Below are 48718 nucleotides of genomic sequence, written 5' to 3'. Positions count from 1 at the left end.
TCACGCATCCATCTTCAGCGCCGCGAGGAACGCCGACTGCGGGATCTCGACCTTGCCGAATTGCCGCATCCGCTTCTTGCCTTCCTTCTGCTTCTCCAGCAGCTTCCGCTTGCGCGTGATGTCGCCGCCGTAGCACTTCGCGGTCACGTCCTTCGACAGCGCGCTGATCGTCTCGCGCGCCACCACCCGGCTGCCGATGGCGGCCTGGATGGCGATCTTGAACAGCTGCTTCGGGATCAAATCCTTCAGCCGTCCGCAGATCTGCCGCCCGCGAGTCTCTGCCGCCGCACGATGCGCGATGAACGACAAGGCATCCACCAGGTCGCCGTTCACCAGGATGGAAATCCGCACCAGGTCGCTCTCGGCATAACCGTCCAGCGTGTAGTCGAAACTGGCATAGCCGCGGGAGACGGATTTCAGCCGATCAAGAGTAACGATCTTGCTCACGTTCAGAGGTCAGCCTCTCCCCATTCCGGCGTAGCTCATCCCCACAACCCACTCATACCCGCGGTAAACTTTGCACCGCCGCGAAACGGCGCTCCGGCAGGCATGCCGTCAGACCCGTGGGCAATCACAGAGTAACCCTGATTGTCCTGACCTCAAATGGCTTCTTGTCCTAAACTGCATACAATCGCATTGCCTATCACAGGATGTGCCGCTATAGCGTCAGAACCAAACAGGAGATCCACGGTTGGCGCTGCACGACAGAGTAGCTAAAATTCGGCAGGAATTGATACAGAGTGGTAGGCCAGTTGTCCCCCTCGCGTATCAGGGCGTTACGAAGGATAAAATCCGCCAGGTTCTTGGAGCGCTTAACCTCGGTGAGCTTCCAGACCTTGTTGACACCGTTTTTGCTCTCCTCGACGACCAAAGCGACAGCTGGTTCGCAAGGCCTCCCGTCGGAGCCCGCTTCTGCGACGGCGCGACGACGGCGCACCTCGGCTGTCACGTTGGGATTCTGCAACGTGCCGTTGGCAAGCTGGATCGAGAGGGACGTGACTACTGGATTAAGCCGTTGCGGGAACTTGGCGGCATCCAGGCTGTAACTTTGGTCAATAAGGAATTCGTTGCTGGCCACGTCCGTGCCAAATCAGGGAATTCCTGCTACAAGCTTGACGAGGGTCTTAAGGAAATACTTAAAGCGCCGCAGGACCGCTGGCGCTCTATGCTGGCCGAGTGGGCAAGTCAGGATGCCGCTCGGGTTCGTCGGGAGTTTCAGGCTCAGGTTGTAGAAGCTGCTCGTAAGCTTGTGGATAACGGACATAGTAATTTGATTCGGGCTTCTATCGATGTATATGCTGCGCGATTCCTCCCTGGCTATCAAGTGGTCTACATTGATGATGGTGACGGCGACCGAATTAGCGCCGCGGACCGCGACAGATTTAGGCATGCAGGCATTGAACTTCGTTTGGAGGATGCCATGCCGGATGTGCTGTTATGGAACCCTGAGACAGACAAGCTGTGGGTGATCGAAGCGGTGACAAGCGATGGCGAAGTTGACCTACACAAAGTCACGCAACTTCAGAGACTCGCTCAAAGATCGGGTAAACCAGGCATTGATTTCACGACAACTTATAGGACGTGGAGACAAGCGGCCGTACGTCAGGCCGCCCATCAGAACATCGCAATAGGAACCTACCTATGGATTCATGCTGATCCATCAAAACATTTCCTAATCAAAGGATTTAATTAAGCAAAGTCTCCACCGCCTCGTCAATTTCATCTTGTGGCGGAAAAATATTTTGAAAGACATCGCCTAACTTTATAAGCTGCTTCCTGGTTGGATAGCGTAGATTGCAAAGGTCTGTTGCGTTGACCTGGGTATGCCCGCTGAATTGCCTGAAGTATTGATCAACAGCGGTCGAATTCAGGAACAATGCAAGGCCTCGGGCCAGTGTGGCTGGCAAGCCCTGCCCATTTTCATGGAAATAGTTCAGGTGGTTCTCAAATCCCACGTAATCCGCTTCCACTCGAATTGGATCGTAGATGACGGAGACGAGACGGCGTTTTTCTTCCTTTGAGCTGAATCTTTTCGTTAGCACATAGGTTCCGCGTGGAACTAGAAGTCCAAACGTGGCCGCATTGAAAGCCAAAGCACAGTACTTTCGTCCGTTTAGACGCGGCCAAACGATAAATCCTTGATCAAAATGTTCAGCATAGATCAGAGGTACAGCGTCACGTTGCGGCTTCATATAAAGATGTTCGCGTGCACGAAAGTCGACGACACGCCCAGTCGAGACCGATACCTGAAGATCGCGCAAGGAACAAGGCATCGCTCGAACACGCTCCGCCAGTGCCCCATCCGCATCAGATAGCGCAAGATGTATGTAGGAGTGTATATCGGTTGGCTGGACAACTTCCGGAAAAGGCACCTCGCGCAGCCTGATGTCCGCATCCTGAGGACCAGAGTTCGACGTTACGGTGACGGTTGTGGACTGCGGTTCACCAACTACAAGTCTATAGATGATGTTTTCTTGCAGCACGTCGTCATCGGCAAAAGCTCTCTTGCGCGACTCGTAAACGTGGATTTGACGTATGGCCGACTGCGTTATAATAGACTTACGAAATGAACTGAAGTAGCGCCCGTTACAGAAACTGCGCGGCGTGATAGCAACAAGCTGTCCAGTCTGGATCAGTTGGCCAATTGCCAATGCTATGAAGGCCGTATAAAGATTGCTGGTTTCGATACCCAGCCGCCGTAACGCGGTCCGCGCTTTTGAATTACTGTTTATCTTGCCATATGGCGGGTTGATGATTGCGCAATTATACTGCGGCGCCGCCGACAGAAGAGGTTCGCTAGAATGCAGGATATAGTCATCATTCATAATTCGATAGTAAAATTCGATGCCGCACGCCGCACATTCATCGGCACACGCAAGAAGTGTGGTTTCTAGGTGTACCGCAAGCAGCGGATCAACTTCAAATGCAGTCACATCAATCGTGCTAGGACGCTTCACGCGACTGCAAGCTTCATGGACGAAGCTAGCTGTCAGTGCACCGACGCCGGCACCAGCATCGAGCAGTCGAATGTGATCCGGAAATTGCCCAAACATGCCAGCCATGAAGGCCGCTACACCGCTCGGTGTCAGGAACTGACCCAGTTCCCTGCGCTTAGTCGGATCAAGGTTTGGAGAAATCTCCCGGCGAATCTGGTCTGCTCGACCAACAGCGCATTCAAATGTCAGATCATCCTCGACAAGAGATACCATCTTGAACTCGATCTATTTGCAGCGATATTATCGGGTTTGCCCTCTCCTTGCAAACAGAAACGCACGCAAATCCAAGTGTCCGGAACTAAACGGCCATCGACCGTAGATGAATACCTTTGTAATCTGCGTGTCTCTTGCAGGAGTCATGTTGCTTCTACTATCCAGACCATGCAACTTCAGGTAGTGGATGAGATTCTACCACATTATGAGGGTCCTTCATGATAGCTTCCACTCACGCATCCATCTTCAGCGCCGCGAGGAACGCCGACTGCGGGATCTCGACCTTGCCGAATTGCCGCATCCGCTTCTTGCCTTCCTTCTGCTTCTCCAGCAGCTTCCGCTTGCGCGTGATGTCGCCGCCGTAGCACTTCGCGGTCACGTCCTTCGACAGCGCGCTGATCGTCTCGCGCGCCACCACCCGGCTGCCGATGGCGGCCTGGATGGCGATCTTGAACAGCTGCTTCGGGATCAAATCCTTCAGCCGTCCGCAGATCTGCCGCCCGCGAGTCTCTGCCGCCGCACGATGCGCGATGAACGACAGCGCGTCCACCAGGTCGCCGTTCACCAGGATGGAGATCCGCACCAGGTCGCTCTCGGCATAACCGTCCAGCGTGTAGTCGAAACTGGCATAGCCGCGGGAGACGGATTTCAGCCGATCGTAGAAGTCGAACACGATCTCGTTCAGCGGAATGCGGTACACCACCATGGCGCGGTTGCCGACATAGGTCAGGTCCACCTGCTGGCCGCGCCGCTCGGTGCACAGGCTGAGCACGCTGCCCAGGTAGTCGTCCGGGACCATGATCGTCGCCTTGATCCACGGCTCCTCGATATGGTCGATGACCGAGCCGTCCGGCATGTCCACCGGGTTGTGCAGCTCCTGCATCTCGCCGTTGGTCTTGAACACGTGGTACACCACCGACGGCGCCGTCGCGATCAGATCCAGGTCGAACTCGCGGGACAGGCGCTCCTGGATGATCTCCAGGTGCAGCAGGCCCAGGAAGCCGCAGCGGAAGCCGAAGCCCAGCGCCGCCGAAGTCTCCGGCTCGTAGTGGAAGCTGGCGTCGTTCAGCCGCAGCTTGGCCAGGCTGTCGCGCAGTTTCTCGAAGTCGTCGGCGTCGATCGGGTACAGCCCGCACCACACCACCGGGATCGACGGCTTGAACCCGGGCAGGGCCTCGGCTGCGGGCGTGCGGTCGTCGGTGATCGTATCGCCGACGTTGCAGTCCGCTACGGTCTTGATCGCGGCGGTGATAAAGCCGATTTCCCCCGGGCCGAGGTCGTCCATCGGCAGCATCTTCGGCGTGAAGACTCCAACCTGCTCCACCGCGTGCACCGCGCCGGTCGACATCATGCGGATCTTCTGGCCGCGCTTCAGGCGCCCGTCCTTGATCCGCACCAGGATCACCACGCCCAGGTACTGGTCGTACCAGCTATCCACCAGCAACGCCTTCAGCGGCGCGTTAGCATTGCCCTTCGGCGCCGGCAGGCGGGTCACCAGCGCCTCCAGCACGCCTTCGATGTTCAGCCCCGTCTTGGCGCTGATCTCTACCGCGTCGGAGGTGTCCAGGCCGATGACGTCCTCGATCTGCTGCTTCACCCGCTCCGGCTCCGCCGCCGGCAGGTCGATCTTGTTCAGGATCGGCACGATCTCGTGGTTGGCGTCGATCGCCTGGTAGACGTTGGCCAGGGTCTGCGCCTCCACCCCCTGGCTGGCGTCCACCACCAGCAGGCTACCCTCGCACGCCGCGAGGCTGCGGCTGACTTCATAGGCGAAGTCAACGTGGCCGGGCGTGTCCATCAGGTTCAGCTCATAGGTCAGACCGTCCTTGGCCGTGTAGCTCAGCCGGACGGTCTGCGCCTTGATGGTGATGCCGCGTTCCTTCTCCAGTTCCATGCTGTCCAGGACCTGCGAGGTCATCTCCCGTGCGCTCAGCGCGCCGGTGACCTGGATCAGCCGATCGGCCAGGGTGGATTTGCCGTGGTCGATGTGGGCGATGATGGAGAAATTGCGGATGCGTTCGATCGGGGTGTCGGTCATGGGCCTGCGCTATGGTCATCGGCCACCGGCCGGAATTGCCGCACAGATAGAGTGTCCGTCACGCCGTGTCACCAACGTCGCGCGACGGCCGGAACAGCCGCGCGCCGGGGATCCGGTCCAGGACCTCCTCGGCGCGGCGGCGGATCCGCCCGATGCGGCGGAGGCCGGACAGGCGGCGGTCCACGAAGGCCAGCGTCGCGGAGTCGTCCTCGGACGTGTCGCGCAGCCAGTACAGGATGGTCGCGCTGTAGATCCCGGCCAGGATCGCCCGCTTGGTGTACCAGGAGAAGTCGGCCGAATGATCGCCCGCCGCATGCAGGATGGCATCCACGGTCCGTGCCGTACAGGCCGCCGCGGCGCGCGCATTCCGCGGCAGCGACAGGATCGCCAGGGCGCGGCGGATCGCCTCCTTGTTCGGCCGGTTCTGCTCCAGCCGCAGCGCGATCACGCCTTTCACCCGCTCCGGCAAGCTGCCGCCCAGCAAATCCTTCGCCGCCTCCTCCATCCGCCGATCGGCCAGATCGGCGAAGGTCTCGATCATGTCGACGATGCCGAGGGGGAACAGCAGGTCGGCCTCGTCTGCCGGCATGCCGGCGTCGCGGATGCCGGCTTTCAGGGCGCGTTTGGTCCAGCCGTCATACGGCACGTGCGGCAGCATCGCCTCGATCGCCGCGTCGCGTTCCGGCATCCGTTCGGGGGGTGCGATCATGCGTCAGCTTCCTTGCGCCATGGCGGCGCGGTTGAGTTCCTCGGAGAATCCGAAATAGCGGAAATCCTTCATCCGCATCGTATATAGGATGCCATCGAGATGATCGTATTCATGTTGTACGATTCGCGCATGAAAACCGCTTGCCTCGCGTTCGATCACGTTTCCGTCGCAATCGACGCCGCGGTAGCGCACCCGCTGGGCGCGCGGGATGGCGCCGCGCAGGTCGGGGATCGACAGGCAGCCTTCCCAGCCCATCGCCTGCTCCTTGCCAATCAGCTCCAGAGTTGGGTTGATCAGCACGGTGTTGCCGAGTTCGGTATCGTCCGGGTCCTCGGTCGCGCGCCCGCCCGGGACGCGGAAAACGAACAGCCGCAGCGGCTGGTACACCTGCGGCGCGGCCAGGCCGACGCCGGGCGCGTCCTCCATGGTTTCGATCATGTCGGCGACCAGCCGGCGGATCTCCGGCGCGCCCGGGTCGGGCACCGGATCGCATTTGCGCACCAGCACCGGGTTGCCCATACGGGCGATTTTCAGGATGGCCATGCAGTCTCCGTGGTTCAGCCGCCATAAAATAGGCTTGTAAGTCCCGAAGGCCATGTTATAGCGCCAACCCCCGAGCCGGAATTCCCCGGCGCCGGTCTTTCCGCGCATTCGATCCCCGGATGCGCCCCTGCAAAGGAGTTGGCGGCCAAGTGCAAGTCCTCGTGCGTGACAACAACGTCGACCAGGCGCTCAAGGCGCTCAAGAAGAAGATGCAGCGGGAGGGGATTTTCCGCGAAATGAAGCTTCGGCGGCATTATGAGAAGCCGTCCGAGCGCCGCGCCCGCGAAGCCGCGGAAGCCGTGCGCCGGGCCCGTAAGCTGGAGCGCAAGCGGCTGGAGCGTGAGGGCTTCTAACAGCCCCGCTTCCCCTTGAAGAATCGATAGCGCGGCTTGGGGCAGCTTGGCCACCCAAAGCCGCGCTCGTGGCATGTACGCCTGGGCATGTACGCTTGCCGCCGGGATACCGCCCGGTATAGGGTCCGAATTGGACCAATTGGCGGTACGGCATCGTTATGCTTTCACCAGACCAAACCCGGCAAAGCGCCGTCTTCGACCATCTGCGCCACAGCATCCTGACCGGCACGTTGAAGGCCGGCGGCCGCCTGCCGCCGTCGCGCGCGCTGGCGCGGGAGCTCGGGGTCGCCCGCCAGACCGTGGTGCTGGCCTACGAGCGCCTGGCCGCCGAGGGCTATGTCCGCGGCCGCACCGGCAGCGGCACCTACGTCGCCACAGACCTGCCCGACCAGGCGCCTCTGCCTGTCCAACCGCCGCGCAGCGCCGCCATCGCCCTCTCGATGCGTGGCGCCCGCCTCGCTGAGGTTCCCGCAGCCGCCACGGTGCGCCCGCCGTCGCTCGGGCTGCTGCTCGCCGGCGGTTTGCCCGACCCGGACCTGTTCCCGGCCCAGGCCTGGGCCCGCTGCGCCGCGCGGGTGCTGAAGCTGCTGACCGGCGAACTGGCCGGCTATCCGCCGCCGCAGGGGCTACATGTCCTGCGCGAGCAGATCGCCGCGCGCCTGGCGGCGACGCGCGGGCTGGTGGCCGATCCCGGCTGCATCGTCATCACCGCCGGCACCCAGCAGGCGCTGCGCACCGCCGCGGACCTGCTGGTCGATCCGGGCGATCCGGTCTGGGTCGAGGACCCCGGCTACATCGCCGGCCGCGGCGCCCTGCTCGCCGCCGGCGCCCAGCCCGTGCCGGTGCCCAGCGACGCCGAGGGCATGGACGTCGCCGCCGGGGCCGAGGCCGCGCCTCATGCCCGTCTTGCCTTGGTCGCCCCCTCCCACGCCACGCCGCTGGGCGGCGCCCTGCCGATTGGCCGGCGCCTGGCGCTGCTGGACTGGGCGCGGCGGGCCGGCGCCTGCGTGCTGGAGGACGACTGCGACTCGGAATTCCGCTGGGAGGGCCGGCCGCTGCCGCCGCTGGCCACTTTGGACACGGCCGGGCAGGTGATCTACTGCGGCACCTTCAGCAAGACGCTGGCGCCGGCCCTGCGCATCGGCTTCGCCATCGTCCCGCCGCCGCTGGTCGCCGCCTTCGTGCGGGCGCGCACCCTGACCGACCGCGGCACCGACGCCTTCACCCAGGCGACGCTGGCCGAGTTCATGCGGCAGGGCCTGCTGGCCTCGCACGTCCGGCGCATGCGCACCGAATACGCCCGCCGCCGGGAGGCGCTGCTGGCAGCGATGCGGCGCCATGTCACCCGCGCCGAACCGCTGGCCGCGCCCGGCGGCCTGCACATGGTGCTCCGCCTGCCCGATGGCGCCGATGAGGCCGCGGTGGTGCGGGCGGGCGCGGCCCGTGACCTGGCACTGGCGCCGCTGCGTGCCTATTACGTCGGGGCGCCGCGCATGGCCGGCCTGGTCGTCGGCTTCGCCGCCACGCCGACAGCGATGGCCGGTGACGTCGCGAAACGGCTGGAGACCGTGCTGGCGCATACCGTGGACCGCGCCGTCGCCTGATCGCGGCTTCGCAGGCGGCGAAAAGGCGGGCTGACGACCTGTGGCGAAACGCCGCCGCCTGCTTCGAAAATACGGATCCGCAGGGTCATCGTCCCATCGTCATGGCCGGGCGTGTCCCTACCGCATGCACAGATCCTGGAAACAATCGCCGGGCCAGGCGCTCGCCCGATGCCCCGGAAGGGTCCCGCCTTGTCGCCGCGCCGATGCGCGTTGGGCGGACCGGCGACTGGCCGAGGATGCGCAGGGCCGCGTCACGGTGGCGTGCCCCCGCGCACGCATCTGGCGTGGGGCGTCGTGCCGACCGGGATGGGGCGGGGGCGGGTCTGCCACCGCAATCAAGCGAACACGGAGTTGCACGGTGTTCGCACGGAGTTGCGCAGAGTCGTCCGGGGCGACCGTATCATGATCGCCTCCTTGGCGGCGTCCGATTATTTTACCCGCTTCGCGCGACGCGCATGATCAACGTTCTCTGCGGAACTCCGTGCCAACACCGTGCAACTCCGTGTTCGCTTGATTGCCGTCGGTGAAACCGGCACCAGCCATGACAGTATTGAGCCACGGCGGCAGCGGATCGTTTCCGGAATCTGTGCATCCGGTAGGGCGTATCCCGGCCATCCACCCCCCGCCGTCGCAGCGCAGATGGCTGGGACACGCCCGGCCATGACGGTGGGGCAACGGCGCCTGCCATTTTCATCCAACTGCCATTTTCATCCATCGTGGTGGCCGCGCGCGGCCGGGGGACTATTTCGCCATCGCGGGTTTCCGGGCCTCGGGCCGCGATTCCCTGAACGCCGGCATCACGTCCCTGGCGAAATGTTCAAGCTGCTCCAGGATCACCGCCTGCGGCACGCCCAGCGACGGGCTGATCGAGATCCGGTCGAGGCCGGGATAGGCTTTTTCCAGCTTCTTCAGGTGCTCGACGATCTCGTCCGCCGAACCGGTCAGGAAGCCGCCGGAGGCTACCGCGTCCTCGATCCGCGGCAGCTTCGCCGCCGGGGCGCGCAGCGGGTCGCGCATGATGTCGATCTGCTCGTCGGTCAGCGCCCGGTTCAGCCGCAGTTCGCCGAACATCTTCATGTTCTCTTCATAGTATTTGGCAGCGTCGCGGATACACTGTTCCTTGTTCTCGCCGATGTAGAAATGGAAGCCGAAGCACAGGCGCTCGCCCAGTTCCAGGTGCTTGCCGATCTTCGCATGTTCCGCCTGCCATTTCAGGACGACGTTGTGCATTGCGCCGCCCTCGGCCGAGCCGCCGCCGACCATGCCCTGGATGCCGTGCTTCGCCATGAACGCCAGCGCCCGTTCCGAGCCACCCTGGATCGGCTGCCAGCACTCCACCGGCAGGCGGGCGGGACGTGGCACCAGCGTCAGATCTTTCAGCGTGTAGCCGCGATACGGCACCTCGGGCGGCAGCGTGTAGTGCTTGCCCTTGTGGCTGAAGGATTCGCTGTTGAACGCCTTGAAGATGATGTCGACCTGTTCCTCGAACAGTTCGCGGTTGGCGGCCTGGTCGATCAGCGGCGCGCCGAACGTTTCGACCTCGCGCGTGTGATAGCCGCGGCCGACGCCGAACACCACCCGGCCGTTCGACAGGATGTCGGCCATGGCGTAGTCCTCGGCCAGGCGCAGCGGGTGCCACATCGGCGCGATGTTGAAGCCGCAGCCCAGCTTCAGGCTTTTCGTCACGTGCGCCAGGTGCAGCGCCATCATCAGCACGTTGGGGATGCATTCCGTGCCCTCGCGCTGGAAATGGTGCTCGGCCATCCAGAACGTGGTGTAGCCGAGATCGTCCATGCATTGCGCGATCGCCTGCGCCTTCGACAAGGCGGTGGACAGGTGCGCGTTGTCATACCGCCGTTCATTGATCGGTGTGCCGCCATAGCCGATATTCTCGATATCCGTATGGCCGGCGAACAGGCTGTCGAATTTCGTTATCATCCCGGGCGTCCTCCGTTCATCGCGGCGATAGTATGCCCGGGCGCGCGGGTGGCAAGCGCGACCACGTCAGCACCGAAACGGTCGTGGCGCACAGCGCGAGAAACACCAGCGCCGCGGCGGCGGCGTGCGAATACTCCCACTGCACGCGCAGCGTCGTCCAGTCTGTTGTCGTGATGGTCCAGTTGCCGGTGGCCTGGTTGGCGGGATAGGTCCAGGTGAAGAACACCGCGAGCGCGACCGCGATCAGCACCGTCGCCAGCGCCGCGCTGGCCGACGGCGTCGCCTGGCGCCGCGTCCGCACCGCCAGCAGCCCGTTGGCCATCAGGGCGCCGACGAACACCGTGCCGAGCCAGGCCCAGCCGCGATAGATCGACTGGACCATCATGTACTGGTCGCGGTCGAGCGCCATCTTGTGCGCCAGTTCCAGCGCATGCGCGCCGCCCGGGACCAGCGCCAGCGCGGTCAGGATGATGGCGAGGAACTGGATGATCCGGATCTCCATGCCCACCTCCGTCATGCTCCCGGACGGTGTGGCCAACGTCCGGAATAGCAGCGCCTATCTGGCGATTCTGCCCCGGCGTGCCAGGGCGCCGAGGCCCCAGCGGCAGAAAATTGTCACCGCGATCATGGCCAGCGCCGCCGTCATGAAGCCGAAACGATATCCGTGCGCCGCCAGCAGGCCGCCGAACGCCAGTGCGCCCACCGCCTGGCCCAGGAACAGCGCCAGGGCGAAGGCCGACACCGCCGCGCCGCGGGCCTTGGGCAGGACCTCGGTCGCCCGCGCCTGCAATACGCCGTGGAACATGTAGAACGTCAGCCCCATCAGCGCCTGGAGCGCCGCCGCGACGGCCCAGCCCGGCGTCAGCGCCAGGCCAATCAGCCCGGCGCTGACGCCCAGGCCGCCCAGCAGCAGCAGGTTGCCCTCGCCGAAGCGCCGCACCAGGGGACGGGCGAAGCGCGTATAGACGAACGATCCGACGCCGAAGCCCGCGACAATCAGGCCCGCCGCCGTGGCGCTCAGGTGGAATTCATCGATCATGAAGGCGCCGACATAGGGAAACGCGCCACCGAACAGGCACAACCCGTCCAGGAACGCCGACAGCAGCAGCCACTGGCCCACCGGCCGCCGCAGCAGCCGCAGATAGGCAATCGGGCCGGGCACCGCGCCACGGCCCAGGTCCGCCGTTGCCCGCCACAGCGCCCGGCCGAGCCGCGCCGTCAGCGTGGCGCCGACGCCGACGGCGAACACGCCCAGCACCACGAACGCCATCCGCCATCCGCCATGGCTGCCGACGATGCCGGCGATCGGCCCTGTCAGCATTTGCGCCATCACCATCCCGGTCATGAACCGCCCGAGCGTCGCCTGCCGATCGGCGTAGGGCACGGCGTCGCCGAGATGCGCCATGATCAGCGGAATGATGGCCCCGGCGAACAGGCCGGAGGTGGCCCGCAGCGCCACCAGCGCCATCATCCCCGAGGCGCCGCCGCAGGCCGCTACGAACAGGCCATACAGCGTCACCGCCACGGCCACCACGCGCAGCTTGCCCAGCCGATCGCCGAGCGGCCCCAGCACCACCTGACCGAGGCCATAGGACAGCATGAAGCCGGCGACCAGCGCCGAGGTGCCGGCCACCGTCACGTGCAGGCTGTCGGCAACCATGGGCAGCAACGGGTCGAGCAGCCGCATCCCCGCCCCCGACGCGAACCCCGCCAGCGCCAGCACGCCGATCGGCACTGTGGGTGCGCGGGGGAGGAAGACGGGCGGCCGGGTTTGCCTGGGAGACACAGTTATGGTCATGGAACCAACGTCACGGGCACCGGGACGCCCGCATTGATCCAGGTCAAGTCACGGGGCTTTGGTGGGGTTGGTCCGTTGCCTCATCGTCATGGCTGGTGCCTGGTCCGTTGCCTCACCGTCATGGCCGTCACGCCATGCCAGCGCGATGTGCCCCCCGCCGGGTCAGCCCGCAACAGCCGCCGCAATCGCCGCGTTCATCGCCTTCACCCCGGCCGCCGGGCCATCGGGATGGTTCCACACGGAACCAACCACCGCCAGGAAGTCGGTGCCGGCCCGCACCAGGGGCGCGCAGTTGTCCGCGGTGATGCCGCCGATGGCGCAGCAGGGCAGCTCCATCATCTCCGACCACCAGGACAGGATGTCCGGCGTGGCACGCGCCTTGGCGTCCTTGGTGCCGGTGGGAAAGAACGCGCCGAAGGCGACGTAGTCGGCGCCGTCCTCGCCGGCCTGCATCGCCAGGTCGCGGCTGTCGTGGCAGGTGACGCCCAGCGTCAGGTCGGGGCCGAGCAGCTTGCGCGCCTGCTTCGCCGGCATGTCGTCCTGGCCGACATGGGCGCCGTCGCAGCCGGCCGCGCGGGCCATGTCGGCGCGGTCGTTCAGCAGGAACGCCACGGCGCGCGACTGGGCCACCGGCCGCAGCGCGTCGATCGCGCGCCGCCAGGCGTCGTCGTCCACGCCCTTCAGGCGAAGCTGCAGCGCCGCCACGTCGCCGGCGTCCAGAGCGGCGGCGAGCAGGTCAGCGAAGGGTTGGGGATCGAAGGCAGGCGGCGTGATCAGGTAGAGCCGGCATCTGCCGGTGGCAGGCGTATCCATGGGGTCAGGCCTTGCCGAGATAATGATCGGGGTTTGCGCTCAACATTTTCAAAGCCTTTCTTCGGGTTCATGCAGCGTGACGCCGCAATCATCGCGGTTTGTCCCAGGCAAGCAATCCGGATTGGTTACCTCGCCGAAGCCCGCGACGATGACAGCCAGCGAATGACGTCTGCATAACCTGTTCGCCGCATGTTGCCATAGCCGGGGCGCCGGAACCAGCCGGTTGGGGTTCCGTATCGGCCTGGTTCGCGATCCAGGTGACAGCCGCCCGCCTCGACCCCCATGCCCCACCGGTGTAGCCTCCCCGGCAAAGGAACGGAGGAAACCAATGCTGACCCAAGCGCAGATCGCGGAGTACAACGACATCGGCGCCATCGTCGTGCCTGACGTGCTGTCGCCCGAGGAAGTCCGCACCCTGAGCGGCGTCACCGACGGCTTCGTGCAACGCGCCCGCGGCCTGTCCGGCCATACCGAGATCTACGACCTGGAAGACAGCCACACCCCCGAAGCCCCGCGCGTCCGCCGCATCAAGGCGCCGCACCTGCACGATCCCGCCTATGCCGCGCTGGTGCGGCATCCGAAGATCATTGCCGTGCTGCAAGCGCTGTGGGGGCCGGACATCCGCTTCGACACCGCCAAGCTGAACATGAAGTGCGCCGGCTTCGGCGCGCCGGTCGAGTGGCACCAGGACTGGGCGTTCTATCCCCACACCAACGACAACCTCGCCGCCGTCGGCGTGATGTTCGACGACATGGCGATGGAGAACGGCCCGCTGATGATCATCCCCGGCAGCCACAGGGGGCCGATCTTCGACCACCACGCCGATGGCACGTTCTGCGGCGCGATGGACCCGTCACGCAACGACGTTGATTATGCCAAGGCGATTCCGCTGCTGGGCAAAGCGGGCTCGATCACCGTGCACCACGTGCGCGCGGTGCACGGCTCGGCGCCCAACGTGTCAGACCGCGACCGCCGCCTGCTGCTGTTCCAGTTCCGCGCCGCCGACGCCTGGCCGCTGCTCGGCTTTCCCGCCGGGATCGCGGCGTATGATGCGCTGATGGTAGCGGGCGAGCCGAAGCAGCCGCGCCTCGCCCCCGCGCCGGTGCGCCTGCCGCTGCCGCCGGCCACGCTGCAAGGCTCCTTGTACGAAAACCAGAAGGGCATGAAGACCCGCTTCTTCGCCCGCCCCGAACCGGCGCTGGCACAGTAAAGGAGGCCGCCGCATGACCCCCGTCCGCAACGTCGCCCGCGAGAAGCTGGAACAGGGCCACCTGTCGCTCGGCGTCGGCATCCGCACCACGCGCAGCGTCGAGATCGCGAAAATGATGGCCGTCGCCGGCTTCGACTGGCTGTTCCTCGACATGGAGCACGGCACCATGTCGCTGGACGCCTGCGCGCAGATCTCGGCCGCGGCGCTGGATGCCGGCATCACGCCGATCGCCCGCGTGCCGAACGGGCAGTATGCGATTGCCACCCGGGCGCTGGACAACGGCGCGCTGGGCATCGTCATGCCGCACGTCGACACCGCCGCCGAGGCGCGGGAAGTCGTTGAAAAACTGAAATACCCGCCCGTCGGCCACCGCTCGGTCGGCGGCTGGGGGCCGCACTACCAGTTGGGCAAGCTCGCCACCGGCGACGCGGTGACGGCGCTGAACGCCGCCAACCTGACGGTGGTGATGCTGGAAACGCCGGCGGCGATCGCCAACGCCGACGAGATCGCCGCCGTCCCCGGCATCGACGTGCTGCTGATCGGCTCCAACGATTTGTGCGCCGAGATGGGCATCCCCGGCGATTTCGGCCATGACCGCCTGGCCGAGGCGTATCGGACGATGATCGCCGCCTGCCGCAGGCATGGAAAATTCCCCGGCATGGCGGGCATCTACAACGAGGCGATCATGCCGCGCTACATTGAGATGGGCGCCCGCTTCGTGCTCTCGGGCCAGGATGCCGCCTTCCTGATGGCGGGCGCGCAGGCCCGCACCGCCTTCATGCGCCGGACCCTGAGCGTGTAGGCAGGCGATTGGCGGCCAGGCAGCCGGGGGAAACCGCCCCTGCGCCGGGCCGCTGTCCGGAATACGTCATGATGTGAGCGGCGGTGTCGGCGGGTTGCTGCATCTTTCGTTACAAATTGCATTGAAACGGCGGATGAAATTCGTTCCAGAGTGACATAGAGCTTGTTCCTGGCAGCGATTTCCAGGTTTCCGTTCAGGCAGGTTCATGTCATGACATCACAACCGGCGTTTGCAGATCCCGGGCTGATCGCGTGGCTGGAAACCGCGTCGGACCAGGATCTCGACACGCTTCCGTTCGGCGTCGTCGCGATGGCGCCTGACGGGATCGTCGTTGCCTACAACAAGGCGGAGTCCACCATTGCGGGTCTGCGTCCCGAACGGGTCATCGGGCGCCATTTCTTTTCCTCTGTCGCGCCCTGCACCAACAACTACATGGTCGCCGAGCGCTTCGTTCAGGAGGCCGAGCTCGACGCCACCATCGGCTACGTGTTCACGCTGCGCATGGCGCCGACGCCGGTGCGGCTGCGCCTGCTCAAGCGGCCTGACGCGCGGCGCATGTACCTGATCGTCGAGAGGCGGATGCCTGGTGAATGCTGATCAAACCCGCGAGTCTCTCGAGGTACTGACTCAGTTTCTCTACGTCGCGCCGGTCGGGCTGTTGCAGTTCCAGTCGAACGGGGCGATCGAGCTGGTCAGCCCGCTGGCCGCGCAGTTGCTGGTGCCGCTGAACCCTGCGGGCGATTTGTCCAACGCCTATGCCGCGCTGGCGCCGCTCGTGCCGGACCTGGCCCGGCAGGTGCGTGAATTCCCCGAGTCCGAAGGGCCGATTGTGGACCACAGCCGTTGCGCCGTCACCGCCGGCGGGCGCCGGTTCGTGCTGGCGCTGACCGTGCGCCGCATCCACGGCGACCTGCATATGGCCGTGCTGGAGGACGTGACCGCGCTGGACGAGCGGGAGCAGCAACTGCAGCGGGACCAGGAGCGCTTCCGGGCAATTTTCGCCAATGTGCGGGAATACGCGATCTACACCGTCAGCCTCGACGGCATCATCGACGAGTGGAACCAGTCGCTCGCGCAATTCGGCGGGTGGCGTCCCGAGGACGTGCTGGGCCGCTCGCTGGACATGTTTTTCGTTGCGGAAGACCGGCAGGATCGGCTGCCTGCCGTGCTGCTGTCCAGGGCCCGGCAGAACGGTTCGGTTGAAACCGAGGGCTGGTGCCTCCGCCGCGATGGCTCGCGGTTCTGGGCGAACTCGGTGATCACTATCCTGCCTGACGGCGAAAAGGCGTTGCGTGGGTTCGTTGTCGTGTCACGCGACATGACCGAGCGCAAGCGCGTCGAGGACGAGCTGCGTCGTTTCGCCACCACCGATCCGTTGACCGGCGCCTTCAACCGGCGCTACGGCGAAAGCTGCATCGTCAAGGCGCTGGACGAGTCCGTGACCGGCGGTCAGCGCCCGGGAATTCTGCTGCTGGATATCGATCATTTCAAATCGATCAATGACCGCTACTCGCATGAGGCCGGCGACCGGGCGCTGTGCGCGCTTGTCAATGCCTGCAAGGCGACGCTGGCGGAGACGCAACCCGTCGTCCGCTGGGGCGGCGAGGAGTTCCTGGTTCTGCTGCCCAGCACCGACCTCGATCAGGCGACCGCCACAGCCGAGCGCCTGCGCGAAGCGATCCGCCATGCCAGCGTCCCGACCCGGAACGGCGTGATCAGGATGACTGTCAGCATCGGCGGCGCCATCGGCCAGGGCGAGAGCATCGAAAACCTGGTTCATCGGGCCGACACGGCGCTTTATACCGCGAAGCGGAACGGCCGGGACTGCGTCGTCATGGCGGCGTAGCGGGTCCGTTTCCTCGCCGTCGTGGCCGCGCGTGTCAGGATAAGACGACGGCTGGAGAAGGATTGGGCGCCCGGTCCATTGCCTCACCGTCATGGCCGGGCGTGTCCCGGCCATGACGGTGAGGGCGAAGCTCTTGCTCTGCCAGTTCGCTTATCCTGATACGCACGAGGACACGCCCGGCCATGACGGACAAGCAACGGACCCGGCCGCCGATCGGCGTCACTCCGCCTTGAAGTTCATCGCCACGCCGTTGATGCAGTAGCGCAGGCCCGTGGGCGGCGGCCCGTCGTTGAAGACGTGGCCGAGATGGCTGCCGCAGGTGGCGCAATGCACCTCGGTGCGGATCATGCCGTGGCTGCGGTCCACCGAGGTCTCCACCGCGCCCTCGACCGGATCGTTGAAGCTTGGCCAGCCGGTGCCGCTCTCGAATTTCAGTTTCGATTCGAACAATGGCTGGCCGCAGCCGGCGCAGGTGAAGCGGCCGGGGCGCTTCTCATGCAGCAGGGCGCAGCTTCCGGGCATCTCGGTGCCGTGGCCGCGCATCACGTAGTACTGCTCGGGAGTCAGGAGGCGGCGCCACTCGGCGTCGCTATGCGTCACGGGATAGGCCTTGTCCAACATCGGCGGGTTTCCTTCTGTCATAGGGTGCGTCGGGGTCTAGGTATCCGCCAGCGCCTTCAGGATCGCATCCCGCGCCGCGGTGTCGCCAACCGGATGCACCGGCTGGATCGCCACATGCGTCGCGCCGGCATCGAAATGCGCCTTCAGCTTCGCCTTCACCTGATCGGCCGAGCCCCACAGCACCATCTGGTCGATGAAGGCATCCGAGCCGCCGTTCGCCAGGTCCGCCTCGGTGAAGCCCATGCCCAGCCAGGCGTTGCGGTAGTTGTCCAGCACCATGTAGCGGGACAGTTCCTCGCGCCCCAGCGCCCGCGCCCGCAGCGGATCGGTTTCGATCGTCACTTTCTGCTCGACCGCCAGCCACTTGCCGGGGCCGAGGATCTTCGCCGCCTCGGCGGTGTGCCGGGGGATGGTGTTGTACGGCAGCGCCCCGTGGGCCATCTGCGCCGCCAACTTCAGCATCAGCGGCCGCAGGGCGGCGATGCAGACCGGAAATTCCGCCGCCTTGGCGTCACCCTTGACGATGCCCTCCAGGTAGCGCCGCATCGCCGGCACCGGCTTTTCGTAGGTGTGGCCGCGCAGGCCTTCGACCATCGGCACGTGGCTGACGCCCAGGCCCAGGATGAAGCGGCCGCCATACAGGTCGTTCAGGCTGATCATGCCCCGCCGCGCGGTGAACGCATCGCGCGCGTAGATCGAGGCGATGGAACTGCCGAGCTTCAGCTTCGACGTCTGCGACAGCATGAATCCGGCGACGGAGAATGACTCATAGCCGCGCGCTTCAGGATACCACAGCGTATCGTATCCCAGCGACTCCACAGTCTTGACGAGGGCGGCGATCTGCGCCGGGCCGTTGAGCTTGTCGGGCGCGTACCACGCCCCCAGGCGTCCGAGTTGCATTGTTCCCATCCTGTTCAAATAATTCGTTTCACGCGGAATTTCGTGATCTGCTCCGCACTGTAGCCCAGTTCCCCCAGCACCTCATCCGTATGTTCCCCCACCCTTGCCGGCGGCCGATCGGCATGGGGCCCGCCATGGGCGAAGGTGAAGGCAGCGACGGGGACGGAGAACGGCCCGTCCACGCCCGGCGCGCTGTCGAAACGATGCAGCACGCCGCGCGAGGCAAGCTGCGGGTCGTCCAGCGCCTCCCGCATCGTCCGCACGCGTGAGGCGGGAACGTGGCGGTCCTGCAGCCAGGATTCCCAGTCGGCGGCCGTGCGGGTCAGCATGATCGCCGCCAGCACCTGCTCCTCCCGGTCGTGATCCGCATGGCGTTCGTCGTTGCTGCGCTTGATCATGTCGGGCCGCTCCAGCACCGTCCACAACCGCTTCTGCTGCCGCAGGTTGGAGGCGCCGAGCATGACGATGCCGTCAGCGGTTTGATAGGCCATCGACGTCGCATGGCCGGTGCGGTTGCCCGACGGCTTCGGATGGGTGCCGTTGCGCAGGTAGCCGGTGACGTGGCTCGCCATCAGGATCATCGCCACGTCCAGCATCGCCATGTCGATGCGCTGGCCCTGGCCGGTGCGCTCGCGCTGGAACAGCGCCGCCGACAAGGCATACGCGCCCATCGTGCCGGTAGCGTAATCGATCGCCGGGGCGCCGATTTTGATCGGGTTGGCATCCGGCGTACCCGTCATCGCCATGATGCCGGAGGTGGACTGGATGACGTGGTCGTAGGCGGTGCGCTCCCGCTTCGGCCCGCCCTGGCCGAAGGCGGAAAACGAGGCATAGATCAGCGTCGGATTGATCGCGCGCAGGTGTTCGTAGCCCAGGCCGAGCGCCTCGAACGCGCCGGGCCGGTAATTCTCCACCAGCACGTCGGCGGTGGCGACCAGCTTCTTCAGGATGGCGCGGCCCTGTTCCGTCTTGAGGTTCAGCGTGATGGCGCGCTTGTTCGAACCCTGGGTCAGGAACCCGGTGCCCATGCCGGCATGGTTCAGGTCGTTGTCGGTGCCGGAATCGCGGCTCTGGTCGGGGTCGTTCGGATCCTCGACCTTGATGACGTCGGCACCCATCAGCGCAAGCTGGTAGGCGGCGAACGGGCCCGCGAGCACGTGGGTGATGTCGATGATGCGGATGCCTTCGAACGGGCGGGCCATCGCGATCCTCCGGTTGTTGTCCGGCACGGTGCAGTGCGGCCAGGGAGGCGTCAATCGTCGGCGGATTACCAAGTCTCCCGGATACGTTTCCCCAGCCTGGAAATGCGACCCAGGCGCATCGGTCAGCTCCGCCGCAGGACAGGGGACGGGATGCTTTCAATCATGACGTTCACCACCGCCGGCGTGGCGCTCGCCAGTGACCGTTCGATCGCGCCGGACAGTTCGTCCGCACGTGTCACGAACTCGCCGTGGCCGCCAAGGGCAGTGGCGACGAGGTCATACCGCGCCGCGCTCAGTTCGCAGCCATGCGCGCGGTTGGGGCCGTAGTCGCGGACTTGCAGGTTGTGCTCGGCATTCCAGCGGCAATCGCTGCCAACGATAGCGACATAGGGCAGGCCCAGCCGCGCAGCCGTTTCGATTTCCGCCATATGGAAGCCGAAGGTGCCGTCGCCCAGCACGGCGAAAATCGGCGCCACCCGTTCCACCACCCGCGCGCCTGCGGCCATCGGCAGCGAGGAGCCGATGGACCCAGCGACGCCGTTGATTATGCGGCGGTCGTTGCGCAGGATACTTTGCCCCCACTGCGCGAACTCGCCGCCGTCGGCGACCAGGATGCTGTCCGGATGGCGGTCGAGCATCGGCTGCAGCGCGCGGAAAACCTGTGCCGGATGCAACTTCCCCGGCGATGCCAGGTCCGCCCATTCCGCCGGGCGATCGTCGAGGCACGACCGGGCCTCGGCCAGCCAGGCCGCATCGCCAAGGCCGCGCCCGGCGCCGCGCGCCAGCAACATTTCGGCGGCGGGCCAAGTATCGGCGACACAGCCGAATGCCAGGCCGCGCGACCATGCCGCGCGATCCAGGATCGCGCCGTCCGGATCGACGGCGACGAAACGGCATTCGGCCGGGAACGGCGCGCCGCCGAACTTCAGGGTAAAGTCCAGCGCCTTGCCCAGTAGCAGCACCATGTCGGCGCGCTTCGCCACGTCCGCATAGGCGCCCAGGCTGGCGTCGTTGAAGGCGCGCGGGCTCTCGCTGATGACAGCCGGGATCGACAAGGTGGTTTCAATCCGCCGCAGCAACGCCCGGCCGGGCCGCGTCGCCAGCCCCGGCGTGCCGATGACCAGCGGCCGCTGCGCCGTCGCCAGCAGCGCCAGCACGGCATCGGCGGCGGCCTCGGCCAGCGGTGCCGGCGCCGCGGCGAAATCCGTTTCTTCAGGCCAGATCACGGCGTCCGCGGCAACCGTTGCGTCCAGCACGTCCGAGGGCAGGCTGAGATGCACCGGCCCCGGCCGTCCCGTTGTCGCCAGCCGGATCGCCTTCGCCACGTCCAGGCCGACGCGGGTGGTATCGGTGGCCATCCACGCCGCCTTCGTCACCGGCGCGGCCATGTCAACCTGGCGCAGTTCCTGGAAGCCGCCGCGGCCAAGCTGGTCGGTCTCGGTATGGCCGGAGATCAGCACCATCGGGCTTTCCTGCCCCAACGCGGTGAACAGCGCGCCGACGGCATTGGCATGGCCGGGGCCGCCGGTGACCCAGGCGATGCCCGGGCGTCCGGTCAGCCGTCCATACGCATCCGCCATGTGCACGGCAGCGGCCTCGTGCCGGACGTGCATCAGCCGCAGTTTCGTCTCCAGCGCCGCGTCGAACAGCGACATGATGTGGTTGCCCGACAGGGTGAAGATGTCGGTGTGGCCGGCGCGTTCCAGGGTTCGCGTCACGATGTCGGCGCCGCGGAGTCGGGATGTCATGCGGGTATCATCCTTGCTTGTGTCTGGACCGGAACGGCGGCGATCGCGGGAAGATGTCCGGCGGCCGTTACTTCCTCGTCATGGCCGGGCGATAGTCCCGGCCATCCACCCCCCGCCGTTGCAGCGCAGATGGCCGGGACACGCCCGGCCATGACGAGGGGTCAGGGACCGCTGCACGACAACCGGCGCTGTGTCAGACCGGATCCCACGGATACACGTCGCGGGTCCGTTCCAGTGGCGTCAGGCTGTTCTTCACCGCCGGCAGCCAGTGCTCGGCCAGCTTCTCCGGCGTCCAGCCGTCGCTCCGCGCCATGATCCGTATCGGCCGCGGCTGGTTGTACAGATAGACTTCATTGCCGCGCACACCGAAAATCTGCCCCGACACGCCCGCCGCCGCATCGGTGCCGAGGAACGCGATCAGCTGCGCGATATGGTCCGGCCGCGTCTTCTCGGCCCGCGCCTTCAGTTGCTCCTCGGTCTGGCCCGGCACCGTCTCGATCATGCGGCTGAACGCGTGCGGCCCGATGCAGTTCGACCGCACCTTGTACCGTTGCATATCCATTGCAATATTCCGTGACAGCCCGGCGATGCCCATCTTCGCCGCGCCATAGTTCACCTGCCCGACGCTGCCGATCAGGCCCGAGGTCGAGGTGATGTGGACAAAAGACCCACTCTCCTGCTTGCGGAAATGCGGGATCGCGGCGCGCGAGACGTAGAACGCGCCGTACAGGTGCACCTTGATGACGGCGTCCCATTCCTCGATCGACATGTAATGGAACATGCGGTCGCGCAGGATGCCGGCATTGTTCACCACCATGTCGATGCGGCCGAAATTATCGATCGCGTCCTGCACCATGCGCTGGGCGTCCTCCCAGCTGGCGACGCTGCCGCTGTTGGCCACCGCGCGGCCGGCGCCGTGGGCCTGGGTGATCTCCTGCACCACCCGCTGTGCCGGGCCGGCATCCTGGCCCTCGCCGGTCACCGTCGCGCCGACATCGTTCACGACCACCTTGGCGCCGTTCGCCGCCAGCACGATCGCGCTCGCCCGGCCGATCCCGCCGCCGGCCCCGGTGACCACCGCGACCTTGCCATCCAGCATGCCCATTCTGTTTCCTCCTTTTGGTCAGGACCCGGCCACTCTGCGACAGGGCGCGAGCCATGTCATCATGCGCGCCCGGGACGGATGCAGCGTGGGCCGGAGACAGCCGACCTTGCGGCCTCGATAAAAATCCTGGAAAAGCGGGTGGAAATCGCGGTACGAACCCGGGCAGACGGTGCGACATCATACTGACACGCGCTTCCGGCATCGCCTCGGTCGCGCCGTGGCCGGGAAGATGATACGTTATCGGATCGATATGAGTCGTGACCGAGGATATGATCCCGATGCCGCTGCCCCGATTGCTTGCCCTTGTCCTGCTGATGGCGCTCGCGCGCTGCGCCGCACCGGCCACCGATTGCAGCCTGGCCATGGTCGCGCGGATGCCGCTGGAGGTGCAGGATCACCTGCTGGTGGTTCCTGCCGGGATCAACGGCCAATGGGTCAGGCTGGTGGTGGACAGCGGCGCGGAGCGCACGACGATCAGCAATACCGTGGCCGAGCGGCTGGGGCTGCCGCATGACCTGCTGCACCAGACCCGCGCCGTGGGCATCGGCGGCCCGACCGTCACCAACGACGTGATCGTGAAACGCCTCGTCATCGGCGGCGTGCATTTCCCGGTCGACCGCATCGCCGTCGGCAACTTCAACCTGCAAAACAAGCATGGGCTGGACGCGGACGGGCTGCTGGGCGCCGACATCCTGCTGGCCTTCGACATGGATATCGACGTGCCCGGCGGCCAGTTGACGCTGTACCGCCCGCGCCAGTGCCCCGAAGCCGCCCCGCCCTGGACGCAGCCGGCGATGGAAATCACCGGCGTCGGCGTCCGCAAGGACCGCCTGCTGCTGCCGTTCCAGCTTGACGGCACCGCCGGCATGGCGATCCTCGACACCGGCGCCGGCCAGAACCTGATCGGCCTGGACATGGCCCGCCGGCTAGGGCTGGATGCGCAGGTCATGGCCAATGATACAACCGTCCGGAATCGCGGCATCGGTCCGGTGGAGGCGGTCGCCTATCTGCACCACTTCAAGGAACTGCGCATCGGCCCGACGACCCAGGCCGCCCCGGTGCTGGCCGTGCAACTGGCCGATGCCGGCTTCGGCGACGCCCTGATTGGCGAGTCGTTCCTGCACGGCCGGCGGGTCTGGATCTCGTTCCGCAGCCGCCGGGTGTTCGTTTCGAAGCGCGAGGGAGAAGAATGATCGACAAGCTCGACATGCTGCTGGCGCTGGCGCGGGAGCAGCATTTCGGGCGCGCAGCGGATGCCTGCGGCGTGACTCAGCCGACATTGTCGGCGGGGCTGAAAAGCCTGGAGGAAGGGCTGGGCGTGCTGCTGGTGCAGCGCCAGTCGCGGTTCATCGGCTTCACGCCCGAGGGGCTGCGCGTGTTGGACTGGGCGCGGCGCATCGTCGGCGACTACCGGTCGATGCGCGACGAGATCGGCGCGTTGAAGCGCGGGCTGGCCGGGCATCTGCGCCTGGCCGCGGTGCCGACGGCGCTGCCGATCGTTTCGGCTCTGACCACGCCGCTGCACGCGGCGCATCCGCGGGTGGTGTTCACCATCCTGTCGCGCACCTCCTACGAGATCCTGACCATGCTGGAGAACCTGGAGGTCGAGGCCGGCGTGACCTACGTGGACAACGAACCGCTGGGCCGCGCCCGCGCGGTGCCGCTGTATCACGAGCGCTACTCCCTTCTGATCGCCGCCGATCGGCCGCTGGGCGAGCGGCGGGAGGTGACGTGGACCGAGGTGGCGACGGTGCCGCTGTGCCTGCTGACCCCGGACATGCAGAACCGCCGGATCATCGACCGCCGGCTGCGTGACGCCGGGGCGGAACCGGCGGCGACGCTGCAGTCGAACTCGATGGTGCTGCTGTTTTCGCATGTGCGCACCGGCGGCTGGGCCAGCGTCATGCCGGCGGTGCTGGCTGAGACGATGGGGCTGCCGGGTTCGATCCGGGCGATCCCGATCACCGATCCGGTGCCGCCCCCGACGATCGGCCTGGTCTATCCGCAGCGCGAGCCGCTGACCCCGCTGACCGCCGCGCTGGTGACCGAGGCGCGGCGGATCGGGGCAGGATGGATGGCGGAGCGGTAGGGAGGTAAGGGACAGGCGTTCGCGGCTGTATTCTTTCCGTCGTGGCCGTGCCGGGCGTCCTCGCAGCGTGCCGCATGCGATCCTCGCCCCCCTGGGCGTTCAGGTCATGCCGGCAGGCCAGCCGGCGCCGGTTTCAGCTCTGGAGCGTTACCGCCGGCGGCGTCCAGGAACCGTCCAGGATTGTCGGCGCGGTCGGGTCAGGCCAGTAGAGCCGCATCATCAGGATGAACTTGCCTTCCGGCGCCGGCAGCCAGTTCGCTTCCTTGCCGGCACCCGGCGAAGTGTGCTGGATGTAGAGGTCCAGCGAACCGTCGGCGTTGAACACCGGGTTCTGGCGCGTGCTGATCGAATAGCGGTTCAGCGGGTTGGCGACGAAGAAATACTTCTCGTCATACATGGTAATGGACCAGAACCCCTTGGCCGGCGGCGCCTCGCCCTTGGGGAAATGCACCACGTATTTTTTCCCGCCGCTGTAGGCCTCGCCGTTCACGTCCTTCTTCGAGAACGGATAGACCGCATCCTGCGGCCGGTTGGCGCCAAGCCCGATCACTGTCACCAGGGCGCGCTGGAGATAGCCGGTGCCGTACAGTCCGGTCTTCGTCGTATAGCTCCAGCCGTTGACGGACTGAATGTCGCCGTCGCTGAAGCGGTAGTGCAGCATGATGCGGTCGAAGCCGAGTTGCGGAACGCGCCGGGCAAAATCGACGTTGAACCGGGACGGGTCGAAGTCCTTGCCGGGCACGATGCCGATCTTCGCCAGGGTCACCAGCATGGGCGTGTCGGCCGCCGGCGGCGGATTGTCCTTCAACAGTTGCGCGAGCATCGTGAAGTAGGCGACCGCGTCCAGGTGGTTCACCTGTTCCCGCACTGCCGTCTTCATGTCGATCGCCGGATCGACCTTCCCGCGCGGCGGCGTATAGGGCTTGCCATAGGCACTCAGCGGCACAAGCTGGCAGGCATCCTGCAGGGCATGTACCGCGGCATAATCCTCCGGCGTACCGGTGCAGTAGATGCGGCCGAGAATCCAGACGATGGCGGTGGGTGACTTGTATTCCACCACGCCCGGCGGCAGCGTGCCGCTCCAGCCCGGGCCGGTGATCGCATAGGCCTGCGCGCCTGTGCCGGTGGTGCGGGTGCCCGGCACCTGGAAGACGTTGGTCCAGCTATCCAGCATCGGAAACATGAAGTAGCGGCCCTGCATGTCCGGGATGCTGAGCACCCACGGTTCCTGGCCGACATCGATGAAGGCGGTGGTGTAGAGCGTATCGGCGTTCGGGGCGGTGACGTCGCGGTAGGAGGCGTTGGGATACTCGCGCATGCGGATGAACTGGCCCATCGGCGCGTGCGTGCCTTCCGGCGCCGCGACGTTGGTCATCACCCGCCGCGTCATTTCCATGGTCACCAGCGGATAGCCGTAGATGTAGGAATCGACGGCGGGCAGGATGTCCTCCAGCCCCTCGATGTCCGTCAGGACCGGATCGTCCCAGGCCGCCCACGCGGAACGGGATGCCGTGGCAGCCAGCAGAAGACCGAGACCGAAGCTGCGGCGGGGGAGGGTCATGAACGTGCTCCTTCCGGGTTCTCCGATGTCCGTCCGCCGCGAACCGGCGCCTTGGGACGGAGTCCGGTTACCACCTGCGAGGAACGCACTCTATGCGGTTTCGGCAAGGATCCGTCCCGCCGTTGGTGCAGTAGCCGGCCGTAACGTGCCGGACGATGACAGCCCGGCAATATCGGTCATCCCCAACGGTATCATTTTTCGGCCACTCGATGCGCGCATCTTGGTTGACTTGGGCCATTATTTCGAATATATAACCGATAGCATCTTCCGTAGCCAGAATGGCTTGCCTCCCACAGGTTTGCTATGATTGTCTACGGCTTGATTCTGTCGGATGGAGGACGGGCATGATTGTGCACGTCGCTCCGCGTTGTGTTGCCCTGGTCAGCAAGGACTGGCCATCATCCGATATTTCCATAGATCTCAACACGGTGCTTGGCGTCGATCTCAAGACCGATGCCGCCCGGCGTGTGCACCTGGTTGTGCGTTTCACCAACGGGACACGGGTGACCGCCTGCACCTATGCGCGTATGGCCGAGGCCGGGCCCGATTGCGGACGGCTGCGCGTGCTGGCGGGCCTGCCGGCGTGGACGGGCTCCTGCGATGGGCGCGCAACGGCATTGCAACGGCCACGCCGCCGTCCGATGATTGCCGCAACCGGCGTCATCATGGCCGTCGCCTCGCTCGGGCTCGCGGTCATGAGCCTGAGGAGCGATGCGCTGCGGCTCATGTGACGCGTGCCGCGGTCCGGTCAGCCATGCGATCCGCCAAAGTGCAACCACCGTGGCCAGGAAAACGCAGACCGGATCTGCACCTTGGTGAACAGCGGCGGCGGCGTCTGGCCGGGGTCGAAGGCAATCCGCATCAGTTGCTGGCGATCCACCGGAGCGAACGCATGCCGGAATTCGCCAGGCAGCGCCTCCGCCACCGGCTCGATGCGGCTGATCCTGCCGGTGAAGCTTTGCAGGCCCGTACTGGCAACGACCCGGTCTCCGACGGCAATCGAGAACAAAACGCCGGTTGGCAGGAAGGCCTGGATGAAGCGGGCATCCTTGTACAGCGCCAGCATCGGCTGCCCGGGATTGACCACCATGCCGTCGTCCACCAGGCGGCGGCCGACAATCCCGTCGATCGGGGATCGTATCGCGCCACCGTCATACAGCTGCTCCAGCCTCGCCGCGGCATGATCGGCGGCACCGGCGGCCTGTTCCAGGCCGGCAACCTCCGATGCCATGGCGCGCTGCTGCGCCACCAGTTGCACGAGGTCCTGGCGGCTGCGGTATTCGTTCTCGATCGCCGCCTGGCGCTGGTCGAGCGGCAGAAATCCGCCTGGCAACAGGCTTTCCAGCCTGCGGCGGGTATCGGCAGCAACCGTCTCCCGGGTCTGGGCGAGGCCAAGCAGCGCGTTTGCGGTTTCGTGACGGATGCGCATCTCACCCAGCCGCAACGCCCGGTCGGCCTGTTCCGAAGACAGCCGGGCAAGGCTCTCGGTCACCTGCTGTGACGATACGACGGCCACGACCTGGCCGGCCGCAACCCGCTGGCCGACGTCGAGAAAGACGTGCCGGACGGTCGCGGGATATTCCACCGCCACGACCGTCGGTTCGCCCAGCACCTGTCCCTCGCTGCGCAGATAGAAGAAGCCGCCGAGGAAGGTGTTGCCCACCCACAATGCCAGCAGAAGGATCGTGGAAAAATAGACGTAACGAATCACCGCCTGGCGGCGCGGCCGGACTTCATTCGGCGGCAACTCGGACAGCGTACGGGGACGCAGGCGGCGAATGGCCATCAGATCTGCTCCACCTGCCGCATGACGCGTGCGGGAACATAAGGATCACGGTACGAAGTGCGCAGCAGCAGTTCCTGCAGGACGGCGATCAGCCGCACCTGGCGCATCACGCACATCTGCAGGACGGCGAAGCCGGGCAGGTAGATCAGCAGCCCCATCCCGCGGCGCAGGTCGCCGACCAACGCGGATGCAACGATCAGCGCCAGCAGGTCCATGGCGGCGTAGCAGAACAGCGTCGCGCCCAGGATGGTCAGGCCGAACGTGTCGAACCAATACCACAGCCAGACGACATAGGCCGGAAAGACCAGCGTCAGGATCATCTGAAACAACAAGACATCGAGCAGCGCCATGACGTCGAGCAGCCGGAACGTGGCGGAGCGGGGATCGAACACGCTGCGGAACTTGCGGAACCAGATCGTCACGATGCCCCGATCCCAGCGCAGCCGCTGGGCGATCAGGGCCGGAACGGTTTCCGGCACGTTCGTCATGGAGTGCGCTTCAGGGGCAAATCGGATGCGCCAGCCCGCGCGGCGCAGTTTCATCGTCAGGTCGGCATCCTCGCCGACCTCGCAGTCCAGTCCGCCGACGCCGAGAATGGCGCTGCGGCGGAAGGCGCCGAAAGCGCCGGAGACGATCGACAGCGTGCCGAGCATGTCGCCGATCCGCCGGCCGAGGGAGATGGTAATCAGGTATTCGATGTCCTGCAGGCGGGCAACGAGGCTGGCGTCCGGGTTCGCGACGCCCATGTCCCCGCCAGCGGCGCCGACATGGGGATCAGCGAAGTAGGGCAGCAGACGCTCGATCGCGTCGCGGTCCAGCGTGGTGTCGATGTCGATGATGACGATGATGTCGCCGCGACAGGCGGTGAGGCCCAGGTTGACCCCGGCGCTCTTGCCGCCGCGGACCTGCACATGCAGCACGGTGTCAACCAGGCTTTCCTGCTGCAGGCTGCGGGCAATGCGGATCATGCCATCGGTGGACCCGTCGTCCACCACGACGATCTGCACCTGGGACCGCCGTTGCATCACGGTCTGCTCGGCCAGGCCCATCACGCAGCGGCGCAGGACACGCGCCTCGTTGTGGCCGACCAGCAGGATGCTGATCGCCGGCTGCACGAAAAGCGGCACCGGCGGCCGGCGCCACAACGCTTCGAAGCCGATTGCGATGGACGCGACGGAATAGCGGGGCAACTCCAGCACCACCATGAACCAGAGCATCGACACCAGGCTGAAGGTATCGAGCGAGCAGAAGTACCACCATGCCTGCATGGCCGGTCAGAACGCCGCAAGCAGGGCGTCTGCGTCGTTGCCCCCGTGGATCGTAACGTCGATTTCAAGCGGCAGGTCAAGCTCGGTAGTCACCGCCGCCCGGACCCTCGCCAGAGCCGGCGCGGCCTCGGCCGCGGTCATTTCCGGCAGGCCGATCAGGATGCTGTTGTTGGCAACCGTGGTGAACTGGTCCTCTGACAGAATGTCGGCGATGACCAGGCTTGCCTGCTGCAGGACGCGATCGACCATTGCCATGCCGTGCTGGCTGCAAAGCGTCGCATGGTTGGTGATGGCGAGGCGGGCGGCGGCAAACGGCTGGGCGTATTTCCGGAAGTTGCGCAGCGAAACGCTTGCCAGCAACTGGAACTCCCGCAGTGAATAGGCGCCTGGCGCCTGCTCGGGCCGCAACTGGCTGACATGGCTTGGCGCGTGCCCGGAACGAAGCGCCAGGATGCCGGCATCGGTCAGGTCATAATGAAACCAGTCCGTTGCCGTCGCCTCCTGGCCGTCGACCGTGGCTGTGCAGTCCATGCAGGCGAAGCGCGGCTGAGGCTCGGAACTGCTGGCGCCGCAGCCGCGGCAATGCGAGATCGAGCCGGGCTTGCCGTAATCCATGCCGAAATGCTTCAGGGCGCGCTGGCACTTGGGACAAACGAGTCCGGTATCCTGGACGAAACGGGATTCCGGCGCCTGGCAGCCGCAACGGTAGTGATGGACGATCGCCTCGTCGGCCAGGTCCGAGGAACCGCAGTCGTGGCAGGCCTCGAACGCCATCAAGCGGTGCGATCCGCAGCGGTCGCAGGCGTGCACGCGCATGAAGTGGCGCCGTCGCAGCAGGTCCAGGAACGCCAGCCCCTCCAGTTCCGACCGTTTCGACGCTGCGGGACCCAGCAGAGGGTACTTGATGACCGCCGGGCTGTCGGGCGCGAAACGAGCCTCGATCGGCGTGGCCCGGGACCAGGCGAGGCGCAGGATGAGCATCTCGCTGCGCTCTTCCCGCGCGGCATGAAACGGTATCTCGTTCAGCCGCTCGAGAATGGGCGCGAAGCGCAACTGCGCGGCGGACAGGGTCTGGGGATCGAGCCCGGCCGCCCTGAAATCGGTCCGCAACCCAACATTGTCCGCGAAGTCGGCGATCGGCACGGCCGGGTCGGGCATAAGCTCGGTCGCCGCGGCGAATTCGGCGGCGCTGACGGCGCCGGCCAGAAGGACCGCGCTGCAGCGCCGGGCGGGATCGTCGTGCCAGGCGAGGCCCGCCACGTCGAGGCGGCCGCCGAGTACGAGCACCTCATTGACGTCGGGAGGCGATGGGAAATGGCGCCTTGAAGGATTCGACTGCCGGCACACCGGATCGGAAGCGGTATCAAACGCCAGCTTCAAGGACAACATTTCAGCGTCACATCCTCTTTCAGAGCTGAACGGCATTTTGCCGGTTTTTGTCAGGCCGGATGTCATTCCGCAGGAATGTGATAACAGAAAGTTGTGTGACAATCAGCAGTTTTTATGGTCCGTTTGTTAAACGATATTGGAACAAGAGCGCGCTGGAATATGTCAGAGGATTATCGGAGCAGGCCGGAAAATGCGCCGGCCACATGCATGCTGAAACATGGATCGAGCTTGTTCACGCGGTGGGCGAGGTTGCCGGGGCCGAAACGTAAGCTGTCGATGCCGTTGGAAACGGCCCTTCTGAGTCCGGCGTGGATCGGTTATTTCGGCTCGGGCCCAAAGCGTGCTCCCAAAGTTGGCAGCAACGATTCAGCAAAGCTGTCCGCACATCCCTTCACCCTGTCGCCAGCGTCGCTCCTTCCAAATAAGGATGCGCCTGAATGATCAGCGAAGGATGAAACCACCCGTCATACCAGCGCCGCGGCGATCCGTTCCCGTGTCAACGGCATGTCGCGAATCCGCACACCCAGCGCATGATACAGCGCATTGCCGATGGCCGCGGCGGTAGGGCCGAAGGTGCATTCTCCCATGCCGAGCGTCGGCTGGTCCGGATTGGGGATGATCACCGTATCGATCTCCGGCACTTCAGAGAAACGCAGGATCGGGTAGTGGTCCCAGTCCAGCGAGGCAATCCCCTCGCCATCCAGCGTCACCTGCTCCTTCAGCGTCATGCTGGCGGCGTGGATGATCCCGCCTTCCAGCTGGTTGCGGGCGCCGTCCGGGTTGATAACCAATCCGGCGTCGGCGGCACACCAGATCCGGCGCAGCATGATGTCCCTGTCCACCTCAAGTTCGACCGCGACACAGGCGTAGGCTGCCTTGTTCTTGTAACGGCTCCACGCCAGCCCAAGCCCGCGTCCGCTGCCAACAGCTTCCCGTGAAGCCCAGGCGCAACGGTCTGACACCGTCTCGATCAGCCGCCGGGCGCGCGGATCGGACAGCAGCGACAAACGATAGGCGACCGGATCGACTCCGGCCCGCTCCGCCAGTTCATCCATGAAGCATTCCAGGGCAAACACATTCGGCAGTGCGCCGAGGCCGCGCAGCGACGAGGTGCGCACCGGCGTTTCCAGCGCCAGATGATGAATCACCCGTTTGGCGGCGAAATCATACAGCGGGACGGCATTGCGGGTACCGCCGCCGCCATTCGCCTCGGTCGGATCATTCGCCCTGGGCGGCGGCGGCGGCGGCGGCAGTGCCTCATGCGCCAGCATCGTGCCGCCGAACACCGGACGCTGCACATGCGACCCCGCCCAGACCTCCGCCGTCCAATCCAGCGGCCGCCCGGACTCGTCAAGCGCGGCGCGGAGCCGGGTCATGTGCGCCGTGCCGACTGGCTCGAAGCCAAATTCCTCCTCGCGCCGCCATTGCACGCGGATGCAAGACCCGGGGATCTGCATGGCGATGATCGCGGCGTCCAGGGCGGCATCGTCGGCGCCGTTGTGCCCGTAGCAGCCGGCGCCCTGGGCGTGACGCACGGTGACCTGCTCCCGCTCCAGGCCCAGGATGGCGGCGAGGCTGTTGCGCAGCGGATAGACCCCCTGGGTATGCGACCATACCGACAGATGGTCGTTGCGGTATTCCGCCAGAGCGCAGGACGGCGCCAGCGCGGCATGGGCAACATATGGACGGGAATATGTCGCACTGACGATGGTTCCGGTTTCCAGCGGGGGTCCCGGATCGCCGATGAAGCGGTCGTCCGACGGCCGATCGCGGAACCACGCCGCTTCCTGCTGCGCAGCGGTCAACACGCGCACGCCGCTCCAGACCGCGTGCGCCGGCGCAGCGTCGGCGGCGCGCTGTACCGCGGTTTCGTCGGACCCAACGAACGCGATGAAATCGCCGACGCGCACGATGCGGATGTCGCGGCCGGCCACGCGCCGGATCGCTGCCTCGTTGAGCGACTCCAGCTTCGCGCCACGCGAGGGTTGGCGCAGGATGCGGGCATGCAGCAGGTCCGGCCGGACCATGTCGTGGATGAACGCGGCGCCGGTGACCTTGGCGGCCAGGTCGCGGCGCGGCACCGGCTGGCCGACGACCGTATACGCTCCGGGCGGTTTCGGCGGCGCCGTGCCGGTGATCTCGGCGGCGAAATCCTCGGCGCCGGCGAAATTCCAGTAGTCGTGGCCCGTCGGCGCGCCGCCTTGCAGGAAGACGCCATCCTCGACCGACAGGTCCTCCGGCGCGCAGTTCAGCCGCTGCGCCAGCCGCCCGAGGATCCGCGCCCGCAGTTCCGCGCTGACCAGCCGCACCGAGCGGCCCGACATCTCGATCGACTGGCTGGAACTGGTCGAGCCTTCATCCGGCGCCGCGGCCGTGTCGCCCGACAGGATGTCGATGCGGTCGATCGCCACATCCAGTTCCTCGGCGGCGATCTGCGACAGGGCGATCAGCACCCCCTGGCCGATTTCCACCTTGCCGACGGCGAGGCGGACGGTGCGGTCCGGGCGGAACGCCAGCCATCTGTCCATGCGGCGGTTGTTCAGGATGCTCAGCGGCAGGGTGTCGCTCATGCCGGTGCCCCCATCGCCGCGGCCTTTTGCACGGCCTTGATGATGCGGGTGTGGGTGCCGCAGCGGCAGAGGTGCTTGTCCAGCGCATCGACGATCTCCGCACGCGTCGGCGACGGATTGCGGTCGAGCAGTGCCTTGGCGCTGACGATGATGCCGGACAGGCAGTAGCCGCACTGTCCCGCCTGTTCCTCCAGGAACGCACGCTGCAACGGATGCGGCTCGCTCGGGGTGCCCAGGCCCTCGATCGTGGTGACGCTGTGGCCGGCCAGCGAGCCGATCTCCCGGGCGCAGGAATAGGCGGCCTCGCCATCGATCAGCACCATGCAGGTGCCGCATTGCTCCAGGCCGCAGCCGTAGCGCGAGCCTTTCAGGTCGAGCTGGTTGCGCAGCACGTCGAGCAGCGGCGTGGCCGGATCCACGTCGACGGCAGCCGCCTGGCCGTTGACGGTGAAATGGATGCTCATGCTGCCAGCTCCCGGCGAACCAGCGCCGCGCCGTCGGCCAGCGCCTTCAGTTTGCCGAACGCCGTCTGCCGGGGCAGGTACTTCATGCCGCAATCCGGGGCTGGCACCAGTCGCTCCGGCGCGACGAAGCGCAACCCGGCGCGGATGCGGGCGGCAACGGTTTCGGCGGTCTCCACCGCCGGGTCGCCCAGGTCCAGCACGCCCAGCATGATCGTCTTGCCCGCCAGGTCGCGCAGCACGCCGAGATCGAGCCGGGGTTGCGCCGCCTCGATCGAGATCTGCCGCGCCGTGGTGCCGCCGAGTTCGCCCAGGAAGCTGTAGCCGCTCGGCTTTTCCGCCACCACCGCCGCGTAGCCGAAGCACACGTGCACGATGGTGGGTCCGTCGATGCCGTCCAGCGCGCGGTTGATCGCCTTGACGCCATAGCGGATGGCCTTGTCCGGCGCGGTTCGCACCCAGGGCTCGTCGAGTTGCACGACGTCGACGCCGAGCGCCTTCAGCGCCCGGAGTTCGCAATTGACCGCGGCGGCGTACGCCATCGCGAGCGCTTCCTCGTCCTTATAGAAGTCGTCCTGTACCTGCCGCGACAGGGTGAACGGGCCGGGAAGCGTCACTTTGACGGCGCGATCGGTGTTGGCCTGGAGGAATTTGGCTCCGTGCGTCTCGACGTAAACCTTGTGCCGAATCTGACCTACCACGCGTGGTACCCTGATGACCCGGCCGCTGGCTGTGTGCAACTTGCCGGTCGTGTCGGAATCGACTCCTTCCAGCGCCAGTGCGAAGTGGTTCGAATAGCTCTCCCGGCGGATCTCTCCGTCCGTCAGGATATCGATTCCGGCGCGCTCCATGTCGTGAATCGCCAGGATTGTCGCGTCATTCTGCGCCTGCTCGAGCAGCGGAGGCGCTACGCGCCACATGTCGTGCGCCTGGGCACGTGGTACGCCATGGCTGAGCAACGCGTCGTGATCGACCAGCCAATCGGGCTGGGGATAACTACCAACGACCGTCGTGGGCAACAGGTGGGTCGGGTAACGCATTGGACGAAACCTCCCGTGGAGGCTCCCGTCCTCCACGTTATCCACGTTATTCCGAATCCCTGGCTGCACCAAATCGGGTCAGGCGCCAAATCGGGGAAACAGCACCTCGTTCTCCAGGCGGATGTGCTCCACGAGGTCGTCGGCCAGCTTGCGGGTGCCGGCACACAACTGGCGCCATTCCAGGCTGGCATGAGTCGGCGGCGTGTGGTCGTTGGTCAGGCGCTGCAGGTCGCGCAGATGCTTTGCGTGATCGTCGTGCTCGTCGCGCATGATCTCGACGGCAACGGCCGACACCGGTTCGGCGAGCCGCATGGCGGGGAACAGGCCGTCCTCTTCCTTCTGCATGTGCGCGTCCAGGTTGACGCGCATGCGTTCGAGCAGCGGGACAAGCTCGCGCGGCGCATCGGGATGCTGCGCCTGCACCTGCCGGGCGAGGCGTATCAGCGCCGGTACTTCGGCCCGCTGTACGGCGTGGTAGCGGTCCAGGATCAGATCGACCAGCGCGGCCGCTTCCTGCGGTGAAATGGCATCATCATTGTGGGTAACGGTCATGACGTGGTCTCCAGGCTGTCGCGGCAGGATACCGTTAATCTGGTACAGGCAGTACCAATTTATCGGCCGCAGCGCGGATTGCACGCGGCCGCGTCTGCTTCCACACTCATCTCCGCCGGAAAGCATCCAAAGGAGAGCGTCAGCATGTGGCCGATCCGATCCGCCCTGTTCGTACCTGCCCACCGCCGCGACTGGGTGGCGAAGGCGATCCGCGTGTCGCCCGGCGCGGCGGTGCTCGATATCGAGGATTCGGTGCCGCCGCAGTTCAAGCCGCAGGCGATGGACAACCTGAAAAGCGAGATCCAGGAACTGCGCGAGGCCGGCGTCGGCGCCTTCGTGCGGATCCAGCCGCTGTACGGCGGCACCGAGGCCGAAATCGCCGCCGCGGTCACCGAGGGCCTGACGGCGATCGTCATGCCCAAGGTCGCCACACCGGATGAAATCCGCCGTGCCCACGACCTGCTGAGCTATGCCGAGGGCCGTGCCGGCCTGCCGCTCGGCACCGTCGGCATCCTGCCGTTGCCAGAAACCGCGCAGGGGATGTACGACGCCTGCAACCTGGCGAAAGCCAGCACCCGGGTGCGCGGCATCCACGGCGCGATCAGCGGTCCGGTGTCCGGCGACTTCGCCCGCGCCTTCGGCTTTCGCGCGACGGCGGGTGGCGAGGAGCAACTGTATCTAGCCTCCAAGCTGGTGCTCGACAGCCGGGCGGGCGGGGCGATGTATCCGATTGCCGGCATCTTCGGCACGCCGCAGGACGACCTGCCGGCGGTGGAGCGGCTGATTCGCCGGGCGCGCGACATCGGCTACACCGGCGTCGCGGTGATGCACCCGACCCACGTCGCCATCGCCAACGCCGTTTATCGGCCGACGGCGGAGGAGGTCGCCTATTACACGGGCCTGATCGCCGCCTTCGAGGCCGCGGAAAAGGCCGGGCTCGGCGCCGTCAGCTACCAGGGGGCGATGGTGGATTACGCCATGCTGCCGCTGGCGCGGGAGATTCTCGCGGAGGCGGCGCGGAACCGGTAACTCTGCCTATATATGCCGTTCGACCTGACGCGGGAGACATCATGCCAGCCGATTCCATCCGCACCGACGCCGCCCCGGTGGAAGTTCGTCTCGCCGACTACGCGCCACCCGCCTATTTGGTAGATACGGTGGACCTGACCTTCGAGCTTGGGGAAACGGCGACCATGGTGGTGTCGAAGCTGTCGGTTCGCCGCAATCCGGCGGCCCCCGATGACGCGCCGCTGCACCTCGACGGCGAGGCGCTGACACTCGTCGACGTCACCTGCAACGGCGCGCCGGTCACGCCGGTCGAAACCCGGGACGGCCTGACCATCACCGACGTGCCGGCGACGGCGGTGCTGGAAATCACCACCTCGCTCACGCCGATTGCCAATACGGAATTCAGCGGCCTGTACGTGTCGGGCGGCAACTACTACACGCAGTGCGAGGCGCAGGGCTTCCGCCGCATCACCTACTTCCCCGACCGTCCCGACGTGATGTCGCGCTATACGACGACGATCATTGCCGACAAGGCCGCGTGCCCGGTGATGCTGTCGAACGGCAATCCCGGCCCGGTGAAGGATCTCGGCGACGGGCGCCACGGCATCACCTGGACGGATCCGCACCCAAAGCCGTGTTACCTGTTTGCGCTGGTGGCCGGCGACCTGGTGTCGGTCAAGGACAGCTTCACTACCCGTTCCGGTCGGCATGTCGATCTCGCGATTTATGTCCGCCGCGGCGACGAGGATCGCTGCGCGCACGCGATGCAGGCCCTGAAGACCTCAATGGCCTGGGATGAGCAGGTCTTCGGCCTGGAATACGACCTGGACGTGTTCAACATCGCCGCCGTGTCCGACTTCAATATGGGCGCGATGGAGAACAAGGGGCTGAACGTCTTCAACACCAAGTACGTCCTCGCCCGTCCGGAAACCGCGACCGACGTCGATTACCAGGGCATCGAGACGGTGATCGCCCACGAGTACTTCCACAACTGGACCGGCAACCGCGTCACCTGCCGCGACTGGTTCCAGCTTTCGCTGAAGGAAGGGCTGACGGTTTATCGCGACCAGGAGTTCTCGGCCGATCAAAGCAGCCGCGCGGTGAAGCGCATCGGCGATGTGCGTGGCCTGCGGGCGGCGCAATTCCGCGAGGATGCCGGGCCGCTGGCGCACCCGGTGCAGCCGAGCGCCTACATGGCGATCGACAACTTCTACACCGCGACGGTTTACAACAAGGGCGCCGAGGTGATCCGCATGATGGCGACCATCATCGGCCGCCAGGCCTTCCGCCGCGGCATGGACCTGTATTTCGCGCGTCATGACAACCAGGCGGTCACGATCGATGATTTCGTCCAAGCGATGCAGGACGCCTCCGGCGTCGACCTGACCGCGTTCAAGCGCTGGTACCACCAGGCGGGCACGCCGGACGTCTCGGTCGAGGATTCCTACGATGCCGCCGCCAAGCGCTATACCCTGACCATCAGCCAGGAGACCAAGCCGACGCCCGGGCAGCCGGAAAAGCTGCCGCTGGTGATTCCGGTGGCGATGGGGCTGCTGGACGGCAACGGCCAGGAACTGGCGACGCGGCTGGAAGGTGAGGCCGCGGCGAAGCCCGGTACCCGCGTGCTGCTGGCAACCCAGGCAACCAACCGGTTCGAGTTCGTCGACGTCGCCAGCCCGCCTGTTCCGTCGCTGCTGCGCGATTTTTCCGCACCTGTGAAACTGTCGGGGCTGTCGCCGGAGCGGCTTCGCTTCCTGGCGGCGCACGACACCGACCCATTCGTACGGTGGGATTCCGGCCAGCAGGTCGCGGCAAGCGTGCTGCTCGACATGGTTGCGACGTTCCAGCAAGGCCGACAACCGGGGGTTGATCCGGCCTTGTTCGAAGCGGTGGGATCACTGCTCGACCAGGAGCCGGCTTTTGCCGCCGAGGCGCTGGCGCTGCCCGGCGAATCGACACTGGCCGACAAGATGACGGTCGTCGATGTCGATGCGATCCACACGGCGCGCGACAGGGCCCGCACCGCCATCGGCCAAGCGCTGTACGACAGGCTGCGGGCAACCTATGATCGCCTGAGCGACACCGGGCCGTACCGGATCGACGGCGCCTCCATCGGACGGCGGTCGCTACGCAATGGCTGCCTGAGCTATCTGGTCGCCAGCGGCGACGCGGCTGCGGTGAGGCTGGCCAAGGCGCAGTTCGACGCCGGACAGAACATGACCGACGTGCTGGCGGCGCTGGGAATCCTGTCGGGGGTGGATTGTCCCGAGCGGCTGGATGCCCTGGCGGCGTTCTACCAGGCGTGGCGGCACGATCCGCTGGTGCTGGACAAGTGGTTCGCCATCCAGGCGCTGTCGCCGCTGCCGGATACGGTGCAGGCGGTGCAGGCCCTGAAGGCCCACGCCGATTTCGACCTGCGCAACCCGAACCGGATCCGCGCCCTGATCAGCAGCTTCGCCGGCAACCAGGTCCGCTTCCATGACCCGTCGGGTGCCGGCTATCGGCTGTATGCCGACACGATCATCCAGCTTGACCCGACCAATGGGCAGGTGGCGGCGCGGATGGTGTCGCCGCTGGGCCAGTGGCGGCGCTACGACGCGGCCCGGCAGGCGCTGATGAAGCAGGAACTGCAGCGCATCCTCGATCTGCCGAACCTGTCGCGGAACACGTTCGAAATGGCGTCGAAGAGCCTGGCATGAGCAGCTTCTGTGACGACGGCTGGCAGCGCACGGGCGCGCTGCGGGCATCGATCCACGCCTTGCCGTTCAACCGGGAACTGGCGGCCGGGACGCTGGATCAGGCACGCTTCCAGTTCTATGTCACCCAGGATGCGCTGTACCTGGAGCAGTACGCCCGCATCCTCGCCATGGCAGGCGTGCGGGGACCAGACGGCGCGACGCTGCGCCTGTTCGCCGACGCCGCGCTGGAAGGGATCGCGGTCGAGCAGGCGCTGCACAGCGAGTACTTCTCCCGCTTCGACCTGACCGCCGAACCGCCGGAGCCAGCGCCGGACTGCCTGAGCTACACCAGCTTCCTGCTGGCGACCGCGTACCACGAGCCGTGGGAAGTGCTGATGGCGGCGCTGCTGCCGTGTTTCTGGATCTACTGGGATGTCGGCGTGGCAATTGCGCGCGAGGCCCGGCCGGACAACCCCTATCGCGCCTGGATCGACACTTATGCCGACGAGGCGTTCGCCAAGGTCGTGCAGGCGGTGATCGCCGCCACCGACCGGGCGGCGGCGGGCGCCTCGGAGTCCCTGCGGGAGCGGATGATGACGGCGTTCATCCGTTCGACGCAGTACGAATGGCTGTTCTGGGATGGGGCCTATCAGCGCCGCCGGTGGCCGGTGACGACGTAGTACCGGCCGCCGGAGATCCCGCCCCCATTCCCTGCTGAACTCTTGCGACGAGCGGCAGTGTCGTCTCCCGGGGCCAAGGCAGCGGCAGAGCCTGGATTGGCGACCGCTTTTCAACACGGAGAACGCGAAGGACCACTGAGGACCACGAAGGGTGTGAACGAGTCAGCCGGCGATGCAACGCAGGCCGTACCGCAGGTACAAAGGATCTGCTGCGGAAATACGGTTCCGCAGGGTCATCGCCTCCCCGTTATGGGTCGCCAGCAAGGTCCGGTCTCCGTGGCGCTTTGTGGTCCTCCGCTTTCTACCATGAAAATACGCTTCGGGACGCTTGTTCGCGAGCGTCATGGCCCGGCTTGTCCGGGCCACCTATTCAAGCACTTATGCCGCGACAGATGGCCCGGACAAGCCGGGCCATGACGAGGTGGCACCGATCTCGCCCATTTTCGGCCATTGCGGTGCCGGCGCGCCGGCTGGCTAACTCCGTGTTGAAAATCAAGGAAGAATGAGCAGGCACGGACGGTTCCGGAGGGTGCTGCCACCGCCACTGCTTGCTTCAACCCCCGGTTTCCATTCCTTGCCAAGGGCGGCGGGCCTTCTGCCCCATCCAACGGGGTGGACTTCCGGTGGGCTGTAGTAGTATCAGCTTCGCCCATCATTGCTGCCGAATTCGCCGCAGGAGCGGTCATCGGACACTACGCCGTCCTGGCCTTGTCACAGAAGGCATCCAACAGCTTTGTCTCCTCCCGCGGCCCCGCAACATCCGCCGCGATCACCTCGTACAAGTTCGCCGCCGCCTCATACAATCCCGCCCCCGGCCGATCGGCGCCGACAAAGGCGGCGATTTCCTGCATTTCGGCGACCCAGCGATAGGCTTTGCCGTGCATCCTGGGCATCTGCGTCGTCAGCCATTTCAGCAGTTGCGGCTGGCTGACGCTCATCTCGGCGACCAGCGCGTCCGCCGTGCCGGCGCGCATCGCCGCCAGCATCATGGTCGCGCCAAGGGCGGTGAACCCTTTGGTGATCCCGGCATAGGACATCTTCATCGCCGACGCCGCGCCAACCGGGCCCGGCTGTATCGGCATCGACAGGCCATACCGCTCCAACAGGGCGACCTTCCCGGCATCCGGGCCGGACAGGTAGATCCGCGTCCGGCTGGAATCCGGTTCCGGCGGCGGGCCGATGATGCCGCCATCAACGAATCCCGCCCCCGTTTCGCGCACCACATGCGCAACCCGCAGCACCGTCTCCGGGCTCACCGCATTGCAGTCCACGTAAATCGGCTTGCGGGATGCGGCACGCAACGCCGGGGCAAGGCGTTCGGCAAGACCCAGCGCCTGTCCGGGCGGCACGATCGACAGAATGAAGTCAGCGTCCGCGACCTGCCCGGGCGCCACATCCCGCATGCCCGCTGCCGCCGCCCGCTCCCGGCTTTCAGCCGATCGGCCGGCCAAGAGCGTGCGGATCTCGAGGCCAGCGGTGCTGAGCCGTTTCGCCACCGCGCTTCCCATCATGCCAGGTGCGATGACAGCGACAATCGGCGGCATGAGCGTCCTCCCGTCAGGCATGTTGGCGCCTGAGCATGCGCCGGGACGTCGGGCCGGCAAAGAGCGGCACAAAAAAGCCCGGGCGGAGACATTCCCCGCCCGGGCCTTGCAAAGCCTGGATCGTGACGATCAGTCGGTGCGAATCGCAGTCGCCTCCGGGCCCTTGGCCCCCTGGACGACATCCATCCAGATGGTTTGGCCTTCTGCCAGCTGCATTACGCCGGCGCGCTGCAGGGCCGAGGCATGCACGAAGACATCCTTGCCACCTTCAGCCGGCGCGACGAAGCCAAACCCCTTGGTCGCGTTGTACCATTTGACGGTACCCTGCATCTCCACCGAGGGACCCGTCGGCGGCCCGCGCCGGGGCGCACCGCCGCCAAAACCGCCGCCCGCACCGCGCGGCGCGCCGCCACCCATGCTGCTGCGGGCGCCGCCACCGCCGCCCGCCGACGGGGTTGCGGTGCTTTCGTCAACCGACAGCACCTGGGAAACCTGCCGCCCCTTCTGGCCCTGGCCGATGCGCACCCGGAGGGTCGCCCCCGGGCTGACGGCATTGTGACCGGACTGGTTCAGCGTATTCGCGTGCAGGAACGCATCCCCGGACCCATCCGACAGCGCCACGAAGCCAAATCCCTTCTCGGGATTGAACCACTTCACAGTCGCATCGTGCTCCGGGCCGAAACCCGCCGAGGAAGGCCATGACGGTGGACTCCGGGGCATATCGCCCGGCGGAGCACGGTCATAAGCAAAGTCGTCGTCGAAGCCGCGCCGCCGGCTGGGGCGTCCGCGGCCACGGTTGGTCATGTTCAAGAGAAAATCGTCCCTATTACCATACGCGTTGTTGATGGCGTTCGAGGCCCTTGCGGGCAGCGGCGCCGGTTTGCTCCCGTTTGGGTAACCGAGTCAGGAAAAGCATCACGAACCCTTCCAGGACCGGATACCATTCGTTATCGTCACTACAGGCCATCCCACTATACGGGTTGATCGCGCCTTCGCCCATACCCAATCGGTGAAATTTTGACCAAACGGCCGCTTTCGCGTGCTTTTCTGCCGTAACGTTCACGGCATACCGTTGTATTCAATGCGTCACAGGCAGCGTGTGGCAGCGAAAATATCCGCGCGAGCGTGTATTCATGCCATCCGGCGACCAAAACGGCATTGTTTCCGGTCGGCAACCCGTCCGCCCCGCGCGGGATGTGTTTCCTGGAACCGAACAAGCGGGAGTCGAGCCGGCAAGCCTGCTCCGGCATTGCCCGATGGCGTGGGTTACGTCGTCCGTCAGGCGGAGGCGCGCTCAATCGAATGCTGGGCACGGGCCAGCTTGGGCAGGACCGGCAGCAGCAGGTTCAGGTCCCGCTCGGCGACGCAGACGAGATACTGGCCGACGCAGGGCGTGTCGCCGGCGGATTCCGGCAGCGGCAGGCCGTCCTCTCCCAGTGGCAGGGCTGCGAGGCCGAGGTCGCCATAGATCTTCAGCAGCTCCGGCCCGGCACGCCAGACCGCTGGATCCAACCCCTCCTGCCGCGCCAGGTCACACAGGCGCCAGACGGCGGAGACGCGATCGCTGTCGTCTCCCGCCGGGTCGCCCAGTCCGAGCAGGACGCGCCCGCAACGGCGGAACGGAATGCCGGCCTGCTCGGTTTCGCCCATGATCAGGCCGTCGGCGCCGATCGTCGCCGCCAGATCGGGCCGTGCGCCCAGGCGGCGCAGCAACTCGCGGGCATTGCTGTCCCACGGCAGGTAGCGCACACGGCCCGGGCGGACCAGCAGCCAGAGCGCGGTCAGCCCGAGCAGTACCGCGATCGCCACGGCGAAGCGGACGGAGGCGGGTTCCTGGCGCGAGATGATGACCATCCAGAACGCATTGTTCTGCAGGCCATGCGTCTGCGACCGGGCGATGGCGAGCGCCAGCAGGCAGACCACCAGGACGATCAGCGACAGGGCGCTGCCTGGCTGCAGCGGCCCGGTCAGCATGTGCGCGTGCCGGTAGAAGCAGGCCCGGAACGGCGCCAGCAGCAGCGTGGTCAGCACCAGGATGCCGACCACCCACAACCGGTTCGTCTGCGTCGCGGCAAAGGCCGCGCCGGCAATCAACAGCAGGATGGTCAGGACCCAGGCCAGGTTCACCCGGTGCGACAGGCCGATGGCCATCAGCACCAGGCCGGCGCCGATCAGCGACGGTACGAACTGGCCGGCCTGGTTGGCGAGCGCGGCATAGTCAGGGTCGAGCCAGGAAAAGTCCGTCTGCGGTGCCAGCACGCCCAGGCAGAGCATCAGCGCACCGCACACGCCGACGGCGCCGGTCGCGGCGGTCACAGCGAAGTCCGGCTCGCTCCAGCGGCCGATGGCCTGGAACGGCGCCAGCTTGCCGACGTGCCGCAGCAGTCCCCCGCCGCGCAGCAGGATCTCGTTGCCGGCGAACAGGGAACCGGCAAGGAAGAGCGGGATGACGTAATAATAGAGTCGGAACACCAGGATCGCGCCGATGATCGCCGGCGCGCCCATATACGGGGACAGGCCGAACAGCATCGCGGTATCGAACACGCCGATGCCGCCCGGCAGGTTGGCCGCCAGGCCGGCGGTGTACGACGCAACGTAGACGCCCAGAAAGATCAGCCAGGTCAGGCCCGGCGCGCTCGGCAGCAGGGCGAAGAAAATGGTCGCCGTCGTCGCGACATCGACGGTCGCCAGCAAGACCTGGACGATCGCCATGCGCCAGCCGGGCAGGTTGATGATGTGCCCGAACAGCCGGATATGACCGAGCGCGCGGGCCAGGGTGACATAGGCCAGGACGACCGCCCACAGCAGCGCGCCCACGCCGTACAGGGCCATGACCGGCAGGTGCTGGCCGAAGAACGGGATCGCCCGCGGCTCCAGGAACAGGATCGCGCCGCCGAGCACCAGGCCGCCAAGGGTGAAGGTCAGGCTGCAGAACGCCACCGTCTTGCCGATCTGCAGCGGCGTCAGGCCCCAGTGGGCATACAATCGGTAGCGGACGGCGGCGCCGGAGACCGCCGCGAACCCAAGGTTATGCGACAGCGCATAGGCGCAGAAAGAGGCAAACGCCACCCGGCCGTAGGCGACCTTGTGCCCGGCATAAATCGTGCCGAGGCGGTCGTAGAACGTCAGGATGAAGTAGGACACGATGGTCCAGACGAAGGAAAACACCAGCGCCCCGGCCGGGATCGCCCGCAGCGCCTCGCCGATATCCTTCAGGCTGAGGTGGCGGAATTCCCGCTGCACCACGTAGATCGCCCCGACCAGCAGCACCAGGCCGACCAGCGCGGGCAGGTGGCGCAGCCAGTTCTTCAGGACCTCTCGCTTGCCTGGTGCCATTGTCAGGCTGCGTCCGCGCGGCGGGCCAGGGCGGTCCGGATCAGCGCGATCGTCTCGGGAATGCCGTACAGCGCGACGAAGCCGCCAAACCGAGGGCCTTCCTGCTGGCCGAGCAGCACCTGGTAGAGGCAACCGAAGAAGCTGCGCAGCTCGGGGAACGGATGCCGCTTGCCCACGGCGAAGACGGCGTTCTGGATCGTCTCGGCCGAGGCGTCGGCGGGCAGCGCGGCGAGCGAGTCCGCAAGGTCTTCCAGCGCCGCCCGCTCGGTCGCGTCCGGCTCGCGGTAGCGCTTCTCCGGGCGCACGAAGTCACGGTAATAAGCGATGGCGTGATCGACCAGCTGGGCCAGCAGCGGCTGCGTCTCCGGGCTGGCGCCCGGGACATAGCGGCGGATGAAGCCCCACAGGATCTCGGGCGCGTCGGCGTTCACCACGCTGGCGAGGTTCAGCAGCATGGCGAAGGAAACCGGGCTGCCGGCGTGGCCGGGCAGCGAGCCGGCATGGATGTGCCACGTAGGGTTGCCCCGCTGTTCCTCCGGCGGCTGGGTCCGCGCTTTCTCCAGGTTGGCGACATACTCGTCCACCGCGCGGGGGATCACGTCGAAGAACAGCCGCTTGGCGCGCTGCGGCTGGTTGTACATGAACTGCGCCAGCGACACTGGCGGCGCGTAGGTCAGCCACTCGTCCACCGACAGCCCGTTGCCCTTGGACTTGCTGATCTTCTGGCCATCCTGGTCGAGGAAAAGCTCGTATGTCATGCCCTCCGGCGGCTTGCCGCCGAGGATGCGACAGATCTTGCCGGAGAGCTTGACCGAGTCGATCAGGTCCTTGCCGGACATCTCGTAATCGACCGACAGCGCATACCAGCGCATGGCCCAATCGGCCTTCCACTGCAGCTTGCAGCCGCCGCCCTTCACCGATGTGGTGAAGGTCTCGCCGGTGGCCGGGTCGGTCCAGGTGACGGTGCCGGCGGCGGCGTCGATCGCGTCCATCGGCACCTGCATGACGATCCCGGTCTGCGGATGGATCGGCAAGATGGGCGAATAGGTCGCCTGCCGCTCGGCCCGCAAGGTCGGCAGGGTGGCGGCCATCACCGCCTCGTAGCATTCCAGCACACGCACCAGTGCCGCATCGAAGCGGCCGGTCGTGTAGTACTCGGTGGAGGAGGCGAACTCGTACTCGAAGCCGAAGGAGTCCAGGAACGCCCGCAGCCGCGCGTTGTTGTGCGCGCCGAAGCTGTCGTGCGTGCCGAACGGATCGGGGATGCGGGTCAGCGGCTTGCCCAGGTGCTGCGCCAGCAGGTCGCGGTTGGGCACGTTGTCCGGCACCTTGCGCAGCCCGTCCATGTCGTCGCTGAACGCGAGCAGCTTCGACGGCAGGCCGGTGATCTCGGTGAAGGCGCGGCGCACCCACGACGTGCGGGCGACCTCGCCGAACGTGCCGATATGCGGCAGGCCGGACGGACCGTAGCCGGTTTCGAACAGGGCGTGCGTCTTGCCGAAGGCGGCAAGGCGCTGGGCGACCTTTTTCGCTTCCTCGAATGGCCAGGCCTTCGGCGTGCCGGGCACGTCGTTGCGGAGGGTGTCGGACATGGGCCGGAAGCTATGGAGCGTGCCGCGTCAGGTCAATCACAACCACGATGGTATCCGGCCGATTCGTCTCGGTGGACACAAATTCATGCATGCGGGATCATCCTTGCCAAACGCAACAAACGGAGGAACGCAAATGTCCACAATCCCGTTGCCTGGGGCGTTGTCAATGCAAGACAGGCGCGTCGTGGTGACCGGCGCCGCCAGTGGCATCGGCCGGGCCACGGCGGTGGCGCTGGCCCAGCTTGGCGCGACCGTGGTGGTCACGGACCGGGCGGCCCTGGACGAGACCCGGGCCGAGGTCGAAGCCGCCGGCGGGTCATGCACGGCCGTGCGCGGGGACCTCACTGACGATACGTTCATCGCCTCGTTCTTCGTAGCCGAGCGGGTACATGCCGTGGCGCACTGCGCCGGCGTGCTCGAGGGGCGCCCATGGCGGGAGGATCCTGGCTTCCAGGAGCGGTTCCACCGGCTGATGGACATCAACGTGCGGGTGCCGCTGCAACTCGCCGCGGTGGCGATCGACCATATGGCGGCGCATGGCGGCGGTCACGTCGCCTTGGTGGGCTCGGTCGCCGGCAAGACCGGCGGGACGTCGCTGAGCACGCCGCCGGACTACGCGGCGTCCAAGGGCGCGGTGCATGCCCTGGTCAAATGGCTGTCACGCAATGCGGTGGGGCGCGGCGTGCTGGTGAACGCGGTGGCGCCGGGGCCGGTGGAGACGCCGATGACCCGGGGCTTCACCCTGGGACCGACCCTGCCGATGGGACGCATTGGCCGGGCGGAGGAACTGGCCTGGCCGATCGCGTTCCTATGCACGTCGGCGGCAAGCTATCTGTCGGGAGCGGTGCTGGACGTGAACGGCGGGGCGTTCGTCGGGCCATAGCAGGACGGCTGGCACGAAGCCCGCCGGGCGTCGCGGAGGGCGCTTGCCCGATGCCGGTGCAGCCGGATCTCAGGCGGCGACCGCGATCTTTTCGCCGACAAGCTCCGCGATCGTCCTCAGCCGGTGGGCGTAGGTATGATGGGCCAGGACCCGGCGCTGTCCGGCCAGGCCGATTATCCTGGCGCGCGCCGGCTCATGGCGCAGTTGGGCGTAGAGCTCGCGCAGTTCGTCGCCGTCCCGGTACACCAGCATTTCCGTGCCGGGGTCGAAGCACAGGGGAAGGTCGGGCTGGGTGTCGCTGACGACGGGCGTGCCTTGTATGTAAGGTGCGAAATGGCGCTGGTTCAGGCCATTGATGACGACCAGGCCGTGCCGGATGTTCAGCGCCGCCATATGGCTGGCGTAGATGTCGGCCAACTCGTGGGCACCGATACGGCGGGCGTCACGCCTGTGGTGAGCGAGCTCCGGTGCGTCCTGCCAGCCGGGCCCGAAGATGGCGACAGGATGGGGTACCCGCGCCAGCAGCTCCCGGCGATTGGGCCTTGGGGCGGCAACGAAGGCGAGGTCCGGAATACGGAAAGCCCGTTCCTGGGATGAGCGTACGGCCCGCGTCGCCGCAATCGGGACGAACGCGGTCCTTGCCCGGAACCCATAGGCCCGGTGCAGGTCCAGCATGCCGGTGTCGGTGTAGGCGATGACGTCAAAGGGGTTGGCGACTGCCGCGGCCTGTCTGGTGAACACGTCACCGATCCATGCGATCAGCGGGGGGCGGGATGGCATTTTGGCCACATGGTCGAAAATCGCCTTGGGGAACTGGTCAAGGACGCCGACCGCGAGAATCAGGCCCGGGGCAAATCGACGGATGCGCTGGCGCGTATAGGCGGCCAGCGGCGCACCAGTCGCCGGGGACCACAGTGCGCGCTCCAGCGGCCTAGCGAGCCATGGGTTTCGCGTCGGTGCAATGATGACCGTATGGCCGGCGAGCCTGAATCATCCGCAATGTCCTCGGGCCAGCGGGTGATGCCGCCGATCTTGCCAAACAGCAGGATCTTCATGTGGATCGCAAAACTTTATGGAATGTGCAACATTCGCAGAGACGGGGCTGTGGCTTCCGGCCGGGTCGTTGTTGCCCGGACGGCACGCTACTGAATCCACCCGTATGTTACCTATAAAGATTCATTCCGATAATGCCCGCTTTAGCAACCCCTTTCTTCGGGGTGGCCCACATCTGGGCGCCTTGATCGGTTGATTGATCCGTTTTATACGCAACTAAAAGTATATTCTGCCTGCGCATATGCCGGCAAATGATGGAGCAACCGTCGCCACTATCCCGCCAAGCCAACCTGCGGATCCGCGAATCCGCCGTCAGCCTCGACAATCTTGGGTTGTTCCTCGATGGCGCGGAAGGCATCGCCGTCTGGTGGCAGCGCCGGAATGCCCGGCGGGCTTGCCCAGGCGGACTGTCTTCATTAGGCCAGCGCCGCAACTTCCCTGGGGCGTCTGCCCCGCGCCCTGCCGAGTGGTGTCAATGCCCTTCCCGTCCCTGCCCGATCCGCTGTCCCGCGCCCTTGCCGCCCATGGCTATGCCGAACCGACCCTCGTTCAGTCAGCCGTGCTGGAGGCGGGCGCGGCCGAGCGGGACCTGCTGGTGTCCGCGCAGACCGGCTCCGGCAAGACGGTCGCGTTTGGTTTGGCCTTTGCGCCGCAGGTGCTGGCCGATGGCGGTCGCCTCGCCGCCGCCGGCCTGCCGCTGGCGCTGGTCATCGCGCCGACACGGGAACTGGCGCTGCAGGTGCGCGGGGAACTGGCCTGGCTGTATGCCGAGACCGGGGCCCGCGTCAT

43 protein-coding genes and 1 pseudogene (1 of these 44 cut by a window edge) are annotated in these 48718 nt (G+C 66.2%); 16 read left to right on the top strand and 28 right to left on the bottom strand.

From position 1 onward, the window contains the following. Positions 1-429: pseudogene (locus CCS01_RS16755) on the bottom strand (elongation factor 4); the annotation flags it as partial. Positions 430-691: 262 nt separating this feature from the next. On the opposite strand from CCS01_RS16755, the gene CCS01_RS16750 reads away from it, so the two are divergent. Next, positions 692-1693, top strand: coding sequence for a BsuBI/PstI family type II restriction endonuclease (locus tag CCS01_RS16750; protein WP_104519921.1), 1002 nt, complete (start codon positions 692-694; stop codon positions 1691-1693). Here CCS01_RS16750 and CCS01_RS16745 read toward each other — a convergent pair. The 4 genes from CCS01_RS16745 to def all read right to left on the bottom strand — a co-directional run bounded on the left by CCS01_RS16745 (position 1686) and on the right by def (position 6499). Then, positions 1686-3209, bottom strand: a complete 1524-nt coding sequence (locus CCS01_RS16745; protein WP_104519920.1) for an Eco57I restriction-modification methylase domain-containing protein — start codon at positions 3207-3209, stop codon at positions 1686-1688. The genes CCS01_RS16750 and CCS01_RS16745 overlap by 8 nt on opposite strands. Positions 3210-3441: 232 nt before the next feature. Continuing rightward, a complete protein-coding gene (gene lepA, locus CCS01_RS16740) occupies positions 3442-5247 on the bottom strand; it encodes a translation elongation factor 4 (protein ID WP_104519919.1) in 1806 nt (601 codons plus the stop codon). A gap of 58 nt (positions 5248-5305) precedes the next feature. Further along, positions 5306-5956 carry a COQ9 family protein gene (locus tag CCS01_RS16735; protein ID WP_104519918.1) on the bottom strand — a complete coding sequence of 217 codons (651 nt, stop codon included), beginning with the start codon at positions 5954-5956 and terminating at the stop codon, positions 5306-5308. Positions 5957-5959: 3 nt separating this feature from the next. Next, positions 5960-6499: a peptide deformylase gene (def, locus tag CCS01_RS16730; RefSeq protein ID WP_104519917.1), complete on the bottom strand. Its 540-nt coding sequence runs from the start codon at positions 6497-6499 to the stop codon at positions 5960-5962. A gap of 149 nt (positions 6500-6648) precedes the next feature. On the opposite strand from def, the gene rpsU reads away from it, so the two are divergent. Both rpsU and pdxR read left to right on the top strand, forming a co-directional pair. Beyond that, positions 6649-6852, top strand: coding sequence for a 30S ribosomal protein S21 (gene rpsU, locus CCS01_RS16725; protein ID WP_048860545.1), 204 nt, complete (start codon positions 6649-6651; stop codon positions 6850-6852). 158 nt (positions 6853-7010) lie between these two features. Then, positions 7011-8456, top strand: a complete 1446-nt coding sequence (pdxR, locus tag CCS01_RS16720) for a MocR-like pyridoxine biosynthesis transcription factor PdxR (protein WP_104519916.1) — start codon at positions 7011-7013, stop codon at positions 8454-8456. Positions 8457-9197: 741 nt separating this feature from the next. On the opposite strand, the gene CCS01_RS16715 is transcribed toward pdxR, so the two are convergent. From CCS01_RS16715 to thiE, 4 genes are all read right to left on the bottom strand, one after another. Then, positions 9198-10394, bottom strand: a complete 1197-nt coding sequence (locus CCS01_RS16715; RefSeq protein ID WP_104519915.1) for an LLM class flavin-dependent oxidoreductase — start codon at positions 10392-10394, stop codon at positions 9198-9200. 16 nt (positions 10395-10410) lie between these two features. Continuing rightward, complete coding sequence (locus CCS01_RS16710; RefSeq protein WP_104519914.1) at positions 10411-10896, bottom strand: DUF1772 domain-containing protein; 486 nt, start codon at positions 10894-10896, stop codon at positions 10411-10413. Between the two features lie 54 nt (positions 10897-10950). Next, positions 10951-12192, bottom strand: a complete 1242-nt coding sequence (locus tag CCS01_RS16705) for an MFS transporter (protein ID WP_104519913.1) — start codon at positions 12190-12192, stop codon at positions 10951-10953. Positions 12193-12354: 162 nt separating this feature from the next. Then, a complete protein-coding gene (gene thiE, locus CCS01_RS16700) occupies positions 12355-13005 on the bottom strand; it encodes a thiamine phosphate synthase (RefSeq protein WP_104519912.1) in 651 nt (216 codons plus the stop codon). Positions 13006-13333: 328 nt separating this feature from the next. Between thiE and CCS01_RS16695 the strand changes: the two genes are divergently transcribed. The 4 genes from CCS01_RS16695 (at position 13334) to CCS01_RS16680 (ending at position 16863) form a co-directional block, all read left to right on the top strand. Further along, a complete protein-coding gene (locus tag CCS01_RS16695; protein ID WP_104519911.1) occupies positions 13334-14215 on the top strand; it encodes a phytanoyl-CoA dioxygenase family protein in 882 nt (293 codons plus the stop codon). A 13-nt stretch (positions 14216-14228) separates the two neighbouring features. Next, positions 14229-15017 carry an HpcH/HpaI aldolase family protein gene (locus tag CCS01_RS16690; protein WP_104519910.1) on the top strand — a complete coding sequence of 263 codons (789 nt, stop codon included), beginning with the start codon at positions 14229-14231 and terminating at the stop codon, positions 15015-15017. Positions 15018-15227: 210 nt separating this feature from the next. Then, the gene (locus tag CCS01_RS16685; protein ID WP_104519964.1) at positions 15228-15614 is read left to right on the top strand and encodes a PAS domain-containing protein; all 387 of its coding nucleotides are present in this window, start codon (positions 15228-15230) and stop codon (positions 15612-15614) included. Continuing rightward, on the top strand, positions 15604-16863 hold the full coding sequence (locus tag CCS01_RS16680; protein ID WP_104519909.1) for a sensor domain-containing diguanylate cyclase: 1260 nt from the start codon (positions 15604-15606) through the stop codon (positions 16861-16863). The genes CCS01_RS16685 and CCS01_RS16680 overlap by 11 nt, the downstream gene beginning before the upstream one ends. A gap of 219 nt (positions 16864-17082) precedes the next feature. Here the strand turns inward: CCS01_RS16680 and msrB are convergent, their stop codons facing one another. The 5 genes from msrB to CCS01_RS16655 form a co-directional block, all read right to left on the bottom strand. Next, positions 17083-17484 carry a peptide-methionine (R)-S-oxide reductase MsrB gene (msrB, locus tag CCS01_RS16675; protein ID WP_104519908.1) on the bottom strand — a complete coding sequence of 134 codons (402 nt, stop codon included), beginning with the start codon at positions 17482-17484 and terminating at the stop codon, positions 17083-17085. Positions 17485-17520: 36 nt separating this feature from the next. Beyond that, positions 17521-18384, bottom strand: coding sequence for a TIGR03620 family F420-dependent LLM class oxidoreductase (locus CCS01_RS16670; protein ID WP_158258447.1), 864 nt, complete (start codon positions 18382-18384; stop codon positions 17521-17523). Between the two features lie 14 nt (positions 18385-18398). Then, on the bottom strand, positions 18399-19586 hold the full coding sequence (locus tag CCS01_RS16665; RefSeq protein WP_104519906.1) for a CaiB/BaiF CoA transferase family protein: 1188 nt from the start codon (positions 19584-19586) through the stop codon (positions 18399-18401). Positions 19587-19708: 122 nt separating this feature from the next. Further along, entirely contained in the window at positions 19709-21334 is a 1626-nt protein-coding gene (locus CCS01_RS16660; RefSeq protein ID WP_104519905.1) for a thiamine pyrophosphate-binding protein, read from the bottom strand. A gap of 193 nt (positions 21335-21527) precedes the next feature. After that, positions 21528-22439: an SDR family NAD(P)-dependent oxidoreductase gene (locus CCS01_RS16655; RefSeq protein ID WP_239992199.1), complete on the bottom strand. Its 912-nt coding sequence runs from the start codon at positions 22437-22439 to the stop codon at positions 21528-21530. 278 nt (positions 22440-22717) lie between these two features. Between CCS01_RS16655 and CCS01_RS16650 the strand changes: the two genes are divergently transcribed. After that, entirely contained in the window at positions 22718-23632 is a 915-nt protein-coding gene (locus tag CCS01_RS16650; RefSeq protein WP_158258446.1) for a retroviral-like aspartic protease family protein, read from the top strand. Then, the gene (locus CCS01_RS16645; protein WP_104519903.1) at positions 23629-24528 is read left to right on the top strand and encodes a LysR family transcriptional regulator; all 900 of its coding nucleotides are present in this window, start codon (positions 23629-23631) and stop codon (positions 24526-24528) included. The genes CCS01_RS16650 and CCS01_RS16645 overlap by 4 nt, the downstream gene beginning before the upstream one ends. Positions 24529-24661: 133 nt before the next feature. Here CCS01_RS16645 and CCS01_RS16640 read toward each other — a convergent pair whose 3' ends face one another. After that, positions 24662-26089 carry a DUF1254 domain-containing protein gene (locus CCS01_RS16640; protein WP_104519902.1) on the bottom strand — a complete coding sequence of 476 codons (1428 nt, stop codon included), beginning with the start codon at positions 26087-26089 and terminating at the stop codon, positions 24662-24664. A gap of 344 nt (positions 26090-26433) precedes the next feature. Between CCS01_RS16640 and CCS01_RS16635 the strand changes: the two genes are divergently transcribed. Beyond that, entirely contained in the window at positions 26434-26820 is a 387-nt protein-coding gene (locus CCS01_RS16635; protein WP_104519901.1) for a hypothetical protein, read from the top strand. A 17-nt stretch (positions 26821-26837) separates the two neighbouring features. On the opposite strand, the gene CCS01_RS16630 is transcribed toward CCS01_RS16635, so the two are convergent. Genes CCS01_RS16630 through CCS01_RS16620 form a run of 3 tightly spaced genes read right to left on the bottom strand, consistent with a single transcriptional unit; the run spans position 26838 to position 30532 of the window. Then, positions 26838-27875, bottom strand: coding sequence for an HlyD family efflux transporter periplasmic adaptor subunit (locus tag CCS01_RS16630; RefSeq protein ID WP_104519900.1), 1038 nt, complete (start codon positions 27873-27875; stop codon positions 26838-26840). Beyond that, complete coding sequence (locus CCS01_RS16625; protein ID WP_104519899.1) at positions 27875-29143, bottom strand: glycosyltransferase; 1269 nt, start codon at positions 29141-29143, stop codon at positions 27875-27877. Before CCS01_RS16625 ends, CCS01_RS16630 begins: the two co-directional genes overlap by 1 nt. Before the next feature lie 6 nt (positions 29144-29149). Further along, on the bottom strand, positions 29150-30532 hold the full coding sequence (locus CCS01_RS16620; RefSeq protein WP_104519898.1) for a TackOD1 domain-containing metal-binding protein: 1383 nt from the start codon (positions 30530-30532) through the stop codon (positions 29150-29152). A gap of 95 nt (positions 30533-30627) precedes the next feature. On the opposite strand from CCS01_RS16620, the gene CCS01_RS33790 reads away from it, so the two are divergent. Next, a complete protein-coding gene (locus CCS01_RS33790) occupies positions 30628-30801 on the top strand; it encodes a hypothetical protein (RefSeq protein ID WP_158258445.1) in 174 nt (57 codons plus the stop codon). Positions 30802-30996: 195 nt separating this feature from the next. Here the strand turns inward: CCS01_RS33790 and CCS01_RS16615 are convergent, their stop codons facing one another. Genes CCS01_RS16615 through CCS01_RS16600 form a run of 4 tightly spaced genes read right to left on the bottom strand, consistent with a single transcriptional unit; the run spans position 30997 to position 35155 of the window. Further along, complete coding sequence (locus tag CCS01_RS16615; RefSeq protein ID WP_104519897.1) at positions 30997-33102, bottom strand: xanthine dehydrogenase family protein molybdopterin-binding subunit; 2106 nt, start codon at positions 33100-33102, stop codon at positions 30997-30999. Continuing rightward, positions 33099-33566, bottom strand: a complete 468-nt coding sequence (locus CCS01_RS16610) for a (2Fe-2S)-binding protein (protein ID WP_104519896.1) — start codon at positions 33564-33566, stop codon at positions 33099-33101. Before CCS01_RS16610 ends, CCS01_RS16615 begins: the two co-directional genes overlap by 4 nt. Then, positions 33563-34648 (bottom strand): 5-methyltetrahydropteroyltriglutamate--homocysteine methyltransferase, encoded by a 1086-nt coding sequence (locus CCS01_RS16605; protein WP_239992198.1) that lies wholly within the window; start codon positions 34646-34648, stop codon positions 33563-33565. The genes CCS01_RS16610 and CCS01_RS16605 overlap by 4 nt, the downstream gene beginning before the upstream one ends. Before the next feature lie 33 nt (positions 34649-34681). Further along, on the bottom strand, positions 34682-35155 hold the full coding sequence (locus CCS01_RS16600; RefSeq protein ID WP_158258444.1) for a hemerythrin domain-containing protein: 474 nt from the start codon (positions 35153-35155) through the stop codon (positions 34682-34684). 144 nt (positions 35156-35299) lie between these two features. On the opposite strand from CCS01_RS16600, the gene CCS01_RS16595 reads away from it, so the two are divergent. Genes CCS01_RS16595 through tenA form a run of 3 tightly spaced genes read left to right on the top strand, consistent with a single transcriptional unit; the run spans position 35300 to position 39521 of the window. Beyond that, on the top strand, positions 35300-36184 hold the full coding sequence (locus CCS01_RS16595; protein ID WP_104519893.1) for an HpcH/HpaI aldolase/citrate lyase family protein: 885 nt from the start codon (positions 35300-35302) through the stop codon (positions 36182-36184). A gap of 41 nt (positions 36185-36225) precedes the next feature. After that, positions 36226-38862 (top strand): aminopeptidase N, encoded by a 2637-nt coding sequence (pepN, locus tag CCS01_RS16590; protein WP_104519892.1) that lies wholly within the window; start codon positions 36226-36228, stop codon positions 38860-38862. Beyond that, a complete protein-coding gene (gene tenA / locus CCS01_RS16585; protein ID WP_193540141.1) occupies positions 38859-39521 on the top strand; it encodes a thiaminase II in 663 nt (220 codons plus the stop codon). Before pepN ends, tenA begins: the two co-directional genes overlap by 4 nt. 692 nt (positions 39522-40213) lie before the next feature. Here the strand turns inward: tenA and CCS01_RS16580 are convergent. From CCS01_RS16580 to CCS01_RS16565, 4 genes are all read right to left on the bottom strand, one after another. Continuing rightward, complete coding sequence (locus CCS01_RS16580; RefSeq protein WP_104519891.1) at positions 40214-41065, bottom strand: NAD(P)-dependent oxidoreductase; 852 nt, start codon at positions 41063-41065, stop codon at positions 40214-40216. A 129-nt stretch (positions 41066-41194) separates the two neighbouring features. Next, a complete protein-coding gene (locus CCS01_RS35730; protein WP_204848318.1) occupies positions 41195-41785 on the bottom strand; it encodes a cold shock domain-containing protein in 591 nt (196 codons plus the stop codon). Between the two features lie 558 nt (positions 41786-42343). Further along, positions 42344-44401: a phosphatidylglycerol lysyltransferase domain-containing protein gene (locus CCS01_RS16570; RefSeq protein WP_104519889.1), complete on the bottom strand. Its 2058-nt coding sequence runs from the start codon at positions 44399-44401 to the stop codon at positions 42344-42346. Positions 44402-44403: 2 nt separating this feature from the next. After that, positions 44404-45993: a lysine--tRNA ligase gene (locus CCS01_RS16565; protein WP_104519888.1), complete on the bottom strand. Its 1590-nt coding sequence runs from the start codon at positions 45991-45993 to the stop codon at positions 44404-44406. 166 nt (positions 45994-46159) lie between these two features. Between CCS01_RS16565 and CCS01_RS16560 the strand changes: the two genes are divergently transcribed. After that, positions 46160-46876 (top strand): SDR family NAD(P)-dependent oxidoreductase, encoded by a 717-nt coding sequence (locus CCS01_RS16560; protein ID WP_158258443.1) that lies wholly within the window; start codon positions 46160-46162, stop codon positions 46874-46876. Between the two features lie 69 nt (positions 46877-46945). Here the strand turns inward: CCS01_RS16560 and CCS01_RS16555 are convergent, their stop codons facing one another. Together CCS01_RS16555 and CCS01_RS32905 are read right to left on the bottom strand one after the other, a co-directional pair. Then, positions 46946-47617 (bottom strand): glycosyltransferase family protein, encoded by a 672-nt coding sequence (locus tag CCS01_RS16555; RefSeq protein ID WP_204848316.1) that lies wholly within the window; start codon positions 47615-47617, stop codon positions 46946-46948. 98 nt (positions 47618-47715) lie between these two features. Further along, positions 47716-47931: a hypothetical protein gene (locus CCS01_RS32905; RefSeq protein ID WP_146101807.1), complete on the bottom strand. Its 216-nt coding sequence runs from the start codon at positions 47929-47931 to the stop codon at positions 47716-47718. 473 nt (positions 47932-48404) lie between these two features. Between CCS01_RS32905 and CCS01_RS16550 the strand changes: the two genes are divergently transcribed. Next, positions 48405-48718, top strand: partial view of a DEAD/DEAH box helicase gene (locus CCS01_RS16550; RefSeq protein WP_104519886.1) — the 5' portion only. The gene runs 1369 nt beyond the window's last position; only the first 314 of its 1683 coding nucleotides appear in the window; the start codon lies at positions 48405-48407; its stop codon lies beyond the right edge, outside the window.

The sequence above is a fragment of the Rhodopila globiformis genome, from assembly GCF_002937115.1.
Classification (GTDB): Bacteria; Pseudomonadota; Alphaproteobacteria; order Acetobacterales; family Acetobacteraceae; genus Rhodopila; species Rhodopila globiformis.
Note: the sequence above shows the minus strand (reverse complement) of the source record. Positions and strands in the feature narration are given on the sequence as shown.

What these genes read in the sequence shown, in the direction of transcription:
- CCS01_RS16745 (WP_104519920.1), bottom strand. Translation starts at nt 3,209, where the DNA reads ATGGTATCTCTTGTCGAGGATGATCTGACATTTGAATGCGCTGTTGGT.
- lepA (WP_104519919.1), bottom strand. Translation starts at nt 5,247, where the DNA reads ATGACCGACACCCCGATCGAACGCATCCGCAATTTCTCCATCATCGCC.
- CCS01_RS16735 (WP_104519918.1), bottom strand. Translation starts at nt 5,956, where the DNA reads ATGATCGCACCCCCCGAACGGATGCCGGAACGCGACGCGGCGATCGAG.
- def (WP_104519917.1), bottom strand. Translation starts at nt 6,499, where the DNA reads ATGGCCATCCTGAAAATCGCCCGTATGGGCAACCCGGTGCTGGTGCGC.
- pdxR (WP_104519916.1), top strand. Translation starts at nt 7,011, where the DNA reads ATGCTTTCACCAGACCAAACCCGGCAAAGCGCCGTCTTCGACCATCTG.
- CCS01_RS16715 (WP_104519915.1), bottom strand. Translation starts at nt 10,394, where the DNA reads ATGATAACGAAATTCGACAGCCTGTTCGCCGGCCATACGGATATCGAG.
- CCS01_RS16710 (WP_104519914.1), bottom strand. Translation starts at nt 10,896, where the DNA reads ATGGAGATCCGGATCATCCAGTTCCTCGCCATCATCCTGACCGCGCTG.
- CCS01_RS16705 (WP_104519913.1), bottom strand. Translation starts at nt 12,192, where the DNA reads ATGACCATAACTGTGTCTCCCAGGCAAACCCGGCCGCCCGTCTTCCTC.
- thiE (WP_104519912.1), bottom strand. Translation starts at nt 13,005, where the DNA reads ATGGATACGCCTGCCACCGGCAGATGCCGGCTCTACCTGATCACGCCG.
- CCS01_RS16695 (WP_104519911.1), top strand. Translation starts at nt 13,334, where the DNA reads ATGCTGACCCAAGCGCAGATCGCGGAGTACAACGACATCGGCGCCATC.
- CCS01_RS16690 (WP_104519910.1), top strand. Translation starts at nt 14,229, where the DNA reads ATGACCCCCGTCCGCAACGTCGCCCGCGAGAAGCTGGAACAGGGCCAC.
- CCS01_RS16685 (WP_104519964.1), top strand. Translation starts at nt 15,228, where the DNA reads ATGACATCACAACCGGCGTTTGCAGATCCCGGGCTGATCGCGTGGCTG.
- msrB (WP_104519908.1), bottom strand. Translation starts at nt 17,484, where the DNA reads ATGTTGGACAAGGCCTATCCCGTGACGCATAGCGACGCCGAGTGGCGC.
- CCS01_RS16670 (WP_158258447.1), bottom strand. Translation starts at nt 18,384, where the DNA reads ATGCAACTCGGACGCCTGGGGGCGTGGTACGCGCCCGACAAGCTCAAC.
- CCS01_RS16665 (WP_104519906.1), bottom strand. Translation starts at nt 19,586, where the DNA reads ATGGCCCGCCCGTTCGAAGGCATCCGCATCATCGACATCACCCACGTG.
- CCS01_RS16660 (WP_104519905.1), bottom strand. Translation starts at nt 21,334, where the DNA reads ATGACATCCCGACTCCGCGGCGCCGACATCGTGACGCGAACCCTGGAA.
- CCS01_RS16655 (WP_239992199.1), bottom strand. Translation starts at nt 22,439, where the DNA reads ATGGGCATGCTGGATGGCAAGGTCGCGGTGGTCACCGGGGCCGGCGGC.
- CCS01_RS16650 (WP_158258446.1), top strand. Translation starts at nt 22,718, where the DNA reads ATGCCGCTGCCCCGATTGCTTGCCCTTGTCCTGCTGATGGCGCTCGCG.
- CCS01_RS16645 (WP_104519903.1), top strand. Translation starts at nt 23,629, where the DNA reads ATGATCGACAAGCTCGACATGCTGCTGGCGCTGGCGCGGGAGCAGCAT.
- CCS01_RS16640 (WP_104519902.1), bottom strand. Translation starts at nt 26,089, where the DNA reads ATGACCCTCCCCCGCCGCAGCTTCGGTCTCGGTCTTCTGCTGGCTGCC.
- CCS01_RS16635 (WP_104519901.1), top strand. Translation starts at nt 26,434, where the DNA reads ATGATTGTGCACGTCGCTCCGCGTTGTGTTGCCCTGGTCAGCAAGGAC.
- CCS01_RS16630 (WP_104519900.1), bottom strand. Translation starts at nt 27,875, where the DNA reads ATGGCCATTCGCCGCCTGCGTCCCCGTACGCTGTCCGAGTTGCCGCCG.
- CCS01_RS16625 (WP_104519899.1), bottom strand. Translation starts at nt 29,143, where the DNA reads ATGCAGGCATGGTGGTACTTCTGCTCGCTCGATACCTTCAGCCTGGTG.
- CCS01_RS16620 (WP_104519898.1), bottom strand. Translation starts at nt 30,532, where the DNA reads ATGTTGTCCTTGAAGCTGGCGTTTGATACCGCTTCCGATCCGGTGTGC.
- CCS01_RS16615 (WP_104519897.1), bottom strand. Translation starts at nt 33,102, where the DNA reads ATGAGCGACACCCTGCCGCTGAGCATCCTGAACAACCGCCGCATGGAC.
- CCS01_RS16610 (WP_104519896.1), bottom strand. Translation starts at nt 33,566, where the DNA reads ATGAGCATCCATTTCACCGTCAACGGCCAGGCGGCTGCCGTCGACGTG.
- CCS01_RS16600 (WP_158258444.1), bottom strand. Translation starts at nt 35,155, where the DNA reads ATGACCGTTACCCACAATGATGATGCCATTTCACCGCAGGAAGCGGCC.
- CCS01_RS16595 (WP_104519893.1), top strand. Translation starts at nt 35,300, where the DNA reads ATGTGGCCGATCCGATCCGCCCTGTTCGTACCTGCCCACCGCCGCGAC.
- pepN (WP_104519892.1), top strand. Translation starts at nt 36,226, where the DNA reads ATGCCAGCCGATTCCATCCGCACCGACGCCGCCCCGGTGGAAGTTCGT.
- tenA (WP_193540141.1), top strand. Translation starts at nt 38,859, where the DNA reads ATGAGCAGCTTCTGTGACGACGGCTGGCAGCGCACGGGCGCGCTGCGG.
- CCS01_RS16580 (WP_104519891.1), bottom strand. Translation starts at nt 41,065, where the DNA reads ATGCCGCCGATTGTCGCTGTCATCGCACCTGGCATGATGGGAAGCGCG.
- CCS01_RS35730 (WP_204848318.1), bottom strand. Translation starts at nt 41,785, where the DNA reads ATGCCCCGGAGTCCACCGTCATGGCCTTCCTCGGCGGGTTTCGGCCCG.
- CCS01_RS16570 (WP_104519889.1), bottom strand. Translation starts at nt 44,401, where the DNA reads ATGGCACCAGGCAAGCGAGAGGTCCTGAAGAACTGGCTGCGCCACCTG.
- CCS01_RS16565 (WP_104519888.1), bottom strand. Translation starts at nt 45,993, where the DNA reads ATGTCCGACACCCTCCGCAACGACGTGCCCGGCACGCCGAAGGCCTGG.
- CCS01_RS16560 (WP_158258443.1), top strand. Translation starts at nt 46,160, where the DNA reads ATGCAAGACAGGCGCGTCGTGGTGACCGGCGCCGCCAGTGGCATCGGC.
- CCS01_RS32905 (WP_146101807.1), bottom strand. Translation starts at nt 47,931, where the DNA reads ATGAAGATCCTGCTGTTTGGCAAGATCGGCGGCATCACCCGCTGGCCC.